We start from the raw sequence: 55069 nt of genomic DNA on the forward strand, positions 1-55069 counted from the left end.
TATCCTCATTGACGACATAAGATAATAAAGACGAAAGGAGGTTAGAATGCAATTTCAGATAGCTTGCAAACACTGTCATCGTCCCTTTGTTATTCAGTCGGAGGGTGGCAACACGCTAAGATGTAATTGCCCCTATTGTGGTGAGAGTATGACGGTGGCCACCCCACAGATGGGTGCGCCAGATGGCAGTCGGGCTGAGACGACGGCCACAGTGAGCCACGTACAAGTGGAGCGGGATAACATGAACGTACAAGCCAGACCTACGGTGGAGCGAAAACCATCGAAGGGTGGACTGGGAAAGAAGGTAACAATCATCTTTGTTAGCTTCTTGTTATTCGTTATTCTCATGTCATCACTCTTATATATAATATTCTCAGCGATGTCAAATTAAACTTTTACACACTCAAATTTATGAAACAGACAAAGATAGTATGTTCTATTAGCGACCGTCACTGTGATGTTGACTTCCTAAGAAAGCTGTTCTTCTCAGGTATGAATGTTGTGCGTATGAATACGGCTCATGCCAGTCAAGATGGTATCAGACAGATTATTCGTAACACAAGGGCTGTGTCGCAACACTTAGCCTTGCTCATTGATACCAAGGGACCAGAGGTGAGAACGACCGCATTGGACGAGCCTATTCATTATAAAGTAGGCGATATGGTTAAGATCATTGGCCGTCCTGAGATGGACACAACCAAGGACATCATTAATGTCTCTTATCCTGATTTCGCTCGTGATGTGAAGGTTGGCGACCACGTCTTATTTGATGACGGTGCATTAGACATGCTTGTTGTTGAAAGCGATGGCCCAATGCTGATCGCACAGGTGCAGAATGAGGGCGATCTCGGCTCTCGTAAGAGTGTGAACGTACCGGGTGAACATATCGAACTCCCTGCCCTTACGGAGAAAGACAAGAGTAATATCTTGTTGGCAATAGAGGAAGATATCGACTTTATTGCCCATTCTTTCGTTCGCTCAGCGGCTGATGTTCTTGAAGTGCAGAAGATACTTGACGAGCATAACTCTGATATTAAGATTATCTCAAAGATTGAGAATCAAGAGGGTGTAGACAATATTGACGAGATTATCGATGCTTCTTACGGTATCATGATTGCACGTGGTGACTTGGGTATTGAGGTTCCTATCGAGCAGATTCCTGGTATTCAGCGTAGTATCATAGACAAGTGTATCTTGAAGAAGAAGCCTGTTATTGTGGCTACTCAGATGCTTCATACGATGATTAATAACCCTCGTCCGACACGTGCTGAGGTTACTGATATTGCAAACGCTATCTATAGTCACACCGATGCACTGATGTTGAGCGGTGAGACAGCAAGCGGTAAGTATCCTGTTGAGGCTGTTCAGACGATGGCTCGTATAGCTGAAGCGGCAGAGCAGGACGCTCATAAGCGAGGACACATCACTGTGCCGATGATTAATCAGAATGATCAGCGTGAGTTCTTGTCACGAAGTGCTATCGAGGCTACCGAGCAGTTGGGTGTTAAGGGTATCATCACCGACAGCGAGACGGGTCAGACGGCTCGCAATCTTGCTGCCTTCCGTGGTCCACACCCTGTGTTGGCTATTTGCTATAAGGACAAGGTACAGCGCTGGTTGAACCTTAGCTATGGTGTTATTGCTGTCTATCAGCATCGCCATAAGTCTAATGAAGAGATGTTTACAGCCGCTTTGCGTATGCTTCGTCAGAAGGGTTACATTGAGTTAGAAGATAAGATAGCCTACCTCTCTGGTACGTTCGGCAACGGTGGCGGTACTACTTTCCTTGAGATAAACAAGGTGGGTGATGTCTTCGCACGCAAGTATCGCTTTCATCTCCCAGAGGGTGTGAATACGGGTGAGGAAGAGGCTTAATGCTTCTTAAGCCTTAACAATATGATTTATCATGGTCGTTCCTGTCTTGGAGCGACCATGTTTCGTATTATACAAACGGTGGACACGGTTGGTGGAAAGGGCTTTGTGAGGGCTTGAGCGATAGGGGAATATAAAATGAAGAAGCCTTCGTTGATGGGTTTATGTTGTTGACTTTCTGTTAAAATTAGCTCTTAGCGGTTGATGATAGTACTGTTAATTATGGGTAGATAGTACTATCAGTAATGAAAACGCAATACTATCAAGGGTGTGGGGATAATGTTCTTGGTTCGGGAGGATGCTTCTTTCAAGTGAAGGAGATAATCTTTTCAATTCGGAAAGGTTAGTTTTTTAGGGTAAAATGATAGTGATTTCAATGTGGCAAGAGCGTGTTATTTATTCGGAAAGGTTGTCCTTTTATATGAAGCTGATAGTGCTATCGGTCCAGGAAAGCCAGTCTTTTAGATGAGATCGATAGTGCTATCGGTTCGGAAGGATAGTGTTATCAATTCGGAAAGGTTATCCTTTTAGGTGAAGCTGATAGTGCTATCGGTTCGGGAAGGCCAGTCTTTTAGATGAGATCAATCGTGCTATCGGTTCGAAAGTATAGTTTTATCAAATCGGGAAGGGCAGTCTTTTAGGTGAAGCTGATAGTGCTATCGGTCTGGGAAGGCCAGTCTTTTAGATGAGATTGATAGTTCTATCGGTTCGGAAGGATAGTGTTATCAATTCGGAAAGATTATTCTTTTAGGTGAAGCTGATAGTGCTATCGGTCCGGAAAGGTCAGTCTTTTAGATGAGATCGATCGTGCTATCGGCTCGAAAGGATAGTGTTCTCTATTTGGAAGGCTTGTGCAGTTAATACGGGAAGGAGGTACTTCTAAGTGGAGGCAGAGCCGGCTATTAATAAAGAAAGGTAAGGACTAAAATAAACAAAGGTGCCAGAAGAATTTCTGAACACCTTTGTCATAATGCAACTTATATAAAATTTTCTTCCCTTGATGGGTTAATCCTAATCGTGTTGAAGAGGTATCTTCTTAACACGACGTTCGTGTCTTCCACCTTCAAAGCTGGCTTTGAAGAAGGCGTCGAGTATCTTCTCGGCTGTCTTATTGTCGATAAATCGGCCAGGAAGGACGATGACATTCGCATCATTATGCTGTCGAGTCAACTCGGCAACATCCTTGTTCCATACCAAGCCAGCACGTACGCCTTGGTGTTTATTAAGTGTTATGGCCATTCCTTCACCGCTACCACAGATAGCAATAGCCGGGTACACCTCACCACTCTCTATGGCTTCAGCCAATGGGTGAGCATAATCAGGATAGTCGCAACTTAAGTCACTATTACAGCCAAAATCCTTATATGCATACTTGTGTTCCTCCAAATACTGGATTACGAACTGCTTTAATGGATAGCCTGCGTGGTCGCAGGCAACTCCTACTGTCTTAATTTCCATAAGCTGTTTAGGTTTTATGAGTCCCTTACTGCCGTGAGGAAGAAGGGACGTCTGGTTAAACGTTTATGCTAAAAACTCTTTTACTTGCTTATATACGTTCTCGGCTGTGAAGCCCAACTTCTCGTCTAACACCTTATAAGGAGCTGAGAAGCCGAAGCTGTTGAGGCCATATACCTTACCATTGGCACCCACCAAGCCCTCAAGGGTCACTGGGAGACCTGCTGTAAGACCAAATGTCTTTGCGCCTCTTGGCAGGATCTGCTCTTGATACTCCTTGCTTTGGCGACGGAAGAGACCCTCTGATGGAGCACTCACAACACGTACCTTAATGCCGTCTTTGCGTAGTAACTCAGCACCTTCAACGCAGGTTGATACCTCAGAGCCGCTTGCAACGAGGATAACATCAAACTGTTCGTCAGATCCAGTGACGATGTATGCACCCTTGCGAGTCAACTGGTAGTCTGTTCCCTCTGGTAGGCTCTTCACATTCTGACGTGAGAAGATGAGCGCTGTTGGCGTATCCATGTTCTCCATAGCCATCTGCCAACATACGGTAGCAGCGTCACTGTCGGCTGGACGAAGCACTCGTACTGAGTCTTGACCAGCATGGTTCTGCAGCTTCTCCATCAAGCGTATCTGTGCTTCCTGCTCCACTGGCTCATGCGTAGGACCGTCTTCACCAACACGGAAAGCATCGTGGCTCCACACAAACTTAACTGGTGTCTGCATGAGGGCAGCCATGCGGATGGCTGGTTTCATATAGTCGGAGAAGACAAAGAACGTTCCCATTGCGGTGATAACACCACCATGTAGCATCATACCGATACACATGCAGGCCATTGCTAACTCACTAACGCCTGCTTGGAAGAAGGCTCCACTGAAGTCATCACGTGTGAATGCGTGTGTTTTATTTAGGAAACCATCAGTCTTATCAGAGTTGCTTAGGTCGGCAGATGATACGATCATGTTAGGAACCTGCTCTGCAATGACACCGAGACAAGCTGCTGAGCCATTGCGGGTAGGGATGTCACGCTTCTGTACAAGTCCACTCCAATCAATCTTTGGAGCTTTATTAGAGAACCACTCGTGCATCTGTTCTGCCTTCTTAGGGTTCTCTTTTGCCCATAGCTCTTCGGCTGCATGACGCTCAGCAACAATCTTTCTGAGTTCTGCTGCACGGTCATCATAGAGCTTCTGTACCTCTGGGAAAATCTTGAATGGGTCTTCTAAGTCACCACCAAGGTTCTTTACTGTATTTATGTAGGCGTCACCACCCAATGGTGCGCCATGTGTCTTAATACTGTTCTCGTAGCTACTACCGTCTGCTTGCAGTGCTCCCTTCGCCATAACAGTCCTACCGATAATGAGCGTAGGGCGGTCTTCCTCTTTATTAGCAGCTACCAATGCTTCACGGATAGCGTCTGCGTTATTGCCATCAATCTCCAGTACGTTCCATCCCCAAGCACGGTATTTCATGCCGGTGTCTTCGTCCATGACGTCTCCACACTCAGTAGAAAGCTGAATGTTATTAGCGTCATAAAACATAATAAGGTTGTTGAGTCCTAAGTTACCAGCTAATCGTCCTACCTCTGCACTAATGCCTTCTTGAACGCCACCGTCAGAGATAAAGGCGTAAATCTTGTGTTGCATCATGGTATGACCAAGCCTTGCTTCGAGGAACTTCTCGGCTACTGCTGCACCAGCAGCGTATGCGTGGCCTTGTCCCAATGGTCCTGAAGAGTTCTCAATGCCATGTTTAATGTCTCTCTCAGGATGACCTGGCGTGACAGACCCCCATTGGCGGAATTGCTTAATATCGTCAACAGTGAACTTTCTCTGTAGTGTCAGCGCAGCGTAGAGCATTGGCGACATGTGACCTGGGTCGAGATAGAAACGGTCACGGCCTGCCCATTCAGGCTGATCAGGGTCAAAGATGAGAAATTCAGAGAATAAAACGTTGATAAAGTCGGCGCCACCCATAGCGCCACCAGGGTGCCCTGACTTTGCTTTTTCAACCATTGACACTGCGAGAAGTCTGATGTTATCCGCGGCTTGGTCCATCAATTGCTTGTCATTCATAAATAGATTGGATTTTTGAAATTATAATGCAAATATAAAGATAAATATGGATACATCAAAATAATAAACTTACTATTTTCTCAAAATATTGAAAATTGCCTAAACGTAGGTATTTGTCTTACTTTGTTTCGTTGGTGTTTAGCTGTCTTGCGCTTGGTTTGTTGGTTTGCTGTCTTTGCTTGTGTACTATTCTGCTTAGCTTTGAACGCTATCTTATCATTGTTTTCTTCTGTGTGTTTTAAGGTCTTATTATGTATGTGTATAGTTGGCCTTCACTTTGAGGTGGGACTGTATAGAGGGCTTGTTAACGACTTCTTTCGTCGTAAGAATAGTCGTAAAGGGTCGGTAATGTCCTATCATTGAATGGGGTAGGGCATTCGCACGATTCTTCTCGTAGCCGATGACGCATAAAAGAAGGGCTTAGGGTGTATGTGATTGATGGATAGTAAGATAACAAAAAGGGCACATCAGAATATAGATTCATAATGTTTCTACATTCGATATACCCTTTATAAAAGTTGGTTTAGTAGGATCCTTCTATCAATCCCCTATTATAATAGGTTATAGTGAGGCCTCAGCATAAATTTCTTTATTGATACGATACAACGCAGCACCACGTTTACTTGTCACCTTATCAATAAGGTCTGTCTTCTCAATAAAGTCTATCTGCTTGATACGTTTGCGGAAGTTACGTTTATCAATCTCAACTCCTAAGATCGCTTCGTGTACGTTCTGCAGCTGTGTGAGGGTGAATAGCTCTGGGAGAAGATTAAATCCAAGAGGGTCTTTGTTGATGAGTTTGCGAAGTTGACTTAATGCTATCTGTACCATCTCGATATGGTCACCATACAAGTCGGGTAGGTTGTTGATGTCAACCCACTGCAAGTCATTCTCTTCTAAGAGCTTACGATCGTAGTCGGAGACGTTGATAAGTGCGCAATAAGCGATTGAGATAACACGGTCACCAGGGTCACGATCGGTCTCACCAAAGGCTCCCACCTGTCGCATATAGATGTTATTGATGCCAGTACATTGGTATAAGACTCTGTTAGCAGCCTCTTTCAAGCTCTCATCTTCTCTAACGAAGCCGCCATAGAGAGAGAGTTTTCCGCTGTAAGGTTCGACTACACGCTTACCAACGAGTAGTTGTAACTTCTTGTTTTCAAATCCCAATACGATGCAATCGACTGAAACTAATAGTTTAGGTTCTCCTTTGTAGTATTTGTTCATATTTTAGGTTTTGTTTAGAGATGTTTGTTGTTTTGATGTTTGTTGGTTGTGTTGGAGTATCTCTTTGTTGTGCAAAGGTGATATCTTAAGGTTATGTCTTGTGTTAAATACTTGGTATTCTTCTTTTCCTTAGTTCTTAGATAAGGGCCGAGCAGTAGGCTTGTTCGGCCCTACATCTAATATTGTATTTGTGGGGAGTGACACCTCGTGAGATGTCACCCAGTCATTAGCAAACCTTGTGAGAGCCGTCGCTGATAACCACAGGATAGACCTCTGGTGCGTGACCATACTTCGCATTGAACTTCTCAGTCACGTCAGCAATGAACTTATCGTACACGTTGTCCTTAACAAGGTTGATGGTACAACCACCGAAACCACCGCCCATAATGCGCGAGCCAGTCACACCATTCTCCTTAGCAACGTCGTTGAGGAAGTCGAGTTCTTCACAGCTTACCTCATACTCCTTGCTGAGTCCGTAATGTGTCTCGTACATCTTCTGGCCAACTGTCTCATAGTCGCCAGCAACGAGGGCATCGCAAACAGCGAGGACACGATCCTTCTCACCGAGAACAAAGTGTGCACGCTTATAGTCCTCAGCACTAACCACATCCTTGACAGCCTCTAAGTCATCCCAATTAGCATCACGTAATGTCCCGAACTTCCTGTCTGGGAAATGCTTAACCATAGCTGCAACAACATTCTCACAGCTTCTGCGACGGTCGTTGTATGGGCTACCAACGAGTTCGTGCTTCACCTTTGAGTTAACAAGAACGAGCTTGTAACCCTCTGGATTGAATGGGAAGTACTCGAATTCACGGCTGCGGCAGTCAAGGCGCATCAGCTTACCTTCCTGACCGAAGACGCTTGCAAACTGGTCCATGATACCACAGTTCACACCGATATACTTGTGTTCTGTAGCCTGACCAGCGAGTACGATGTCCCACTTTGATATCTTATTATCAGCAAACAAGTCGTTCAATGCGCATCCGAAGCAGCTCTCCATAGCGGCAGAAGAACTCATACCTGCACCGAGAGGAACGTCGCCAGCGAAAGCAATATTGAATCCCTTTACGTCGACACCAAGTGCCTTGAACTCCTGTACCATACCATAGATGAAGCGTGCCCATGTCGCACGTGGTCCTTCTGGGTCGTCAACCTTGAACTCTACACGGTCCTTTAGGTCGATTGAGTAGCACATAATAGTATTTGTACCGTTAGGGCGAACCTCCGCCATGACGCCCTTGTCTACTGCACCAGGGAATACGAAGCCACCGTTATAGTCGGTATGCTCGCCAATAAGATTGATACGTCCTGGTGAGAAATAAATGTTTCCAGTCTGGCCGTCGAAGTGCTTGATAAAACGACTTCTTACAAATTCTATGTCCATGTTAGTAATGTTTTTAATTAATAGTTTGGGTTTTATGTTTATATATCAATATAATGGCAAGCACCATGCCTGCCATTATAAAAGATGTCTGTCTAAGCCTTCTTTGAAGGATGTGAACCAATCAAAGCATAGAAGAGCATGTAGGCTAACATGCCAACGATGAGCCAGTAGCTCTGAATGTCGCCTATCTTTGTTGCCATGAGGTTCTGAATGAATGGCATGACGCCACCACCTACGACCATTGTCATGAAGAGACCAGAGGCTGTAGCGGTGTACTTACCAAGACCTTCTGTCGCAAGGTTGAAGATTACACCCCACATAACAGAGGTACAGATACCACAGAGGATGATGAACAACACCTTTGTTGGCACCTCAACATGGTCGAATGTGCTCTCTGCAAGGTTAGGGATTGAAAGGCTCATCTTGCTTGTCTCTGGCATAAAGATTGCCACGAGCAAGAGGAGAAGGGCTACGGCAGAGGTAACGGTCAGCTGCATACGAGATGAAACCTTGCCACTGATGAAGGCACTAACGAAGCGTCCAACGAGCATCAACATCCAATAAACACCTGCAATAAGACCTGCTGTGGCAGCACTACCGAGTACACCACCATTGGCAACTGGCTCACTGAGATAGAAGAGAAGCTGTCCTGGGATACCTACCTCGATACCTACATAGAAGAAGATGGCGATGATTCCGAGCTTCAACTGGCGATAATGCAAAGCCTCCTTGACACCACCAAGGACGTCGGTCTTCTCTGTCTCTGGCTCTGTCAGCTGTGTAAACCAAACGATAACGAATGATACTGCGAAGATAATCAGTGCTATCAGCAACAAAGGTCTTACTGCGTTGAGCGATGTATCCTTTGTTATCTCACCAATCAGAGAGCCTGCGAACATTGGAGTCAGCGTTGCTGCGAGTGAGTTCAACGAACCACCTGTCTGGATAAGTTGGTTACCACGGTTACCACCACCGCCAAGAAGGTTCAACATTGGGTTTACAACGGTATTCAAGATACATACGCAGAAACCGCAAACGAAGGCTCCGAGCAAGTAAACGATGTATGTGATGATAGCGTTTCCGTCCATCGCACTTGAGCAGAACTGTATTCCGATACCTACTAAACCAAGTGCTAAAGCAACAAGAGCAGTCTTCTTATATCCGTATTTCGAAATCATCAAACCTGCAGGAATACCCATGAAGAGGTAGGCTAAGAAATTCATCATGTTACCCATCATACCTGCCCATTCATAGTGCTGCTTCCATATTGTGCCGAATGGGGCGGCCATGTTGGTAACGAAAGCGATCATTGCAAATAGGAACATCATGGTGATAATGGCCACCAAAGTTCCTTTTTTGTTAGTTTGATTTTCCATCTTTTGTATTACTGTTTTTTATTAATTATTTCGCTGTTAGTATTTTACTTCTCAATACCAAACTTATAGATAGTCTTCTGTGTGTACTCCTTACATGGCTCTAAGATGACCGATGGGAAATAATGATGGTTTGGACTGTCTGGGAAATGTTGTGCTTCAAAGCAGATAGCACTGCGACGTGGGAAGGTTGCACCATGCTGACCTTTATAGCCGTCGGCCCAGTTATGTGTATAGACCTGTACGCCAGGTTCGGTTGTATAGACTTCCATCGTTCGGCCACTCTTAGGTTCTTTGATGCGCGCAGCGAACGACAACTCGCCTTCCTCCTTCTTATTAAGAACGAAACAATGGTCGTAACCTGCGCCATGCTTAATCTGTTCGTGGTCGGCGTCGATGTCCTTGCCCACTGCCTTTGGTTCACGGAAGTCGAATGGAGTTCCTGCTACCTTCAAGATCTCACCTGTCGGGATAGAAGTCTCGTCGATAGGGAGGTAGAAATCTGCGTTAATCTGACATTCTAAGTCGTCAACTGTTGGTGTTGGATTAGCTATACCAGCCAATGAGAAGAAGCCATGACTTGTAAGATTGATGATGGTTTTCTTGTTTGTCTTTGCTGAGTACTTGATAATAAGCTCGTTATCATCAGAGAAGGAATAGGCTACCCATACCTCAACCTCGCCTGTGTAACCTTCCTCACCGTATGAAGAAGTGTATTTCAATACGACAGCGTGGTCGTTAACTTGTACTGCATCCCACACCTTAGCATTGAAGCCCTTCTTACCACCATGGAGTGAGTTAGGACCATTATTGATAGCCAGTTTATACTCTTTCCCGTTCAGTTGGAAGCGACCTTTGGCTATACGGTTGCCATAACGACCAATGAGTGTAGAAAGATAAGGCTCTGGCGAGCTGATTACCTCTTGTATATTGTCATGTCCTTGGATGATATTAGCCATGTTACCGTCCCTGTCAGGAACCATAATAGCAACAATCGCACCACCGTAATTAGTGACTGCAACCTCATTACCCTTGGCATTTCTGAGTACGTATAGATCAGTCTTCTTACCGTCTATTGTCGTTTGGAAGTCTTCTTTCTTCAGTCCACACGCATAGTGTGTCTCTTCGGTATTTACCATGATGTTTCTGTTTTTAGTTACTTATCAAGGTTTGCAAAGTAAATAAAAATAAACGAAAACTGCAAACATAACCCTGAAAATAATAGAGTATGGTGTGTTAAAAACAATTAACATTGCGTCTTTTGTGTCCTTGAAGGGAGTAATAAATGTAGGCTTTTTCTGCTTTCTTTTTTCTTTATGAGTGGTGTAATCCGTATTTATTAATCATGGAGAGTTTGCGAAATAAGTTTACAGTAAGAGGAGCGAATACCTCCTTATCACCCCGCTGATAGTGGTGTCTTATCGAGTTGTAACTCTCAAGTAATCAAACTGTTAAACTATAGCTTAGTAGAAGGTGCCTTTCAAGGGTCAAGAAGGGCGTCTTCTTGGGCGTTGAAGGGCGTCTTCTGCAAGGAAGAAAGGCCTTAGTAGGATGGTAGATAAGCCTATCCTATTATCCAGCATACAATATTTCTTTACAAATCTCCTGCCTGCCATGTCTCCTGATCAGTCTTCTCATCCCTTTCCCTATCCGTTTTACAACGTACGAGTGTGGGTTTTCATGTTTCGTTCCTCGTATTGCCATCCCTTTTCCTGTTCGTATTGCAGTGTAAAAGAGTGGTTGTTCATGTTTTGTTCCTTGTATTGTCATCCCTTTTCCTGTTTGTATTGCTGTGTATTAGTATCGCTATTTTCGCTGTCTTCTTGGCTTTGCTAATTGGGTTCGTCGGTGCAAATAAGAAGTCTTTTTACCCTTGATATTCTATAAGCAATCCCAATGTCTGTCAGTTATATGTGCTCCGCAGTATCTTATCGCAGAGTCAATAGCAGCACAATTCCCCTTCATCTTCTATATAGCAATGCACATCCTACGGATGTCCTATTACCTTATTATGTTTGTTTCTTAGACAATTCTCTTCGCTCTATCGGCTATTTAGAACCCACTAAAAGTTCTTTTCTTGATTTTCTTTGAACTTAAGTATGATATTAGTTCCTTCTTGTTTTGCGAGTATAATATTCGGGTTTTATATTTATAAAAGGGTAAATGAGTACTGTCAAGATGTATATTATATATGTTGTTTTTCATGAAAAAGCCAAAAACGAACCCTTTAAGTGCATTTTATTCATAAAGACTTGGATTATTCAAATAATTCTTCTATCTTTGCAATGCTAGAACCCGCCAAGCCTCTCAACGATGCTCAAATGTGCGGGTCGTTTTTTATTATATCATGATATCACATACAGTACCCTCCAAACAATGATATGCTTCAGAAAATGAAAATGCTCTTTACCGACTTTCCTGAAGTTGATTTGCATGCACTCGGCTTCCCACATGGGTGGGAGGAAGAACCACTTTGGCGTATCTAACAGCTTTGTGTTATTCTTTATGATACGCCTACGACTATTAGCATCAGTAGCGAGTTGGGTTATAAAGAGTTCTTTTTCTCCTTCTTTAATTCATTATATAGGACTAAGCCTTTCGCTGTCAGTAGGTATCTCTGCCGAGGATGTCTTGAGGGATTTGGGATAGAGTAGGCGAATGTAGGCTTCGTTGATTGCTGGCTTCAGATAAAGATTAAGGAAGCTATCTCGCTTTTTTAGTTCTAAGTTATCCATCATGTTCTTTACTGATAATGCTTGATTACCTATAACAATGACCAGTCGTTTGATATTCGCATTATCCGTGTGTTACTTGTCCCGTACTTGTCCTGTGCTTGTCTTGTAGTTGTCCTGTGCTTGTCTTCTTCTTGCCGAGTACTTGTCTTGTTTGTAAGGGGCGGTTGTGTCTTCCAGTCATCAGTAGCATTAATGTGCAAGAAACGATTGCGAAGGTCCCACTTCTCCCCTAATAGCAGATTACGGAAGAACCGTTTAGGGGCTTCAGGATTTTGGAGTGATAAGGTTTGCCACTTGTGTTTAGAGTTTGAAGTAATGTCACACGGAGGAACGGAGAGAACGGAGGATTATTAAATACAAAGCTATAGTAGTAACGGAGGCACCGTCGGTGCATAGAGCAACGGAGCTTGTTTGCCAATTCTATTAGCAATTTATATACAAAGTGTTTATCCCAAAAGAGTTACCAGAAATCTGTACGCTGCACCTCCGTCGCTCTTTGTGCCCTCGGCACCTCCGTGACATTGCGTTACCTCCGTCCCCTCCGTGACTCTGTGTGCCTTATATGTAAGAGTTTTAGTTTATCACTCCATATTTCGGATGAGTCATCATTAAGAATAATTAATGCACAAAAGTATGTTGTATAAGGTGGAAAAACTATCTTTACGCTTAATTTATTCACAGATTGATAAAGGCGGGAAAGTTATATATTGAGATTGAGGCAGCTCCAAAGCCAACTATTACTCCAATGTCAAATCAGTTTAGGTTTAAAATATAACAGTAGTATGAAGAGATTAGCATTATATTTCGTAGGTCTGGTTTGCATACTTTGTAATTGTATAGCGCAGACGGTATCATCGGTGGCAAAAGATAATTCACAACAAAATCAGAATAAGCAATTGCAACAAAACGTCAAAGGGCAGAAGTCTACACCAACTTACAGCATTATATCTGTAGAAAACACTTATAAACTTCGATGGACAGGTAAGGCTTTTACTGGTTTACACAAAGACAAAGCAAATACATGGCTTATCAAAGCGGTGGTGAAAGGGTTGGATGCCAAGTGGCTTAAGCATCCTTTTTCGATTACAACAAAAGACGTATGGCTGCTTAAAGACAGTCTACAGAAAGATGTAGTAGCAATCGTTGCCTTGGAGTCTGCAGAGGCGGGGTGGAGATTTCCAGTCATCAACAAGGAGTATTTCATGAAAGAAGAATGCGAGGCTCCCTTGTATGCTGTTCCATATTTTATAAACGGCAGAGTCTACATTATTTGTCTTACACCTTCATTTCAAATCAAAGGAGATGATATGTACCCCGCTATTGATAGAAAAGAGCTGCAAGAAAAGGTATTGATGCCACTGATGCAGGCTTTCAAATAACATATTTGTAGTGCATGTTAAAGGTAAAGGCTGTCATTACATCAAAAACTTGCAGAAGTCATCTGCCCTACAAAATATTTCTGTAACCTTGTCCTCAGTAATCATAGCAATCTTTATTTGCAGCTATTTGTATATTAGCTTCTTAAAGTTAAAACTAATTCCGCTAATCACCAAATTAATAGACACTTATAACTCGTCAGACTCACGTTAATTAGGACCTCTCCCAAAGGTCTGCCCATTTAAAGATATCTGCCCACTCAAAACCATTTTTTTAACATCCCGTCCAGTTATCTGGCGTACAAGGACATCACTAATACATTCATATGGAGTATAAAAGCCTTTGACCAAAACCTTACGACCATTTCGTAGAAAATAGCAGACATCTTCATCCCAGCCTATGGCGCCTTTCTTCTCTTTATAGAACTGAGACGAAAACTCGTAATGTCTTCCATCTACTCCTTTCACTCTAAAATGATCGCCAGTGCCTTGTACCTGTAATCCGCTACGTAAGCAGAATGCATGCAATTGTGGATAAGTGAAGAAGAGATTGTAAGACCCAGAACCCTCTTCCTTTTCCGATAAGGTTACAAGCATATAAGGTTTCATTCCTGTATCGATAAATATACAGCCTGTATAGTCATCCCGAACTCCTAACAATTTAAGAAGTGAATCACGTTTTTCCTCAGAGGGGAGATCTAACAACGGCTTAACGAGTCTCAGTTGGTTCTCAGCCCATGCCTGATATGTCTCTTTATTAACACCATTACCATAGCTGTCCATTATCTGATGAAACTCCATCACATCATTGTAAAACTGCTGACATAACTCCTGTCGATTAACGCCAAAACAGAATCGACGCTCAATATAGCAACCCTTCTTCTTACCAGATTTATCAATGACTATATTATCCGAAGGCGGTACACTCCCACCATGATTTAGGTCATAACACGGTCCTTGCATATACATGCGTAGATAATATTGAACCTCCTCAGTCAGTCTCTCATCACCAAGGAACTGGTCGAAAGCATCTATCAGATGCTTTGCACGCCAGATATCATCAACCGTTCTCAGCTCTAACCTGGCTGGTTTTAGAGAGAAATCTAACTCGGGAAAGTGGGCCCAGAGACGTCGTGTGAGTGCATCGAATTTCTTCATAGGTCCGTGTTCAAACTCTTTTGCCCGACGCAGGATAACTACTTTCTCAAAGTCATCTTCGATCCCATGTTGGTTTTTCATCATCGGAAACGGATAACTGCTGATATAACTTGCCACATGAAAGGTATCTTTAGGATAGTCTGACAACGTGAATGTCCAAATTCTTATATCCTTTGACAAGCCACGATTTGTTTCATACTTATCAGAAAGTACAATACGCTGCCCTGGATAATTTTTCTCAAGATAAGCCATGACTTCCCCAGAAGAATTAAAGCTGGGGAAGCAGCTATCCAACATAAATAGCACTAAACCCACCAACACATACAAGGGAATTCTGTGTAAAACCGTCTTTGTTTTCATAATCAAATTTAATGTTATTCAATATCTGCCACTACTTATTCTGATCTTGTCCCGATACGGAATTTACCTCCCCAAATACCGATACCAGAAGAAACATAATATTGCGTATTACCTTTCTTTAATGGTCCGAAAGCATCTTCATAAATGAAAAGAATCAAGGCAAATACTATTATCATTGCTACATTCATATTCCTACCTTTATACTTTAACTTAACCATTATCTATACTCTAATCTAAACCATAATTGTACTTTACTTAAACTCCTCTTATACTTTAACTCACGTTATATTACTCTCCCTTTCTTTTGCAAATATAACTCTTTGCATTGATATTTGCAAGAAAGTAAATGAAAAAGCAGCAAATGATTGCTCACTTACTGCTCTATAGTAATAAGGTTTTCTGTATAAGCCATCGAAGTTTTCCTTGTAAGTTTCTGTTCTTATTCTTATTTCTTTGTCAGATGAACATACAACAAGTAAAAATATATGGTGTGGCTTAGGAAAACCGATGTGTCTGTTATTTAATGATTATCTTTTTACCATTGACAATATAAACACCCTTAGGCAAAGCATTAATTTCGTCAGTGCTTGCTTTACTTAGCCGTTTTGTTCCATCTATTGTATAGACATCAGCAAGTCCTGAGTTATTATAAACAGTGTTTGTAATGCCAGTAGTACTACCCTCTATTAAGGAGAAATCTTTCCATTGGTCTGCTTGTTTATAGGCGTCAAGACTATTCTTAGGAACAATAAGTTTACATTTAGATTTATTAATGTCGGTAAAAACATCTAATCCACAGGTTGGTGGTACAACTGCCTCAGTCGAAATCTGTGTAACGCTGGTACAGTAGTTAAATGCATCTTCTCCTATAGTCTTAACACTATTTCCTATATTTACTTTTTGTAGGTTGGCGCAACGGCTGAAAGCAAGGCCGCCAATTGTCGTAACACTATTAGGAATGGTTACAGAAGTAAGAGAGCTACAATCGCTAAAAGTATTATCGCTAATTGTCGTAACACTATTGGGAATGGTTACAGAGGTTAGAAATCTACATTCGCTGAAAGCAGACTGTTCAATTGTCGTAACACTATTGGGAATGGTTACAGAGGTTAGAGATTTACAATTGTAGAAAGCAAACCTTTCTATTGTCTTAACACTATTGGGAATGGTTACAGAAGTTAAAGACATACAACGGCTGAAAGCCCAGGCACCAATAGTCTTAACACTATTGGGAATGGTTACAGAAGTTAGAGAGCTACAATCGCTGAAAGCATATTCCTTAATTGTTGTAACACTATTGGGAATGGTTACAGAAGTTAGAGAGCTACAATTGCTGAAAGCATACCCTCCAATTGTCGTAACACTATTGGGAATGGTTAGAGAAGTTAGAGATTCACAATAGATAAAAGCATCGTCACCAATTGTAGTAACACTATTGGGAATGGTTACAGAAGTTAGAGAGCTACAAAGGCTGAAAGCACCTCCTCCAATTGTCGTAACACTATTGGGAATGGTTACAGAAGTTAGAGAGCGACAATTGCTGAAAGCATTTTTTCCAATTGTAGTAACACTATTGGGAATGGTTACAGAAGTTAGATGGCTACAAAAGAAGAAAGTATTATCGCTAATTGTCGAAACACTATTGGGAATGTTTACAGAAGTTAGAGAGCCACAATACCTGAAAGCTGCCTCTCCAATTGTCGTAACACTATTGGGAATGGTTACAGAAGTTAGAGAAATACAATTATTGAAAGCATACTGTCCAATTGTCGTAACACTATTGACAATGGTTACAGAAGTTAGAGAACTGCAATCGCTGAAAGCTCTACCGCCAATTGTCGTAACACTATCACCTATTATAATTCGTTTAACATAATAGCGATCCCATGGTAGTAATCTGGAGTTTGAATAATCATCCATTTTCCCTTTTCCTGTAATGGTCAAAACTCCATCATCAGTAAGGTGCCATTTTAGATTAGGTCCACAGGTACCAGAGCTTTCTGCTTTAGCTGATAAGCCCATGAGTAGGGCTATTAATAAGATGTAAATTTGTTTCATGTTAGTACTTTTATATAAATAATACTTTTTTTGATTTACGGAAAATCAAATACAAAGATAAACAAAAATTTTAGTTTATCACTCCATATTTCGGAAGAACCTGATATTTGTTAGAAAGTAAATGAAAAAGCAGCAAATGATTGCTCACTTGCTGCTGTATAGTAATAAGGTTTTCTGTATAAGCCATCAAGGTTTTCCCTGTAAGTTTCTGTTCTTATTTCTTTGTCAGACGAACATACAACAAATAAAAATATATGGTGTGGCTTAGGAAAACCATTGTGTCCATTATTTAATGATTATCTTTTTACCATTAACAATATAAACACCCTTAGGCAAAGCATTAATTTCGTCAGTGCTTGCTTTACTTAGCCGTTTTGCTCCATTTATTGTATAGACATCGGCAAGTCCTGCTTTATTATAAACAGTGTTTGTAATGCCAGTAGTACTACCCTCTATTAAGGAAAAATCTTCCCATTGGTATGCTTGTTTATATGCGTCAAGACTATTCTTAGGAACAATAAGTTTACATTTAGATGTATTTATGTAGAAAAAAACACCTGATTCACAGGTTGGAGGTACGACTGCCTCACTTGAAATCTGAGTTATATTGGTACATTTGTTAAATGCGAATTCTCCTATAGTCTTAACACTATTTCCGATATTTACTTTTTGTAGGTTGGTGCAATCGCTAAAAGCTTCGCTACCTATTCTCGTAACACTATTGGGAATGGTTACAGAAGTTAGAGAACTGCAACCCATGAAAGCATTGTCGCCAATTGTAGTAACACTATTTGGAATGGTTACAGAGGTTAGAGAGCTACAAATGCTGAAAGCCCAACCTCCTATTGTCGTAACACTATTGGGAATGGTTACAGAAGTTAGAGAGCCACAACCGCTGAAAGCCCAACCTCCTATTGTCGTAACACTATTGGGAATGGTTACAGAAGTTAGAGAGCTGCAATTGTCGAAAGTATACTCTCTAATTGTCGTAACACTATTTGGAATGGTTACAGAAGTTATAGAGCTACAATCGCTGAAAGCCCAACCTCCTATTGTAGTAACACTATTGGGAATGGTTACAGAAGTTAGAGAGCTACAACCGTTGAAAGCCCAACCTCCTATTGTCGTAACACTATTGGGAATGGTTACAGAAGTTAGAGAGCTACAACCGTTGAAAGCATTGTCGCCAATTGTTGTAACACTATTGGGAATGGTTACAGAAGTTAGAGAGCTACAACCGTTGAAAGCATTGTCGCCAATTGTTGTAACACTATTGGGAATGGTTACAGAAGTTAGAGAACTACAATTGCTGAAAGCATATTCCTTAATTGTCGTAACACTATTGGGAATGGTTACAGAGGTTAGAGAACTGCAATAGCTAAAAGCATACTCTCCAATTGTCGTAACACTATCACCTACTATAATTCGTTTAACACCAAAGTATCTCCATGGTGCACTGTTGTATGGAACTGAATAATCATCCATTTCCCCTTTTCCTGAAATGGTCAAAACTCCATCATCAGTGAGGTGCCATTTTAGATTAGGTCCACAAGTACCAGAGCTTTCTGCTTTAGCTGATAAGCCCATGAGTAAGGCTATTAACAAGATGTAAATTTGTTTCATGTTAGTATTTTTATATAAATAATACTTTTTTGATTTACGGAAGATTAAACACAAAGATAAACAAAAATTATTATAAAAAGTTTTTCTATAAAAAGTTTATGTAACATTTTGCTTCTTTTTTCAATATAGTTATTGTTGAGAGATGGTCGTGAAATTATGAAAACCAACTTTGCTGTCACTTCTATCACCTCTTAAATGCCTATAATATATTGAGTATAAGCATCTAAGACAAAATGTTAAAAGTGACAGGAAACGAAAATATTTGTAAGAGAATAAATGAAAAAGCAGCAAATGATTGCTCACTTGCTGCTGTATAGTAATAAGGTTTTCTATATAAGCCTTCAAAGTTTTCCCTGTAAGTTTCTGTTCTTATTCTTATTTCTTTGTCAGACGAACATACAACAAGTAAAAATATATGGTGTGGCTTAGGAAAACCATTGTGTCCATTATTTAATGATTATCTTTTTACCATTGACAATATAAACACCCTTAGGCAAAGCATTAATTTCGTCAGTGCTTGCTTTACTTAGCCGTTTTGTTCCATCTATTGTATAGACATCAGCAAGTCCTGAGTTATTATAAACAGTGTTTGTAATGCCAGTAGTACTACCCTCTATTAATAAGAAATCTTTCCATTGGTCTGCTTGTTTATAGGCGTCAAGACTATTCTTAGGAACAATAAGTTTACATTTAGATTTATTAATGCCGTCAAAAACATCTGAATCGCAGGTTGGTGGTACGACTGCCTCACTCGAAATCTGTGTTATACTGGTACAGTTGTTAAATGCTGACATTTCTATAATCTTAACACTATTCCCTATATTTACTTTTTGTAGGTTGGTGCAATCTCTGAAAGCATCCTCTTCAATCGCCGTAACACTATTTGGAATGTTTATAGAAGTTAGTGCGCTACAATATTCGAAAGTATGGTTGTCAATTTTCGTAACACTATTTGGAATGTTTACAGAAGTTAGAGCGCTACAACCGCTGAAAGCAGACCCTCCAGTTGTTGTAACACTATTTGGAATGTTTACAGAAGTTAGAGCGCTACAACCGCTGAAAGCAGACCCTCCAATTGTTGTAACACTATTTGGAATGGTTACAGAAGTAAGAGAGCTACAATTGCTGAAAGCAAGCCCTCCAATTGTTGTAACACTATTTGGAATGGTTACAGAAGTTAGCGCGCTACAACCGCTGAAAGCACCGCTGCCAATTGTTGTAATACTATTTGGAATGTTTACAGAGGTTAGAGCGCTACAATAGCTGAAAGCATCGTTGCCAATTGTTGTAACACTATTTGGAATGGTTACAGAAGTTAGCGTGCTACAATCTCTGAAAGCAAGCCCTCCAATTGTTGTAACACTATTTGGAATGGTTACAGAAGTTAGCGCGCTACAATCTCTGAAAGCCTCCTTTCCAATCGTTGTAACACTATTTGGAATGGTTACAGAAGTTAGCGCGCTACAATTTTTGAAAGCACCGTCGCCAATTTCTGTAACACTATTTGGAATGGTTACAGAAGTTAGAGAACTACAACTTTTGAAAGCCTCCCCTTCAATTGTCGTAACACTATTTGGAATGGTTACAGAAGTTAGCGCACTACAATCTCTGAAAGCATCCTTTCCAATTGTTGTAACACTATTTGGAATGGTTACAGAAGTTAGCTCACTACAATCTGCGAAAGCACTGTCGAGAATTGCCATAACGCTATTGCCAATGGTTACAGAAGTTAGAGAGCTACAATACCAGAAAGCATCCTCTCCAATTGTCGTAACACTATTGCCAATGGTTACAGAAGTTAGAGCGTAACAATCGCTGAAAGCACCGCTGCCAATTGTTGTAACACTATTTGGAATGGTTACAGAAGTTAGTGCACTACAACCGCTGAATGCCCTCCATCCAATTGTTGTAACACTATTTGGAATGGTTACAGAAGTTAGCGCGCTACAATATGCGAGAGCCTCCTCTCTAATTGTCGTAACACTATTTGGAATGGTTACAGAAGTTAGTGCGCTACAACCTGCGAAAGCATTGCCGCCAATTTCTGTAACACTATTTGGAATGGTTACAGAGGTTAGCGCGCTACAATTGTAGAAAGCACCGTCGCCAATTTCTGTAACACTATTGCCAATGGTTACAGAAGTTAGCGCGCTACAAAGTATGAATGCATTGTCGCCAATTTCTGTAACACTATTTGGAATGGTTACAGAGGTTAGCGCGCTACAATGTGCGAAAGCATCGTAGCGAATTTCTGTAACACTATTTGGAATGGTTACAGAAGTTAGCTCTCTACAATTGTGGAAAGCATAGCCGCCAATTTCTGTAACACTATTTGGAATGGTTACAGAGGTTAGTGCGCTACACTCATCGAAAGCATGCCTTCCAATTGTTGTAACACTATTTGGAATGGTTACAGAAGTTAGATTGCTACAATCTTTGAAAGCAGCCTCTCCAATTGTCGTAGCACCATCACCTATTATAATTCGTTTAATATCATATTTGTACCATGGTAATCTGTTGCGGTATAAATAATCATTCATTTTCCCTTTTCCTGTAATGACCAAAACGCCATTATCGGTAAAGAGCCATCTTAGATCAGGTCCACAAGTACCAGAATTCTCGTCATTAGCTAATAAGTCCATGAGTAGGTCTATTAATAAGGTGTCAATTTGTTTCATATTAGTACTTTTATATAAATAATATTTTTGATTTATGGAAGTTCAAATGCAAAGATAAACAAAATTTGTTATAAAATGTTTTTCTATAAAAAGTTTATGTAGCATTTTGCTTCTTTTTTCAAGATAGTTATTGTTGAGAGATGGTCGTGATATTATGAAAATCAACTTTGCTGTCACTTCTGTCACCTCTTAGGTGCTTATAATATGTTGATTATAAGCATCTAAGACAAAGTGTTAAAAGTGACAGCAAACTAAAATCAAACTTTATTTAGTAATATGGTATTAATAAAGAAGAGCTTTTGGCTATTTCTTTTGTAGGCTTGTCAGCAAGTCGGCAACCACATAGCTGGAGCCGCCAACGAAGATAAAATCTTGTTCGTCAGCATCTTGAAGGGCAGCTTGGTAGGCTTCGAGGACGGTTGGGAAGACCTTTCCATGTAGGTCGTAATCGTCGGCTGTTGCGGCAACCTTCTCTGCAGGGAAAGCACGATGTGTACTTGGTTGTGTCCAATAGTAAATGGCATCATCAGGGAGCATAGACATAACGGCATGTAGGTCTTTGTCGTCTACCATACCGAAGACAATGTGCTTCTGCGCACATTGTTGACGTTTGATTTGTTGGGAGAGATAGGTCCATCCACCAACGTTGTGTCCTGTATCGCAGATAACCAATGGATTAGCCTGTAGCTTCTGCCACCTACCCATTAAGCCTGTCAGTTCGCAAACATTAGCAAAGCCTTTAGCAATACTTTCTGCGTTCTTGATGACACCTTTATTATATAGTTGCATGACCGCAGTGAGTACAGTGTTAGCGTTCTTCTCTTGGTAGCTACCACCCAATTCGCCCACAAAATCGCCAAAAAAACGAGTCTGATAAGCGATACCACCATCGGGGTTAGGGCGAGAAGAAAGTACTGCAGGGATGTCTTCAGCAAAGACAATGAGCGCATCCTCTTTCTGTGCTTTTGCCTTGAAAACAATCTGTGTTTCAGGGACAGACTCACCAATAACGACTGGTACACGATGTTTGATAATACCAGCCTTCTCTGCTGCAATCGCTCCGAGCGTATTACCGAGGAACTGGGTGTGATCGAGTGATATATTGGTGATAATCGATAAGATAGGAGTGATAATGTTTGTACAATCGAGTCTACCACCTAAGCCCACTTCAATGATAGCAATATCAACCTTCTGCTCAGCAAAGTGCTTGAAAGCTAAGGCTGTTGTGAGTTCAAAGAAAGAAGGGTGGAGTGGCTCGAAGAAGTTGCGTTCCTGTTCAACAAAGTCGATAACCTCCTGTTCAGATATCATTTCTCCATTGACTCTGATACGTTCGCGGAAGTCAACGAGGTGAGGACTGGTATAGAGTCCGACCTTATATCCTTCAGCTTGGAGGATAGCTGCCAACGTGTGGGAGCATGAACCTTTTCCGTTGGTTCCTGCAACATGAATAGAAAGGAAGTGGGTATGTGGATGGCCAAAGTGCTCGTCCAAAGCCTTTGTTGTCTCAAGTCCTTCTTTGTAAGCAGATGCCCCGACGTGTTCGAAGACGGGTGTGCTGTTGAATAGATATTCTACGGTTTCTTGGTAAGTCATGGGTGGTGGGTGTTGGGTGTTGGGTGTTGATGGAATGTAGGGAAATGATTTAGCCCCATTAGCCAAAGAAGTCTAATGGGGCATATAATCATTATCTCAATTTTGTTTGTAAACTCATTGCTTATTAAAAACTCGTTTACTTGTCAATTCGTTAGTTCACTCGTCAACTTAAGATATGTTCATCTGTTACTTTGTCTTTTATTTACTCTGTCTACAAGCAACTTGTTCACTTGTCAACTCGTCAAACTCGTCAACTTGCTCAACTAAACAATTTCTTAAAGTTCTCGAAGATAGAGCGTTTAGTGCTGTTATCCCCACGGAAGTTTTCGCTTTGGCGTAAGTCTTCGATGATTTTCTTCTCCTCTTTATTCAACTCCTTTGGAACGTAAATACTGATGTGAACCACTAAATCACCAGTACCACTGCCATAACCTTGTACGGCAGGGAGACCCTTACCACGTAGGCGAAGCGTCTTACCTGGCTGTGTTCCTGGTTCAATCTTAATCTTTACATTGCTGCCATCAATGGTTGGGATATCCACCTGACCTCCTAAGGCAGCTGTTGGGAAATCGAGCAAGAGATTATAGATGACGTTCTGTCCGTCACGAATGAAGGTGTCGTTAGGTTCCTCCTCGATATATACTTGGATATTACCAGCCACACCATTGTGTCTACCAGCATTACCCTTGCCAGGAACATTGACCACCATACCTTCAGCAACACCCGCTGGGATGTTGATTTCAACGACTTCCTCGCCCTTTACAACGCCTTCACCATGACAGTGAGTACACTTGTTCTTAATGATAGTTCCCTCACCATTACATACGTGACAGGTAGTCTGGGTCTGCATCATACCAAAGATACTCTGCTGTGTACGGATTTCAACACCCGAACCATGACAGTTCTGGCAAGTTTCTGTTCCGCTACCCTCCTCAGCACCAGTGCCGTGGCAGTGTTCGCAAGGAACGTCTTTACGCACCTTAAACTTCTTGGTAACGCCCGTAGCAACCTCTTGTAACGACAGACGAACCTTCAAACGAAGATCAGAGCCACGGTACTTAGGAGCTTGATGACCGCCACCTCCGAAACCGCCAAATCCTCCGCCATGTCCACCGAACACATCGCCAAACATAGAGAAGATATCGTCCATAGAGAAGCCACCTGCTCCACCGAAAGGACCACCACCACCAAAGCCACCACCAGGAGCATCGAAGCCAAACTGGTCATACTGTTGGCGTTTCTGTGGATCGTGCAGTACATCATAAGCCTCAGCAGCCTCTTTAAACTTTGCTTCAGCCTCAGGATCATCCGGATTACGGTCTGGGTGATACTTAATAGCAAGTTTTCTGTATGCTTTCTTTATCTCGTCTTCAGAGGCACCTTTACTTACTCCGAGTACCTCATAGTAATCTCTTTTTGCCATCTTACTATTGTCCTACTGCTACCTTTGCGTGACGGATAACCTTGTCATTGAGCGTATAACCAGTCTGTACACAATCGATAACCTTGCCCTTCTTATCGTCGCCCATACCAGGAACCATAGCGATAGCCTCATGGTAATCGACATCGAAGTCGGCATTATCGGTCTTAATCTTATGTACACCGAGTGTCTCCAAGGCCTTCAAAAACTTCTTATAGATAAGTTCATAACCTTCTTTAATTGCCTGTGGGTCCTCTGTCTTATCGGCAGTAGCACGCTCAAAGTCGTCAAGGATAGGCAGAATAGCAGCTACAGTCTTCTCACTTCCGTTGAGAATCAGTTCTGACTTCTCCTTCAGTGTACGTTTCTTGTAGTTCTCAAATTCAGCAACCAAACGGATATACTTGTCTTTCCACTGCTCAGCATCGTTCTGTGCAGCTACCAATGGGTCGAGTTCTTCCTCTGCAGGAGTTTCCTCTCCGTTAGCATCTTCCGCCTGTGCTTCAGCGCCGTTCTGGGTTGTTTCTTCGTTATTCAACTCCAGCTCTTCGCCTTCAACCTTTATATTTTTCTCTTTCTTATTCATAATTTTATTGCACTATTTGTCATGACATACCCTTGCAAATAGTATGCCATGTTTTGACAATCTTAGTACATTCCTGCTTTTTGCTCCTTAATCTGCTCATCATGGATGTAGTCATCGTAGCTCATCAGCTTGTCGATGGTACCCTTTGGAGTCAACTCAATGATACGATCAGCAACGGTGTTAATAAACTCATGGTCGTGTGAACTGAAGAGGATATTACCCTTGAAGCCAATCAGGTTGTTATTAAACGCCTGAATACTCTCCAAGTCAAGGTGGTTGGTTGGCGTATCAAGAATCAAACAGTTGGCATTCTGAAGCTGCATACGTGCAATCATACAACGCATCTTCTCACCTCCAGAGAGTACATTCACCTTCTTCTCAACCTCTTCCTGCTTGAACAACATACGACCCAAGAAGCCCTTCATAGCCACTTCGTTACCTGGTCCGAACTGTGACAACCAGTCAACGAGATTCAGATCGCAATCGAAGAACTCGGTATTATCCAATGGGAGATAAGCCGTAGTGATTGTCACACCCCAATTATATGTACCAGCATCAGGCTCTCGATTACCATTGATAATCTCGAAGAGCGCTGTCATAGCCTTTGAGTTGCGAGAGAGGAAGACAACCTTCTGTCCCTTCTCAATATTGAAGTTCACATTATCGAAGAGTACCGTTCCGTCCTCATCAACAGCCTTCAAGTTCTCAACCTCAAGAATCTGGTTACCAGGTTCGCGCTCCATAGAGAAGATAATACCCGGATATTTACGGCTTGATGGACGAATCTCCTCTACGTTCAGACGCTCCAACATCTTCTTACGTGATGTTGTCTGCTTACTCTTAGCAACATTGGCAGAGAATCGGCGGATGAATTCCTCCAACTGTTTCTTCTTCTCCTCAGCCTTCATCTTCTGGTTTTGAGCCTGACGTAAAGCCAACTGTGAACTCTCATACCAGAATGAGTAGTTACCAGCAAAGACGGTTACCTTACCGAAGTCGATATCGATTGTCTGTGTGCTGACTGAGTCGAGGAAGTGACGGTCGTGCGATACAACCAATACTGTCTGATGCTCGTCAATCTCACCGAGATAATCCTCTAACCATTCAACGGTCTCAAGGTCGAGGTCGTTAGTAGGCTCATCGAGCAACAAGTTCTCTGGCTTACCAAAGAGAGCCTTAGCCAACATCACACGCACCTTCTCAGTATTTGAGAGCTGTGACATCTGCTTCTCATGCAAATCCTCCTTAACGCCAAGGTTCTGGAGCAACTGTGCAGCATTACTTTCAGCCTCCCATCCATTCATCTCAGCAAACTTCAACTCTAAGTCGGCAGCACGATTACCATCCTCCTCTGTCATCTCTGGCTTAGCATAAAGTTCCTCACGCTCTTTCATGTTCTGCCAAAGTGCATCATGTCCCATGAGGACTGTGTCCATTACCTTATACTCATCATATTTGAAGTGGTCCTGTTCCAATACCGACAGACGCTCACCCGGTCCTAACTCTACTGTTCCCTTGTTTGGTTCTAAGTCGCCAGAAATGGCACGAAGCAAGGTTGATTTACCAGCACCATTGGCACCAATGACTCCGTAAATATTACCTGGTGTAAACTTTAGATTAACGTCCTTGTATAGAACTCTCTTGCCGAATTGGATAGCAAGGTTTGAAAGTGTAATCATCTTTTTCTAATACCTTATTATATAATAATTTGGCTGCAAAGGTACGATATTTATTTCAAACAACAAAGAAACAAGGATATAGAAGCTCATGTTCTTTTCTCATTGTGCTACTCGTTTCTGTCCTTACGACGACTCGCCTTTTCCCTTTTTTATGGCTTTGTAAATCCGATTGGAAACCCTCGAAATAAGGACCGAAAACCAGTCTTGAATAAAGGGGATGATTACGCATATATTACAAGAAAAGTTTTATTTTGTTTTGCTGTCACTTTTAACATTTGACGTAACCGCTCTGTAAATTAGTGAGTTAAGTCTTCAAGATAGATGACAGGAGTGACAGCAAATTTTATTTTGCCCGAATTGCTTTACTTTTGAAACCTTCTTCATTCATGATTAGGGATGGACTAAAACACTCAAAACGCAAGAGGCTTTTCTCTATCAGTGTTCATAGAGAATGTCATAAGACTGCGGAGGGGCGGAGTCCGACAAGAGACAGTGAGGTTGCGACATCACGTAAGACGGTAGACAATTGAGGGGTAGAGAAACAACAAGGCGTTTTGTCGCTTTTTATTCAAAGTCTTGTGAGATTAAAAGGATTTCATTATCTTTGCAACTGATAAAATTCAAATTAATTACTAAAGGATGTAATCAGGGGATAAAACCATTAGAGAATGTGTACCACCTTATATTATATAAGGTACGGAGGCAGTGAGATGCTGCGTAAGATTCTTTGATTAGGATAACGTAGACTGTTATAAAACCCATTCTAATTCACCCTCATACTCTCACTTTATCCATGTGAGTGTAAATACCTTTCGTCCTGTCAGTAGTGAAAGTATATTATTAAAATAAGTATTCGTACAGAGTTATAATATACATATTTAGGTAGTAGTCCATTTCCTAAAGTATTATCCGATTTTGATGTTGATAATATTGGATGGCTCAAGAAGTTGTCTATTGCGAACAATGTCTGTCAGAAATGAGGAAACCGGCATCTTTACAGTTGTCGACATTCCCATTTAGCAATATGGTTAAGTGATGGTTATATTTCCTTTCTATATCGGTTATAATATGCTACATGCTATTACTATTGAATATTTTCCCATAAAACATACTGTTGACCATTATATTCTTAGCTCTGCAAAGTGCCATTCTGAAATCGAATGGAAATGATAAGGCCATAAAAAAAATACGTCGAAGAATTTGGAAATATGGGAAATACTCGTTATTTTTGCATAAATAACCGACTTAATGTATGTTAATAAGCGATAATGAAAAGAAGGTTGTTGATATTCTAAGGGGCCGTATTGATGAAGCTGACACTGGTACGTTGTTCTTTAACAATAGCTTCCCAGAATACAACGATGAGTATGTTGGCAAAGTCTTATCGGATTTTGTTCGGCAGGGATTATTGTTAAGACTATCTCGTGGTATATACCTGAAAGCGAAGAAAACCAAATTCGGTATAGTTTACCCTACTACTGAGGAGTTTGCTCGTGCGATTGCAGAAAGAGACAATGCGGAGATTCTCCCGACAGGAAGTACGGCGTTGAATATGCTCGGACTGTCAGAACAAGTGACTATGTCTCCCGTTTTTCTTACCAGTGGGTCTGCAAGAAAAGTCAAATGTGGCAATAGGACTATCACTTTCAAAAGGGGAGTACCTAAGAACTTTGCCTTGAAAGGACAGGTTACTCGCCTTTTGGTACAAGCAATGAAGGCTATTGGAGAACGAAACTATAATAATGAGTGGGAAAGCGCAATTAGTGTAATACTAAGTAGATATCCAGAGGACAAAACCATGACGGATGATCTAAAGGTTATGCCTACATGGATAAGACGAAGCATTATAAAGATTTTAAATAGCAAGCATGAGTAGTTGGCAAAGTCATAGTAATGACGAACGCATAGCAATGATACAGTCGGTCGCCTTGAAAAATAGTATCGAAGATAATGCCGTAGAGAAAGATTGGTGGGTAACAGTAGTTCTCAAGGCATTGTTCAATACGTCGTGTGGGAAGTGGCTTCTTTTCAAAGGAGGAACTTCGTTGAGTAAAGGATGGAACCTCATCAACCGCTTCAGTGAAGATATAGACATTTCCCTTGACAGGAAATTCTTTGAGAGTGTCCTTAACTTGACATTTGCAAAGTGCGAAAACAACAATCAGGTAAAGAAACTAAGGAAAGCATCACGTGACTATATTCATGGGAAACTTTCTGCAGAACTTTCTGCAGAACTCTTTAAAATGGGAGTCAAAGGGTATTCTGTTCAGAATGAAACAATCGCTGGGGTACCTCCAAGACCTATAGACCATGATAGTGATCCGACTGTATTTTTTGTCAATTATCAAAGCATATTGCCGTCTAGTATGCGGCTTATTGATACGAGAGTTAAAATAGAAATAAGTTATCTGTCTATGTCTGAGCCTCATGAATATTGTGAAATTCACTCTCTTATCTTCGATAAGTTCCCTGAAGAGGATGATGAAATGACCGCATCAATTAAGACTGTAACGCCATCAAGAACATTTTTGGAAAAGGCATTGCTACTTAATGAAGAGCTTCAAAAGAAGGAACCGAGATCCCTACGTATGTCTCGACATCTTTATGATTTGGATAGATTGATGGATACGGAATTTGCCCAGAAAGCATTGAATGATGGTAAACTCTACAAGGCGATTGTAGAACATCGTCGTCGGTTTTATCATTTGGGATATGTGGACTATGATAAAGATTATCCCACTATGATTAATTTTATCCCCCAAAATGAAGTAATGAAGGCTTATCGTCTTGATTACGAATCAAATATGGTAGATGGCTATATATATGGTAAAGCAAAAGCCTTCGACGAGTTGATGGATAGGATGGAGAAATTACTTCAACATTTCAGACAGATTGTAATATCTTAGCGTAAGAGTTTTTTAGTATTTGTCGTAGGTGTTGTGATATCACATGAAGTGTTTTCCATAGAATAGGTTGGCAATCTTCTCTTTAAGACAGTGGATCATTCGTCAAAAAGAATGTTTTAGTCGTAATTTTTGTTATATAACTCCAATATATAATATCATCACTCCTAACTCAAGAGACTCACCTTGTTTATTCGCTTTATCTTTAAGAAATTCATTTGTAAAAGTTTAGAACTTGAGAATATAACCTCGCCAACGCACATCCTGCATAGAGTCATTATCGGACAACTCTGTGATGTGGGATGTCGTTGGCAAGGTTTGTTTTGTGTAATCGAATCATGATAATACGGTGTTGTTGCATCTTGTTTCAAATGCAATTTACGGATTCTTTTGTCAGAATATTTCGTTTCTTGTCTTTCTGTACATGCCTAACACGTTTCTAAAAGGTGCTTGATTAGCTTACAGAAGACGCCTTTTAAGCATCAAGAAGGGCGTGTTCTTAGGCCTTGAAGGGCGTCTTCTTGGAGTGATATTGTAATGATTTGAAAGTCAGTAGATTATAGACTAATCATGAACCTTGAGTATCTATTGTTTTAAGGAATGCTGTGTTGTTGTTTTGTAAAGATATTTCTTGGTTCTATTATATTATCAACAACAGCTGTAACGCACTGTGTAAGCTGTTGGACGCAGGCCGTTAAAAGCCTCACCCCCAACCCCTCTCCGAATGGAGAGGGGAGTGATCACCGAGATACCCCTGTATGTCCTCAAGATATTTAGCGGCCCATCTTCTATCAGTAGCAGGCTAATAGGGGTAACCTCACATACTACTCCCCTCTCCATTCGGAGAGGGGTTGGGGGTGAGGCCTCTGTGAACTCTGTATGCCGGAGGCGTTCTGTGGGCTCGAACTGTGCGCAAAAATGCTCAGTGAACTCTGTGTGCTCTGTGAGAGAAAAACTCCCCAGTGTGAGAGAAAAACCTCCCCACCGAGTTGCTTGTGTGTCATCTCATAGAGTGGGTGCGTTCTCTTTCTCACAGAAGAACACAGAAGAACAGAACACACGGTATTTCACAGAGACATTAAGTCAACCGATTTCACAGAACCTTACAGCCAACAGAAGCCTCACCCCCAGCCCCTCTCCGAATGGAGAGGGGAGTGATCACCGAGATACCCCTGTATGTCCTCAAGATGTTTATGGGCCCATCTTCTATCAGTAGCAGGCTAATAGGGGTAACCTCACATACTACTCCCCTCTCCATTCGGAGAGGGGCCGGGGGTGAGGCCAGTAGGGGCTGGGGGTGAGGTCCCCTGTGCGCTACCCCTTCCTATAAGCCTGCTACGTAAAAAAAAAATACCAAACCCGTGATGGTTTGGTACTTCTTACTCTTGTATTGTACTATTATTATGGTAAAATAATTAGTTCGAGGCTGTCGGATTTTACTTTCACTTTGAGCCAGTCATATAGCTGCTTTCTGTTGTCTTTGGCAAGTGTCTTGTTTGTTTTGACTATAGCCACGATGTGACTTTTAATTAAAGCAGAATCAACGAAAGACTCAGATGCTTTTGAAAGCATAATACTCTTTGCCGAGGGGCATACGACTTTAAGTTCTTCTTTCATGTCGTTAGCAAGTACTGGATAACGTGTATAAGAAGTTAGTTCCTTCTTTAGCACATCGTTGTTATATGCAAGTTCTTGCCATTCAGCCGTATTTTTTTCTCCTACCATCAACTGACCTTTATTCTTGTGCTGTAGGAGTAATAAGCTATCAGAGTTAGATCCTTGTATCACCTTTAGTACGTAGCCATCAAGCTGATAATTAGTCATCATTTTTTGTGCTTTAGCTATCGAATCAGTTGATATCGGATTGCCCACCGCTACCACATGGAGGGTTTTGGTTTTTAGGTCGTATTGGTGTGAGAGAATGTTTGTTCCGCTATAATTAAGTTCCTTTGTAACGAAATTCTCTATGTTATTTTCAAATACACTTTGCTTAATGATGTTCCATGTCATGTAGCTTGCAGGGATAATTGTGATAATGATAATGGTGACGATGTAAAGATTTACTCGTCTCATTTGTTCTCGATTGACAAACTGCTTTCTATGAAAATGCAGAAAGCGTACACCTACGCAGGTTGTAAAAGCAATGAAAACAGTATTGATGAAATAAAGGTAAAATGCCCCAAAGAAGTAGGATGTGTTTTGTACGGCCAGTCCATAACCTGCTGTACAAAGTGGTGGCATTAAGGCTGTGGCAATGGCAACACCCGGCACCACGTTGTTTCTTCCTTTTGTTGACATAGCTAAGAATCCAGCAGCACCACCAAAAAGAGCTATCAATACGTCATAAAGGGTAGGCGATGTGCGTGCTAAGAGTTCGGATTGAGCATCCGTGATAGGTGAAAGTGTAAAGTAGATTGTTGCAGTAATAACGCTAATGAATGTACTTACCAAATAGTTTTTTATGGACTGTTTGAACAAGTCCAAGTCAGCAATTCCAAGAGCTAATCCCATACCGATGATTGGTCCCATCAGTGGAGAGATAAGCATAGCACCAATAATTACTGCTGTTGAATTGACATTTAAGCCTAAGGATGCAATAAATACGGCAAAGATAAGTATCCAGAGATTAGAACCTTGAAAGTTGATGCCATTAGTTATTTGTTTAATAACATATTTTTCGCCGTCTTTGTAAGGTAAGACATTGAAATAACTCTTAATTATCTGCCATAAAGTTTGATTGTTATTTTCCTGCATATCATGTTATTTTTTGCAAAGATACTTATTTTATAGGAAAATCTCAAGCAGTTTCTTGATTAACTATTAGGGAGTGGGCTGGTGTTTGTGAGCGTACATTCTTTTCGTTTCACATAAGAACAAGATTGGTAAAGATAAGGCTCCGTTGTAGTGCACAGCCGATATGCAATTACGATAGTCCTATATATGAATAGGTGTTCTAATCAAAAAAGAGCTAAGAGAATAAAAAAAGAGTACCAAGAAAACTTGATACTCTTTTTATTTATGTTAGATTTTAGAGTGCAAATTACTTGCCACCCTCCATCTTCTTCTTCAAGTCAGCGAGAACGCCGAGGTCACCGAGAGATGTACCTGCAGCAACGTTGTTGATAGCAGCTGCATCATTCTTTGGCTTGCCAGGAGCTGCTGGACGCTGGCGACGTGGCTCTTCCTTCACCTCCTCGAATGTACGAGAGTGAGAGAGGATGATGCGCTTAGTGTCCTTAACGAATTCGATTACCATGAATGGGAGAACCTCACCAAGCTGAGCCTGTGTACCGTCTAACTTAACGAGATGCTTTGGAGTAGCAAAACCTTCGCCACCCTCAGCAAGAGAGATTACAGCACCCTTGTCCATAGCCTCGGTGATCTTACCCTCATGTACAGAACCTGGAGTGTAGATCTTCTCGTACTCATCCCATGGATTAGACTCAAGCTGCTTGTGACCAAGGCTCAAGCGACGATTTTCCTTATCGATTTCGAGGACAACAACCTCAATCTCAGAACCCTGTGAAGTGAACTCAGATGGGTGCTTAACCTTCTTTGTCCAAGAGAGGTCGCTGATGTGGATAAGACCGTCAACACCTTCCTCAAGCTCTACGAAGATACCGAAGTTAGTGAAATTACGAACCTTAGCAACGTGCTTAGAACCAACAGGATACTTCACTTCGATAGTCTCCCATGGGTCTTCCTTAAGCTGCTTGATGCCGAGAGACATCTTACGCTCGTCGCGGTCGAGTGTGAGGATAACTGCCTCAACCTCATCGCCCACCTTCATGAACTCCTGTGCTGAACGCAAGTGCTGGCTCCAGCTCATCTCAGAAACGTGGATCAAGCCCTCAACACCAGGCTGAATCTCTACGAAAGCACCGTAGTCAGCCATAACAACTACCTTACCCTTAACGTGATCGCCAACCTTAAGGTTAGGATCCAAAGAATCCCAAGGGTGCTGAGTGAGCTGCTTGATACCAAGAGCGATACGCTTCTTCTCCTCATCAAAGTCGAGGATAACAACGTTGATCTTCTGGTCGAGTGCTACCACCTCATGTGGATCACTTACGCGACCCCATGATAGGTCTGTGATATGAACGAGTCCGTCAACACCACCGAGGTCAACGAATACACCGTAAGAGGTGATGTTCTTAACAGTACCCTCAAGGATCTGACCCTTCTCAAGATGAGAGATAATCTCCTTGCGCTGTGCTTCGAGCTCAGCCTCGATAAGTGCTTTGTGAGAAACGACTACGTTACGGAACTCCTGGTTAATCTTAACCACCTTGAACTCCATAGTCTTACCAACGAATACATCGTAGTCGCGTATAGGGTGAACGTCAATCTGGCTGCCAGGAAGGAATGCCTCGATACCAAATACATCAACGATCATACCGCCCTTAGTGCGGCTCTTGATGTAACCCTGGATAACCTCGTCGTTCTCCAAAGCCTTGTTGATGTTCTCCCAACTCTTCTGTAGGCGAGCCTTCTTATGAGAGAGTACGAGCTGACCACGCTTGTCTTCCTGGTTCTCTACATACACCTCTACCTTATCGCCAGGCTTGAGATCTGGGTTGTAACGGAATTCAGAAGCAGGGATAATACCATCGCTCTTGTAGCCGATGTTAACAACTACTTCCTTCTTGTCAACTGAAATAACAGTACCTTCAACTACTTGATGCTCCTGGATCTTGTTAAGAGTTTCGTCGTAGGCCTTGGTAAGATCGTTCTTACTTGCCTCAGCGTGTGAGCCGTTCTCGAACTCATCCCAGTTGAAGTCAGCTAAAGGCTGTACATTCTGGACGTCTTTGAAATTTGTCATAAAGTGTTTAATAAAATAATTTAATTAATAAAGTTCGACTTTATATTACCTTTAATATGGGCATAATCTGCCCAAATCGGGCACAAAGTTACGAATAATATTCTGTATATTAGTGCTTTTGCTTCTGTTTTTTTGTTTTTTTCTTCCTACTTCCGAAAATATCGCTCAATCGGTTGAAGTCCTTCTTTAGAATCAAGCCTATACCTTGCGTTGTCAGTGAGTTACGTGTGAAATAGCGGTCGTTGGTCTGGTTGTAAACATGGAAGGCTACGTTCCCGCTTGGAAAGAGGAGATAACGGATGTCGAAGTCGCCTATGAAGGACGATTTATTCTTGGCTACATTGTTGCGATAACCGAACTGTCCGTTGAAGAGCAGACGGTTGTTAAGCATACTTCCTGACAACATTCCTTCGTATTCGGCATTGTCGAAGCCTTCATTACCTGTGGCGATGTTGGCACCAAAGTTCCAATTGTTGTCTTTTACAACATTAGACAGTACGGTGTTGATTTGCTGTGAAATCGTACCGGAGAGGAGGCTCTGCATGGCGAGAGAAGTGCTACTTGGTGCCTCGCTGTTACGTGCTGTACTGTTGTTGTTGCTTTGTGGATAGAATCGTCCAACAGCCAGTAAGTAAAGTACTTGCTGGTTAAGTTCTTGCTCGGAGTTGAGGATCGAGCGTATCATCTGTTGTGCGTCAGGCGAGAGAGTAGGGAGGTCGAGTCCGAAGGAAACGGTCGGTGCACCTGGTGTTCCTTCAATGTTTAGTAGGCAGTTCACCTTTGTGTTGTTGGCAGTGAACGACCTACCCATCCCGAGGTCGCCCAGTGGAACGGAGTTGATGATGTAGTTGGCCTTCAGATTAAGCGCCGCATTGAAGGGGTCGCCACCGAAGGCTATCGTAGAACCGGGCTGGAAGACAAACTGTTTCTTTATGATGTTCTGAATGGTAAGGTTATACTGTCCATAGTCCACATAGTAGTTTCCGAAGAGATTGAACGCTCCCTTATTATAATAGGTGGCCCGAATCATACCCGTTCCGTTCAGTCGGATATTGTCACCAGTGACGTCATCGAGGAGAACGCCGAGTGTGAGGTTCGGATTAGCGTGTATGAGGAAATTGATATGTAGGTCACTTGGTATGTCGTTAAAGTGGTAGGCCTCCTCCTTCTTGTGCGTAGGCTTAGCTGCGTGAAGGAGCGAGTCAGGTACTTCAGGAATCAACACCTGCGTACTATCCTTCGGTAGATTAATCCATCGAATAAAGTTATTTGTACCCGCATCATTGGTTGATGAGGCATTATAAGTTATAAAGGTGTTCTTGTCAGGTTCCATGTCTATGTTGATAGACGTTTCCCCTGGGTGTCCTTTTATATTACATTTACCAGTTCCATAAACGACACCCCAGAACGAGTCCTTCCCTTGTCTCTTAGGGAAGTTATAGGTCAGGAGGTTCTGAGCCTGTATATTGATATCGTAAGAGAGGTTGGTGAGGTTCTTATGATATAATCCTCCTGTGACAATGCCGATGTGTCCTTGTGGGTCGGTGATAGTATCTTTCTCAAGGATAATCTCATTTGGGATAATTCGGACACGAGCGTTACGCATCTTATAGGCAACGGCAGTAGGCTTCACAAAGACACTACCATCCACCATCATATCACCTTCGAGATTGATGGCGCTAAGGGGTCCGACGACCTTACACCAGCCATTTCCCTGTGCTTCTATATTGTCCATAAAAGAGCCGCAGAACGTCTTGAGGAAATAAAGGTGGGTGTTATGGGCAAAGATAGGGAGGTTAATATAACTCTTCTTGATGTCTACATAGCCCTTGATATCAGTACGTGCGCCATCGTCAGCATCAGCATGAGCATCGATATTAATCTTCCCCTCCTTGTCATTATAGTTCGCTTCTGCGTAGAGCGTACCCATATCTCCATTCTCAAACTTAAAGTCTTGCACCTCAAGTTTCGCTTGCATCTGTAGATGATGGAAGAAGGATTTGATAGAAGCCACGCCTGAAGCCGTACCAGCAAACTCAACACTGTGGAAGTTGACGAGGTTGAGGATATACGGAACATTGATATCCTTGAAGCTAACAAGGATAGAGTCGTTCTGATTACCAGAGGTTTGTCCGTTGGCAATGATATGCTGGTTGCGGTTAGAAAGCTCGAAGTGTTCAATGTTAAGATTGTTCCTATGATAGGAGATATCAGACGGTTGCACCTGTAAGGCTATCGAATCGAAATTGATGGTAGAAGGGTTAAGGTGCACGTGGGTCACTAAGTCGCCATTACGACGGGAGAATGAAGCCACGCTACTGACGTCGCCATGTACGGAAGAGAGTCCTGGAATACGGAAAGAGATGTCTGAACTGATAGTGTTATCAGCAATAAGACCCTGTGCATTGATGAGTAGATGCGGTCCCTTCTCACCCTCACGTTCGCCAGAGATGGTCGTGTGTAACCCTTGTGGTCCACTCGTTATGTTTAGGATAAGGTTCTGAATATGTTGCTCCCCGTATGTAATGTTCGGTGCATCAATATGTAAGTCGATTTCGTTTTGACGCTCCCTTACCATTCCTGTCAACCTTATGGCATGAGAAGAGGAGAGGCTTGTCTTAAGCAACTGATTGATAATCTTGGTGTCAGCTAAGCGTAGAGCAAAGGCATAGTTAGCCCTTCCAGCGATAGTATTATACCGTGAAGGCATGTGGAAAAGACTTGGGAGATAATGTCCCAAGATACGCCTTATGCTTTCTGGTATCTGTGCGTAATCGTACTGTCCAGCGAGATGTAGCTCTCCAAAGTCGGTTTGAGCATCAAGAGACTTACCCAAGAGGCCGTTGTGAGTCTTGATACTTAACTTATTCAATGAGATGTTCTGTCCCTCTCCTGTCATTGCGAAATTATTGACATCCAGGTTACCTATGATATCATTCAGGCTTGTCCCTTGTCCTTTAATCTTAGAAGTAAAGGAGATAGTCCTATTCCCTAAGGCCTCTGTAAGCTGTAGTTTGTGCAAGTTGACGGCATCCGCAATAATTGAGATGTCGGTAGAGAGTTTCCCATTATGTTGTATGAAAGCCATGATGTTAGCAGCTTTTCCGTCGATATCCAGTCCGCCGTTAGGGTCGTTGATAGCTGCCTTCCCTGTGAAGATATCGTTCTTATAGCTTCCGTCGAGGTGTATGTTCTTGTAGGTGTAACCCTTATAATAAAAGGAGGAGATGTCACCCTTGGCAACGATATAGGATAGGTCGGTGTTGCCCTCGACCCTGATATTTGTACTCAAGTTGCCAAAGTCGTTATTGTCAAGTACTTTCGCAATATTGAGACCTGTCGTGTTGATGGTCCCTTGGATGTTCTTTCCGTGAACAACCGTGGATAGATGAAGGGCGCCAGCATCAGTCTTTAGCTGTCCTTTGGCTATGTACTTCCCTGCAGTATGGGCAAAGGTACCATGGTAGTAGACGTTGCCTATGTTGTTCAATACCTTAGGAAGCGGTTTATGCGTTATCTTAGCAACAGTCTGAAGGGTATTGCTACTAATTTTTAAGGGTGAGAAAGAGAAATCCCAAGTGGGCTTCTTTTGTAGGTTGCTAACCCATCCTTTGGCTCTTATTTGCGTTGAGAGGGATTGGTCAGAGATGTTAATTTGCTTTACTCTTACCGACCGACTTGTTCCTTGAACATCTAAGGATGCTGTGTAGCTTGCTGTTAATGTCTTTAGTTCGGGGAATATTGACGTGAAATCAGAAAGCTGAATGAGTGCCTTAAAGTTCTTGATATCGTATCGTAAAGAGTTGATATCAAGCTTCTTATTGTTCAACTTATAGGAGGTTTGTAAGGTGCTTAATCCAATCTTACTATTGGTGCTGTTGAACACCAAGTCACGCAATGTGGCTTGCTGTTGATTGGCTTTTAAGTCGAAAGCCAACTGCTTCACCTCTAATCCCGCAGCCTCCTTGAAAGACAAAGTTCGAAGGTCAACCCACACGCTTGTGTCATTCAGTTTGTGAAGAATGAGATATGACGAGATGTCACTGAGGTTGATATGGTTCAAGTTCAGCAGGTTAGGTGTGTATGGGGAGTCTAAACAGTCATACTTAATACGGCCATGTCGGATGACAAGACTATTGATTGACAGGTGCAGAGGGGTGTGACTCGTAGTGTCTTTCGATGCTAATGAGTCTAATGCAAATTGATAGTTTGGTTTGGAGTCCTTGCTTTTCTTGTATAGTTCTGCTTGTAAACCAAATACTTGAGCAGACGAGATGTTTATTTCTCCCGTCCGTAGAAGGTGAAGGAGATCGACTCTTGCACCAACACGTGATGCCGATAACATCTTCTTGTGACTTTGGTCATAGATGAGAATATCGTCCAATACAAAGCGATTGATAAAGCCTAAGTCAATGCGCCCAACACGTACTTCTGTTCCTAACTTGTTGCCTGCTGCGTCACTAACCTGTTGTGCAAGGAAAGTCTGTACTGCTGGTATATGCAGCAGTACGATAGTGGTTATGTAAAGACCCGCTATGGTCCATATAACCCATCGTATAATAGTTCTAAGTTTCTTCAATGCGTCTACAAAACTACAAAAAAACCGTTTTATACTGAAATTATTATATATAAATGTGCCAAATCTGCTTAATTTTTGCTACATTTGCACAAGATAAGCCACGTTAGGCAAAGTTAAGTGACCCTTCTTTGCCCTCGTTTGCATTATTTAAGCACAAGATAAGCTATGCTCGGCAAAGTTAAAGTGAACTTCCTTTGCCCTCGCTTGCATTATTAAAAGCTAAGGCTAAGCTTCGGACAGCAAGGCAAAGGGATGAGTAACGCTATGTTTTGTTTAGCTTGTTAAGCATTGGAAAAGATTAAATAGAAATAATTAAAAACGCATTATCATTGTTATGGCAAATGTAATTAAGTTACGAAAGGGCTTAGACATTAACCTTACAGGACGCGCTCAGGAACAAATGTTACCTATGATTTCACCAACGGAATACGCTGTTGTTCCTGATGATTTCCCAGGGCTAACACCGAAGGTGACGGTTCGAGAAGGGGATCATGTCCGAGCTGGTGACCCGTTGTTTGTTGACAAAGGGTGCACTGAGGTTAGCTTTGCTTCTCCTGTGAGTGGTACGGTAACAGCCGTTGAACGCGGAGAAAGACGTAAAGTGTTACGTGTGAAGATTGCTCCTGATGCGCAGCAAGAATATGCTGACTTTGGTGTAAAAGATGTTGCTGGCTTAACTGCTGACAACGTCAAGGAGTCTTTGCTTCAAGCGGGATTGTTCGGTTATATCAACCAACTTCCCTACGCTGTTGCGACACGTCCTGACACTGCTCCTAAGGCTATCTTTGTGTCTGCTCTTCGTGATAAACCTTTACAGGGTGATTTCGAGTATGAGTTAAATGGGCAGGAGAAGGATTTCCAGACGGGGCTTACTGCACTCTCTAAGATTGCTAAGGTTTATTTAGGGATTGGTGCTAAGCAGGCTGCAACGGCGTTGACCGCTGCAAAGGATGTGCAAGTAACCGTTTTCGACGGACCTTGTCCAGCAGGTAATGTGGGTGTACAAGTAAATCACATCGACCCAGTCAATAAGGGAGAAGTGGTTTGGACCGTTGACCCAACAGCTGTTATCTTCTTCGGACGATTGTTCAATACTGGTAAAGTAAACCTCACTCGCCGTGTTGCCATAGCAGGTAGTATGGTAAAACAGACAGGTTATGTCGATGTACTCGTAGGAACTCCTTTGCGTCTGATCTTGGACGGTAACATTGCTGATGGCTGTCATGTTCGCATCCTCAATGGTAACCCTCTCACTGGTGTCATTGCCAATGACGAGTCAGTAATAGGGGCACATACATCCGAGGTAACGTTAATCCCAGAGGGTGACGACGTACATGAGATGTTCGGTTGGATGCTTCCTCGTTTCAAAGACTTCTCTGCTTCTCGCAGTTACTTCACTTGGTTGCAGGGTAAGAAGGCTTATAACCTCGACGCACGACTCAAAGGTGGTGAGCGTCACATGATTATGAGTGGTGAGTACGACAGTGTTCTACCAATGGATATCTATGGTGAATACCTCATTAAGTCTATTCTCTCAGGCAATATCGACAGCCAAGAGCAGTTGGGTATCTATGAGGTTAGCCCAGAGGACTTCGCCCTCGCTGAGTTCGTAGACAGTTCCAAGCTGCCATTGCAGAAGATTGTGCGTGAAGGCTTGGACATCCTTAGAAAAGAGAATGCATAGGGGTCATGAGCCCACAATAACTTTAACTATAGTTTCAAACAACGTTTCTTTGAATGTTATCAACGGTCAGTCAATCGGCAGTTATGGACGTGACAGGATGTAAACCGAGTCTGACGAGCACTTTACAAAGGCTTTGTGACAATTTTAGAGACAGAAACTTTGGACTTTAAGAACCCTATAATAAAAGTATTATGAGTTTAAGAAATTATCTCGATAAGATACGCCCAAACTTTGAGGAGGGCGGAAAGCTTCATGCTTTCAAGAGTGTCTTCGATGGTTTCGAGACGTTCCTTTATGTTCCTAACGAGACATCAAAGAGCGGAACTTCTATCCATGACGCTATTGACTCGAAGCGAATAATGAGTATAGTAGTACTTTCGTTGGTACCTGCTATGCTCTTCGGTATGTATAATATCGGCTATCAGAACGCATTAGCAGCTGGTAAGTTGGCTGATGCTACCTGCTGGGGAATGTTCCTCTATGGTATGCTTGCGTTGTTACCAAAAATCCTTGTATCTTACATTGTCGGCTTAGGTATTGAGTTTGCTTGGGCACAATGGAAAGGTGAGGAGATTCAGGAAGGTTATCTTGTATCAGGTATTCTGATACCATTGATTATCCCTGTAACCACACCTCTTTGGATTCTTGTGCTTGCAGTGGCCTTTGCTGTTATCTTCACAAAGGAGATCTTCGGTGGAACAGGTATGAATATCTTTAACGTAGCATTAGCTGCACGTGCCTTCCTCTTCTTCTCTTATCCAAGTAAGATGACTGGTGACAGTATCTGGGTGGCAAAGGATGCTATCTTCGGACTTGGTTACACCTTGCCTGATGGCTTCACTATGGCAACCCCATTGGGTGAGATTGCACAAGGGACAACGGTGAACACGCCTATCTGCGATATGGTAGTAGGACTCATCCCAGGCTCTGTTGGTGAGACCTCTGTTATCGCTATCGCTATCGGAGCAGTTATCCTTCTGTGGACGAACATCGCCAGTTGGAAGACAATGTTCAGTGTTTTCCTTGGTGGAACAGTGATGGGACTTCTCTTCCAGTCAACAGGTGCAACGCCAATCCACTGGTATGAGCACCTTGTCTTGGGTGGTTTCTGCTTCGGAGCAGTCTTTATGGCAACCGACCCAGTGACCTCTGCCCGTACAGAGACAGGTAAGTGGGTATATGGTTTCTTCATCGGTGCGATGGCTATCATCATCCGTGTGTTAAACCCAGGTTACCCAGAGGGTATGATGCTTGCCATCCTCTTTGGTAATATGTTTGCCCCACTCATCGACTACTGTGTAGTTCAGTCAAACATCAGCAAGCGCGCTAAGCGTGCTAAATAAATAAGGAGGACGATGAAAATGAAAACTAATAGTAATTCTTATACAATTATCTATTCTGCCATCCTCGTGCTGATTGTAGCCTTTTTGCTTGCTTTTGTGTTCCAAGCATTGAAGCCTATGCAGGATGCTAACGTACAGCTTGATCAGCAGAAGCAAATTCTCTTTGCGCTCAATCAGGACCGTAATATGAGCAACGAAGAAGCTGTTGAACTCTGGAAGAAGATTATCGTGGCCGATGACATTATCGATGCTAATGGTAAGGTAGTTAAGGCTGGTAAGCAGGGTGGCGTTGATGCTGGTTTTAAGTTGAATAGTAAGGATGCCAAGGAGGGCAAACTTGCCTTGTTCCGCTGTAAGGTAAACGGTGAAGATAAGTATGTTATCCCTGTTTATGGTAATGGCCTCTGGGGTCCTATCAATGGTTTTATCGCCATCAATGGAGATAAGAAAACCGTCTTTGGAGCCTACTTCAATCACGAGAGCGAGACTGCTGGTCTGGGTGCCGAAATCAAGGACAACAAGGCATGGCAGGATTTGTTCAAGGGTAAGCACCTCTTCTCTGGCAACGACACAAAGAAGATTGCCCTTTCTGTAGAGAAGAAGGTTGAAGACCCATCGACACAGGTTGATGCCGTGACAGGCGCTACGCTTACCAGTAACGGTGTGACAGAAATGTTCCATGCAGACAAGGGTGGACTTCAACCTTACGTCAAATTCCTGAACAGCAAATAACATTCTAATCTTTAGAACATAAGAATATGGATTTATTCTCAAAGCAAAATAGAGAGGTGTTCAGCAACCCTTTGAATTTGGACAACCCTATCATGGTCCAAGTCCTCGGTATCTGTTCTGCCCTTGCCGTTACTTCACAGCTGAAGCCGGCGATTGTGATGGGACTTGCCGTTACTATTATCACGGCATTCTCAAATGTTATTATTTCATTAATCCGCAACACCATCCCTAATCGTATTCGTATTATCGTACAGTTAGTGGTTGTGGCTGCGTTGGTAACGATTGTTAGTCAGATTCTTAAGGCGGTAGCTTACGATGTGAGTGTAGAGCTTTCTGTCTACGTAGGACTTATCATTACCAACTGTATCCTTATGGGACGTCTTGAGGCGTTTGCCATGACCAATAAGCCATGGCCAAGTTTCCTCGATGGCGTCGGCAATGGTTTAGGTTACGCTATGATACTTGTTATCGTGGGTGCTATCCGTGAGTTCTTCGGTCGTGGCTCATTGCTCGGCTTCAAGATTTTGCCACAGAGCTTCTATGATGCAGGTTATATGGACAACGGAATGATGTCAATGCCTGCCATGGCACTCATCCTCTTGGGTTGTGTTATTTGGGTTCATCGTGCTTATTTCTATAAAGAAGACAAGAAGTAATTATGGAACATCTTATTAGTTTATTCTTCCGGTCCATCTTTGTGGACAACATGATATTTGCGTTCTTCCTCGGTATGTGTTCTTACTTGGCCGTTTCTAAGAGCGTGAAGACATCATTGGGTCTTGGTGTTGCTGTGACTTTCGTTTTGCTTGTGACCACACCTCTCAACTATCTCTTGCTGACTAAGGTCCTTGGACCAGACTGTCTTGCAGAGGGAGTCGACCTTACTTATCTTAGTTTTATCCTCTTTATTGCCGTCATTGCAGGTATCGTGCAGATTGTGGAGATGGCTGTCGAGAAGTTCTCACCATCCCTTTACGGCGCATTGGGTATCTTCTTGCCGTTGATAGCCGTTAACTGTGCTATCATGGGTGCTTCCCTCTTTATGCAACAGCGTATAGGACTCGACCCAGCAAGCACCCAGTATATCGGAACTGTATGGGATGCACTTGTCTATGGCACTGGTTCTGGCCTCGGCTGGACACTGGCCATCGTGGCAATGGGTGCTATTCGTGAGAAGATGGAGTATTCTGATGTACCAAAGCCTTTACAGGGTCTTGGTATTACATTTATTACTGTAGGACTGATGGCAATGGCTATGATGTGCTTCTCAGGACTTAAAATTTAAGTAAACAATGGGACAATTCATAACAATAAGTATTGTGGTATTCCTTATCACCATCCTCGTGTTGGTGATTCTCCTATTGGTGTCTAAGAAGTATCTTAGCCCAAGTGGAAAGGTGAAATTAACTATTAATGGTGATAAGGAGATGACCGTCGATCAGGGTAGCTCGGTATTGTCTACGCTGAATGAGAACGGTGTCTTCCTCCCTTCTGCCTGTGGTGGAAAGGGTAGCTGTGGGCAGTGTAAGTTGCAGGTAGTAGAAGGTGGCGGTGAGATTCTCGACTCTGAGCGTCCTCACTTCAGCCGTAAAGAGATCAAAGACCACTGGCGCTTGGGTTGTCAGTGTAAGGTGAAGGGTGATATGTCACTCAAGGTTCCTGAGTCTGTCATGGGCGTTAAGGAGTGGGAGTGCACTGTTATCTCTAATAAGAATGTGTCAAGCTTTATCAAGGAGTTCAAGGTTGCCTTGCCTCCTGGCGAACACATGGACTTCATCCCAGGCTCTTATGCACAGATTTCTATCCCTGCCTACGACTGTATCGACTATGATAAGGACTTCGATAAGAACGATATCGGGGAGGAATACCTCGGTCCTTGGAAGCAGTTTAATCTCCTTTCTTTGAAGGGAAAGAACCCAGAGCCAACTGTTCGTGCATACTCTATGGCGAACTATCCGGCTGAGGGTGATATCATCACACTGACTGTGCGTATTGCTACACCGCCTTTCTTGCCTCGTCCACAGGTAGGTTTCCAGAATGTACCGACTGGTATCGGTTCTACCTATATCTTCTCTCTCAAGGAGGGCGATAAGGTAATGATGAGTGGTCCTTACGGTGATTTCCATCCTAACTTCACCTCTGGTAAGGAGATGATATGGATTGGTGGTGGTGCTGGTATGGCGCCTTTGCGTGCGCAGATTATGCACATGACGAAGACACTCCATACTCGCGACCGTGAGATGCACTTCTTCTATGGTGCGCGATCACTCAGTGAGGCGTTCTTCCTTGAGGACTTCTGGGACCTTGAGAAGGAGTATCCTAACTTCCACTTCCACCTCTCTCTCGACCGTCCAGACCCTAAGGCTGATGAGGCAGGAGTAAAGTATTACACTGGCTTTGCGGTTAACTGTATCCGTGATGAGTATCTTAAGAATCATGAAGCACCTGAGGACTGTGAGTACTATCTCTGTGGACCTCCAATGCTCATCAAGACTGTTACAGACTATCTTGACAGCATCGGTGTTGATCAGGATGCAATCATGTACGATAACTTTGGATAATTCAATATCCTATTCATATAAAGCGAGGAACCTTATTGGGCTCCTCGCTTTTTGTTTTGGACAAGTAAAAGGACTTTTGGAAAGTGAAAGAGTTTACGTATAGGCTAACAATATCTTGTGAACGTGTTATTCGCTTTCAACAAAAGAGTTACTTCCTGTATCAACGAATGATATTCTTCCTCCTTTAGCACACATACAGAATGACTGCTCCGTCAGTTTTTTCATCCCATTGATACTGTCTTTCTGAGTAGTTTGCTGCCAACCTTTGTAATGCAGACGTAGCGAGCTACGTCAAGTTGCAAAGACAGACAAGATGCCAACAAGAACATAAAAGATGTTAGGAAACAACACAAAAACAAGAATTTCTGAAACATTGTGGTCTAATGACCATTTGGGTTTATCATTCTTTAGTTCCGCTATTAGACTGACAAGACATTATGCTCGATGGCAAATTCGTTATTTTAAACTTGTTGCCTTCGATAATTTCTACGATACCCTTTTCTTCAAGAACCAATAAATAATCTTTTAAGAGACTCTGAACATCTCTATTGTTTGTAAAGTCTTCTACAGACCAAATGCTACCCAAATTTCTATAGAAAAACTCCAGTTTGTGTAGAAACTCCTTTTTTATTTTATTTTTTTTCATAAATATCTGTGACTAAATTGAATTATCTCCCCAGTTTTCAAATTAATTTGTCGGTCAACTTTTATTTGGCTATTAGTTATAAATTGTAAACCACATCCTTTCATTTTTTGACCTTTTATTTCTGGAAAACTTTTACATAAGACTTCTTTATATTCTGCAGCCATGTATTTACCATTAAGCAAAAATTCTTCCCTTCGTATTTATCAAAACTGAATTTTCTTTTTTATCAAAGCTGAATTTTCTTTTAAGGCAAAGATAATTAATTTTATTTATATAGCCCGAAAATAGTCGTAAAACTGTAATAAGTCCCTATTGTTTCTATGTATCATTCTTGTTTCGTGTTTAGGTTCTGTAAAGAAAATTCGTTGATGCTCTTTTGGCTTCTAAAAGACGCCTAATTGGCTTGCAAAAGGTGCTCTTTAAGACCCTTACTAACGCCCTTTTGAAGGCTAATTAAGCACCTTTAGAAAAGCAATTCAGTAATTCGCTGATATAAAACAACTTATGAAGGTATAAAAATCACAGGTTTTCTGACTCTTTACCTGACTTTTATTTATCTATTTTGTAATTATATTTCAAGATAGCTAACATTAAGATTTAAAGTTCAGACATCAATGGTTAAGTTTAAAAACCAGAATTACTTCCTGTATCAACGAATGATATTCTTCCTCCTTTAGCATACATACAGAATGACTGCTCCGTCAGCATTTTCATCCCATTGATACTGTCTTTCTGAGTAGTTTGCTGCCAGACTCGTGGCTGGGGAGTACACGGAGGATTTGGGGGAATTACATTTGCAAACTCCAAAACTTGGGATATTTACTATCCCTTTATTATCACCTTCTGTAACAACAAGAGTATTAGCTATCCGACGAAATGTTTGGCTTGTCACCATTAGGTTGGATTCCTTTACTCCAAGAGTACAGTGCAGAGTTGCACCATGCGTTATGATCTTAGGCATTGCTATTCAACATTTAAGACATTCTCATGACTTATAACCTTTCCTGTTTCCGCATCTATAACAAATTCCTCTGTACCTGACATTGTTACACGGCTGACATACCATTTAGCATGGTCTTTTCCATGGGGAGAGAAATTGATACGAAATGGAGTATTAGAAGAACTACTTTGCTGCCCCTTGCCGCTCCACAAGTCTATCCAGCCTTGCCTTTCCATCCAACGGAGTAAATCCTTAGGTTTTATCCTTAGCCCTTCAAATTTTTTATCCTCGTTCTCTTCTCTTATAAGTTTTCCTTCTTTATCATATTTACGCCATTTCCCAATTTTTACATCTGAACAGAAAAAGAATTCACCTTCTTCTTTTAAGATACCATTCTTATAATAAACTATTATATTTTGGGTAAATGAACGAGGTGGAATCTTTTCTACAAAAAAACCATCTACTTCGACACTAATTTTAACAAAAGTTCCATCCGCCTCACTATACTCTTTGAAACGTTGATTGAGTTTTAACTTATTATGGTAATAATCATAATTAAATTTCTCTACTTGCCCCATGTTATTTGGATTTTGTGCGGCACATGAAAGCATCGCTGTTAATACTAAAAAAAATAAGATATACTTTCTCATCTGACTATAATATTTTACAATCTTCTTTGATTGTGATTAAAAAACAATTATCATTCTTCTTTTTTACCTGCACTTTTATGTTTTAATACTTCTTCCTTACCTCTACTCTTTGTGTCTGACTCTGGTTTGCCTGACACAATATAAGGATTTATATACATCCACTGCAAATAAAAAAGACTATTGCGTTCTATACCCACATGGTGACTATAGTCAAGCATATTGTTTGTTTTCGTGTATCTATAACCAATTTCGCAACGTTTAGAATCTCTGAAATCAAAAGTATGGGCTAAACCAAAGCAATGATAGACCTCGTGCCCAACCGTCAAGAGTACAGTGCAGAGTTGTGCCATGTGTTATAATCTTAGGCATTGCTATTCAATATTTAAGACATTCTCATGACTTATAACCTTTCCTGTTTCCGCATCTATGACAAATTCCTCTGTACCTGACATTGTTACACGGCTGACATACCATTTAGCATGGTCTTTGCCATGGGGAGAGAAATTGATACGAAATGGAGTATTAGAAAAACTACTTTGCTGCCCCTTGCCGCTCCACAAGTCTATCCAGCCTTGGCTTTCCATCCAACGGAGTAAATTTTTAGGTTTTATCTTTAATCTCTCAAATTTCTTATCTTCATCCGTTTCCTTTATTAATTTACCTTCTTTATCATATTCTCGCCACATGCCGATTTCTATGCTCGAACAATAGAATCGCTTTCCTTCTTCCCACAATATACCATTTTTATGATAAATTTTCACATCCTTACAGAAAGTTCTATTCTTTATTTGAACTATAGAATAGTAGTTTTTGTCAAAATCTACTTTAACAACAGTCTTGTCTTTCTCCGTGTAAACTACCGACGTTGTATTAGGGTGAAGTTTACTTTTATAATAATCATAATTAAATTTCTCTACTTGCCCCATGTTATTTGGATTTTGTGCGGCGCATGAAAGCATCGCTGTTAATACTAAAAAAAATAAGATATACTTTCTCATCTGACTATAATATTTTACAATCTTCTTTGATTGTGATTAAAAACAATTATCATTCTTCTTTTTTACCTGCACTTTTATGTTTTAATACTTCTTCCTTACCTCTACTCTTTGTGTCTGACTCTGGTTTGCCTGACACAATATAAGGATTTATATACATCCACTGCAAATAAAAAAGACTATTGCGTTCTATACCCACATGGTGACTATAGTCAAGCATACAGACAAATAATATATTGTGAACGTGTTATTCGCTTTCAACAAAAGTATTACTTCCTGCATCAACGAATGATATTCTTCCTCCTTTAGCACACATACAGAATGACTGCTCCGTCAGCTTCTTCATCCCATTGATACTGTCTTTCTTTGTTGTTTGCTGCCAAGCTTGTGGCAGGGGAAGACAAGGAGGATTCGTGGAACTACATTTGCAAACTCCAAAACTTGGGATATTACCTACGCTTATCTTGTCTTTCTCTGTAGCCACAAACTCTCCAGCTATAGCAACAATATTCTGACTACTTATATTTATTGCTGATATATCTGTCCCTTGTGAACATTGCATCTGTGAATTATTCACAACCAATTTTGCCATAGATAGTTATTTTGAAAGCTCATTTTTATAGCCGTACATACTTATTTCCTCTCTTTTTTGCGGAGATATTCATCAAAAGGAAGTTCCTGTCCTTTCATACCCTCATCTCCAAAGTTACGACTTGTTTTAAACAGCAATTCACCCGTAGTACCATCCAAATAGTAAAAGATCTTCTGTGCACAGCTGTTGCCGTAAACTATTACTTCATAGTAAGCTGTTCGTAAATCCTTATGGTCAAATCGATTTATACTAAAGACATTTTGTTTATCCATCAAGTCAATATGGTAATCTTTTTGCATTTTGTTTACAAGGTCGGTAACACTAAACTTGTAAGGAGCATCAAAGTCTGTTTCCTTTATTTTAAATCCATTCGCATCGTATTCTATCATTTTACCAACCCGCATATTACCATAAAATGTTGCCCATGATTTTATCAAATAACCCTCAGTGTTATATTCATAGCTATAAGTATATGGAGAATGATGATATGAGCAGTCTTCGCGATAACCTATTATTTCGCTTTTGTCATATTCTGTATTCATTTCTATTACCATACCATTTTTATCAGTACGAAGCATTCGATCTGCAAATGGATTCTTCTTTATTACTTTTCGATATTCCTCAATATCAAATTTTCTATTATTCGTAATCTTTTCTCTTTTTTTAATATTCAACTTATTATTAGTTGTTTGAGCTGAGCAATTGCTTAATGCAATTACAACAATTAATAAAAATATTAGTTTTTTCATCTTTGTTCCTAATATATTGTGAACGTGTTATTCGCTTTCAATAAAAAATTACTTCTTGTATCAATGAATGATATTCTTCCTCCTTTAGCACACATACAGAATGACAGCTCCGTCAGCTTTTTCATCCCATTGATACTGTCTTTCTTTGTTATTTGCTGCCAGCCTTGTGGCTGGGGAATGCAAGGAGGATTCGGGGGAACTACATTTGCAAACTCCAAAACTTGGGATATTAATTAAACCAATTTCATCTTCCTCCGTCGCTACCAATGCTCCTAAAATACTTCGGGAACTTTGACTAAGAACTGTCAACTTAGCTTGCCCAGTTCCTAAAGTACAACACATTGAAGCGCCACCAGTTACAATTTTTACCATTCTACTTTATTTTAGGTTTTGTATCCTTCTTCTAATCTTCTATTAATTTTATCATTATTTGAATTTATTATTCTCTCACCTCATTTATTTCCTTTGATATAACTTTACCAGTAAGAGCATTTATTTTTATAGAAAATACTTCTGTACTATCAGTTCTCCATGTAATATACCAAATTGGAAGATTAACTTCTTCATCAATATAACGATTCACTTCAACATCTTTATCAAACAAATTCAACTTTAATTCTTCCGTTATAAATCTTTCAACTTTCTCCCATGGATAGTTTTTATAAGGAATATCTTTGTCTATCGTTTCTATTAAATAGCCATCTTCATTGTATAGCTTCCAAATACCAATACTAAATTTATTATAATAGTATCGTCCGATTTTTTTGAGTGTCTTAGTTTTATTATAGAATTCTTTGTAAGAACCGTATAATTCGTTATCTTTCCTTGCATATTCAACAAACTCAGAGCCATTATCTCCCCCAAACTGACGTACTTTCCCTCGTAAGTAATCTTCAAAAACATACTCACTTCCATGTCTTTGTCTATAATATGTCCATGAATCAAATTTCTCGGTTGTCCTTTCCAAAGTTTTGTTCTGTTTGATATTATTAACTTGTGCCTTACAGCTACTTATTACCACAAGTAATGTAAGTAATGTAATTATTTGTCTTATCATTTTTATAATTTTATTAGCATTCCATTGATACTGTCTTTCTGTGTTGTTTGCTGCCAGCCTTGTGGCTGGGGAATACAAGGAGGATTCGGAGAACTACATTTGCAAACTCCAAAACTTGGGATATTAATTAAACCAATTTCATCTTCCTCAGTCGCTACCAATGCTCCCGAAATACTTCGGAAACTTTGACTAAGAACTGTCAACTTAGCTTGCCAAGTTCCTAAAGTGCAACACATAATAGCTCCATCAGTTACAATTTTTACCATTCTACTTTATTATAGGATTTGTACCTTTCTTTATGATTTCTCCTGTATTGGCATTTATTTTAATAGAAACTATATTTGGTCCTACCTTGTAATGAATAACCCATACTGGTATATTGGTTTTATCACTTACATATCGCCTTATAGAAACATTCTTATCGAATAAATCCAGCTTTAACTCTTCCTTTACAAACTTCTCCACCTTTTCCCATGGATAGTTCTTATAAGGGGCATCTTGGTCGTATTCAGCTATTAAATAACCATTCTCGTCATACTCTTTCCATATACCACTTTCAAAATCGTTATAATAGTACTTCCCTATCAGCTTAAGGGTCTTACTTTTATTGTAATACTCTCTATATGTACCGAATAACTCCTTATCTTTCTTGGCGTATTCAAAATAATTAGAACCATTCTCTCCTCCGAACTGACGTACCTTGCCTTTTAAATAACTTTTAAACTCATAGTCGTCATTTTCTCTATGTGTGTAATATTTCCATGAATCAAATTTCTCAGTTGTCCTTTCCATATTCTTGTTTTTTTTGATGTTATTACTACTATTGTCTTGTGCCTTACAACTACCTATTACAACGAGTAATGTAAGTAAAATAATTATTTGTCTTATCATTTTTATAATTTTATTAGCAGTTCATTGATATTGTCTTTCAGTGTTGTTTGCTGTCAACCTTGTGGGTGGGGAAAACAAGGAGGATTCGGGGAGCTACATTTGCAAACTCCAAAACTTGGGATATTTACCATTTCTTTATTATCCCCTTCTGTACCAACAAGAGCATCAGCTATCCTACGGAATGTTTGACTCGTCACAGTTAGGTTGGGTTTCTCTGTGCCAAGGGAACAATACATCGTAGCTCCATGAGTTATAATTTTAGACATAAATTCCTTTTTAGTTCATTCAGCCCTCCTATTCTATAGCCAGAAACATCTCTTTTCTGAGTAGTTCTCCATTCTTGGCATTCCATGTATAAGTTATATCACCGCCTTTATCGGTTATGGTAATTGTCCAAAGAATAGAGTCTTTTTCAAATTTAGCATTGGACGCACTTATCTTGCCAAAACTTATGCGAATACTTGGCTCATCCCCTTGTTTCACGAACTTCTCCTGACCCTTTCCAGTTTTCCTGTCTATATACCCTTCCTTCTCGAGCCAGCGCAGGATGTTTATCGGTTTCAGGCGCAGCTTCTCAAACTTCTTGTCCTCATCGGTTTCTTTTATAAGCTTACCCTGTTTGTCATACTCGCGCCAAATGCCAATATCAATAGATGAACAGAAAAAGCGTTTTCCCGACTCCATGAGAACTCCGTTTTTATGAAATATTCTTACCTCCTTGTAGTAAGTAAAAGGAGGGATTGTTACCAAAGCATCATAATCCTTATCAAAATACACCTTAACCTGTGTACTATCTCTATCTACATAAATGGCAAAGCTGTTGTCTCCATCTTTACCATTTACTTCCTTGATTTTGCTTTTATAATATTGTACATCGAATCTTTCAGTTGTCTTCATTGTTGTTGCCTCCTTGTCTTTTTGCGCATTGCAGCAAGTACAGTACAACGCAGTTAGTAATATTAGAATGAGATGTTTCATACTTTTATTCTTGTCATTATCTTTTTCTACTTATAGTTCTAAGTTTGACGAGACTATGCCTTATTCATATAAGACCTGTGTTGTCTTTCCCAAGTATTCACCCGTTTCCGCATTGAAACTATGGGTAGTGCACATTCCGTGTTCTGTAATATCGATAGACCACCCCGCAGGGATAGTCTTTGACCCTTCAGCACGAGTCGACAGCCAAAAGTAGATGTCAATATTAGGCTCATCACCCTCTTTTACGAACTTCTCCTGACCCTTTCCAGTTTTTCTGTCTATATACCCTTCCTTCTCGAGCCAGCGCAGGATGTTTATAGGTTTCAGGCGTAGCTTCTCAAACTTCTTGTCCTCATCGGTTTCTTTTATAAGGTTCCCCTGATTGTCATACTCGCGCCAAATGCCAATATCTATAGATGAACAGAAAAAGCGTTTTCCCGACTCCATGAGAACTCCGTTTTTATGGAATATTCTTACCTCCTTGTAGTAAGTAAAAGGAGGGATTGTTACCAAAGCATCATAATCCTTATCAAAATACACCTTAACCTGTGTACTATCTCTATCCACATAAATGGCAAAGCTATCGTCTCCATCTTTACCATTTACTTCCTTGATTTTGCTTTTATAATATTGTACATCGAATCTTTCTGTTGTCTTCATTGTTGTTGCCTCCTTGTCTTTTTGCGCATTGCAGCAAGTACAGTACAACGCAGTTAGTAATATTAGAATGAGATGTTTCATACTTTTATTCTTGTCATTATCTATTTATAGTTCTAAGGTTAAGGAGGCTATGCCTTATTCATATACGACCTGTGTTGTATTCCCTAAGTATTCACCCGTTTCCGCATTGAAACTATGGGTAGTGCACATTCCGTGTTCTGTAATATCGATAGACCACCCCACAGGGATAGTCTTTGACCCTTCAGCACGAGTCGACAGCCAAAAGTAGATGTCAATATTAGGCTCATCGCCCTCTTTTACGAACTTCTCCTGACCCTTTCCTGTTTTCCTGTCTATATACCCTTCCTTCTCGAGCCAGCGCAGGATGTTTATAGGTTTCAGGCGCAGCTTCTCAAACTTCTTATCCTCATCGGTTTCTTTTATAAGGTTACCCTGATTGTCATACTCGCGCCAAATGCCAATTTTGACACTTGAATGGCAAAGGAATTTCCCTTTGGATTTAATAATACTATTCTTATAATAGTTCTTAACAATCATCTCATAAGTAAATGGCTTGATTTCTTGTAAGACAAATCCATCATCGTTAAATGACACATAGGTCTCAGTACCATTCCGCTCTACATATTGAGCAGATGTAGCACCTTCATAGCTGTTTTTCTTTTTGATTATACTTTTATAATATTGTACATCGAATCTTTCTGTTGTCTTCATTGTTGTTGTTTTCTTGTTCTTTTGTGCAACACATGACAGTGAAGCTATTAAGAGCAATAAACACAAAGTATATAGTTTCATTCTGTATCTTATTTAATATTTATCTTGTATATATAAAAACATTATTGTAGATTTAACGTCTTTCCATGATTGATAAGTTCTTTCGTTTCTGCATCTATAACAAAATCCTCTGGACCATAAATTGTCACACGGCAAACATACCACTTTGCATGACAACCTTAGAATGGTGGATTTGAGAAATCAGTCTGCTCTCCCTTTCCCATTCTTAAATCTATGCATCCTTGTCTCTCCATCCATTGAAGTAAGTCTTTTGGTTTCATTCTTAACTTATCTGATAGTGTACCATTACTTTTTATATTGTAATTTGTAGGTGGAAAGTTGTTTTACTCTTAGATAGAAATGAATGATGTTTATTTTTTGCTTTAGGATGTAAATGTAGGAAGATAATTTCAGATACACAACAGAGAGACATAAAATATAATGGCTTTAACATTTTGTAATCAATCTCTCTCTCTGCCTAATAACCTGAACTCGGGTTAAGTATCATACCACTCTTCCGTTTGGTTTAGTACAACGCCTCTTTAGGCTCAATCTTTTGATTGGACCTAAAGATAATAATGAAACAGATTACTTTAGAATAATGTAAGCTGCCCTGAATGTTGCTCTATAGCAAAGTCTATATTTACTGCTGGCTTCTTCTCAAAGAAGCTGTAAGCTGCAATAGCAGAGAGAACATTCATTGCGAAATTTAATATGCTTCTATGCCTCGAATGCACTAATTGAGCTACATTCTTTAGCTCATCATTGATAGTCTCTATTACAGATCTTTTCCTTAAAAGAATTCTATCATAAAGTGGCATTAG

The 55069-nt window shown here is 41.1% G+C and carries 46 protein-coding genes and 3 pseudogenes (1 of these 49 running past the window's edge); 13 read left to right on the top strand and 36 right to left on the bottom strand.

All coding sequences use genetic code 11. The features are described 5' to 3' along the window. The 3 genes in view from CHB62_RS05015 to pyk are tightly spaced (at most 21 nt apart) and all read left to right on the top strand, a layout consistent with a single transcriptional unit that may run on beyond the window. Positions 1-25, top strand: the 3' end of a protein-coding gene (locus CHB62_RS05015) for a hypothetical protein (protein WP_089365944.1). 719 nt of this gene lie to the left of the window's left edge; only the last 25 of its 744 coding nucleotides appear in the window; its start codon lies beyond the left edge, outside the window; its stop codon occupies positions 23-25. Between the two features lie 21 nt (positions 26-46). Next, the gene (locus tag CHB62_RS15155) at positions 47-391 is read left to right on the top strand and encodes a hypothetical protein (protein WP_240616276.1); all 345 of its coding nucleotides are present in this window, start codon (positions 47-49) and stop codon (positions 389-391) included. Positions 392-411: 20 nt separating this feature from the next. Then, a complete protein-coding gene (gene pyk / locus CHB62_RS05025; RefSeq protein ID WP_089365945.1) occupies positions 412-1875 on the top strand; it encodes a pyruvate kinase in 1464 nt (487 codons plus the stop codon). Between the two features lie 1008 nt (positions 1876-2883). Here pyk and rpiB read toward each other — a convergent pair. The 6 genes from rpiB to CHB62_RS05055 all read right to left on the bottom strand — a co-directional run bounded on the left by rpiB (position 2884) and on the right by CHB62_RS05055 (position 10538). Further along, entirely contained in the window at positions 2884-3330 is a 447-nt protein-coding gene (gene rpiB / locus CHB62_RS05030) for a ribose 5-phosphate isomerase B (protein WP_089365946.1), read from the bottom strand. A gap of 63 nt (positions 3331-3393) precedes the next feature. Further along, on the bottom strand, positions 3394-5409 hold the full coding sequence (locus CHB62_RS05035) for a transketolase family protein (protein ID WP_089365947.1): 2016 nt from the start codon (positions 5407-5409) through the stop codon (positions 3394-3396). Between the two features lie 561 nt (positions 5410-5970). Next, the gene (locus tag CHB62_RS05040; protein WP_009010434.1) at positions 5971-6639 is read right to left on the bottom strand and encodes an NUDIX hydrolase; all 669 of its coding nucleotides are present in this window, start codon (positions 6637-6639) and stop codon (positions 5971-5973) included. Positions 6640-6865: 226 nt separating this feature from the next. Beyond that, complete coding sequence (gene galK, locus CHB62_RS05045; protein WP_089365948.1) at positions 6866-8026, bottom strand: galactokinase; 1161 nt, start codon at positions 8024-8026, stop codon at positions 6866-6868. 92 nt (positions 8027-8118) lie between these two features. After that, positions 8119-9402 (bottom strand): MFS transporter, encoded by a 1284-nt coding sequence (locus CHB62_RS05050; protein WP_089365949.1) that lies wholly within the window; start codon positions 9400-9402, stop codon positions 8119-8121. A 44-nt stretch (positions 9403-9446) separates the two neighbouring features. Next, positions 9447-10538, bottom strand: a complete 1092-nt coding sequence (locus CHB62_RS05055) for an aldose epimerase family protein (RefSeq protein WP_089365950.1) — start codon at positions 10536-10538, stop codon at positions 9447-9449. A gap of 1230 nt (positions 10539-11768) precedes the next feature. On the opposite strand from CHB62_RS05055, the pseudogene CHB62_RS14600 reads away from it, so the two are divergent. After that, positions 11769-11885 (top strand): annotated as a pseudogene (locus tag CHB62_RS14600) (Abi family protein); the annotation flags it as partial. 93 nt (positions 11886-11978) lie between these two features. Here the strand turns inward: CHB62_RS14600 and CHB62_RS14835 are convergent. Next, positions 11979-12188: a Fic family protein gene (locus tag CHB62_RS14835; protein WP_368073608.1), complete on the bottom strand. Its 210-nt coding sequence runs from the start codon at positions 12186-12188 to the stop codon at positions 11979-11981. Positions 12189-12916: 728 nt separating this feature from the next. Between CHB62_RS14835 and CHB62_RS05065 the strand changes: the two genes are divergently transcribed. Continuing rightward, positions 12917-13513, top strand: a complete 597-nt coding sequence (locus tag CHB62_RS05065; RefSeq protein ID WP_089365952.1) for a hypothetical protein — start codon at positions 12917-12919, stop codon at positions 13511-13513. A gap of 207 nt (positions 13514-13720) precedes the next feature. Here CHB62_RS05065 and CHB62_RS05075 read toward each other — a convergent pair whose 3' ends face one another. The 9 genes from CHB62_RS05075 to CHB62_RS05115 all read right to left on the bottom strand — a co-directional run bounded on the left by CHB62_RS05075 (position 13721) and on the right by CHB62_RS05115 (position 26668). Next, positions 13721-15028, bottom strand: coding sequence for a hypothetical protein (locus CHB62_RS05075; protein WP_240616275.1), 1308 nt, complete (start codon positions 15026-15028; stop codon positions 13721-13723). A gap of 35 nt (positions 15029-15063) precedes the next feature. Next, positions 15064-15216: a hypothetical protein gene (locus tag CHB62_RS05080; protein WP_240616340.1), complete on the bottom strand. Its 153-nt coding sequence runs from the start codon at positions 15214-15216 to the stop codon at positions 15064-15066. A 328-nt stretch (positions 15217-15544) separates the two neighbouring features. Then, a complete protein-coding gene (locus CHB62_RS05085) occupies positions 15545-17086 on the bottom strand; it encodes a leucine-rich repeat domain-containing protein (protein WP_240616274.1) in 1542 nt (513 codons plus the stop codon). A 285-nt stretch (positions 17087-17371) separates the two neighbouring features. Further along, positions 17372-18709 (bottom strand): leucine-rich repeat domain-containing protein, encoded by a 1338-nt coding sequence (locus CHB62_RS05090; protein WP_089365955.1) that lies wholly within the window; start codon positions 18707-18709, stop codon positions 17372-17374. A gap of 446 nt (positions 18710-19155) precedes the next feature. Then, entirely contained in the window at positions 19156-21387 is a 2232-nt protein-coding gene (locus tag CHB62_RS05095) for a leucine-rich repeat domain-containing protein (protein ID WP_089365956.1), read from the bottom strand. A 303-nt stretch (positions 21388-21690) separates the two neighbouring features. Continuing rightward, positions 21691-22983, bottom strand: a complete 1293-nt coding sequence (locus CHB62_RS05100; RefSeq protein ID WP_089365957.1) for a bifunctional folylpolyglutamate synthase/dihydrofolate synthase — start codon at positions 22981-22983, stop codon at positions 21691-21693. 259 nt (positions 22984-23242) lie between these two features. After that, positions 23243-24406, bottom strand: a complete 1164-nt coding sequence (dnaJ, locus tag CHB62_RS05105; protein WP_089365958.1) for a molecular chaperone DnaJ — start codon at positions 24404-24406, stop codon at positions 23243-23245. Positions 24407-24410: 4 nt separating this feature from the next. Beyond that, positions 24411-24989, bottom strand: a complete 579-nt coding sequence (locus CHB62_RS05110; protein WP_089365959.1) for a nucleotide exchange factor GrpE — start codon at positions 24987-24989, stop codon at positions 24411-24413. Between the two features lie 62 nt (positions 24990-25051). Further along, positions 25052-26668 carry an ABC-F family ATP-binding cassette domain-containing protein gene (locus tag CHB62_RS05115; RefSeq protein ID WP_004360592.1) on the bottom strand — a complete coding sequence of 539 codons (1617 nt, stop codon included), beginning with the start codon at positions 26666-26668 and terminating at the stop codon, positions 25052-25054. A gap of 1252 nt (positions 26669-27920) precedes the next feature. On the opposite strand from CHB62_RS05115, the gene CHB62_RS05120 reads away from it, so the two are divergent. After that, complete coding sequence (locus CHB62_RS05120; protein ID WP_089365960.1) at positions 27921-28544, top strand: DUF6088 family protein; 624 nt, start codon at positions 27921-27923, stop codon at positions 28542-28544. After that, complete coding sequence (locus CHB62_RS05125; protein ID WP_089365961.1) at positions 28537-29574, top strand: nucleotidyl transferase AbiEii/AbiGii toxin family protein; 1038 nt, start codon at positions 28537-28539, stop codon at positions 29572-29574. The genes CHB62_RS05120 and CHB62_RS05125 overlap by 8 nt, the downstream gene beginning before the upstream one ends. Before the next feature lie 1398 nt (positions 29575-30972). Here CHB62_RS05125 and CHB62_RS05135 read toward each other — a convergent pair. The 3 genes from CHB62_RS05135 to CHB62_RS05145 all read right to left on the bottom strand — a co-directional run bounded on the left by CHB62_RS05135 (position 30973) and on the right by CHB62_RS05145 (position 38975). Further along, positions 30973-32325, bottom strand: a complete 1353-nt coding sequence (locus tag CHB62_RS05135) for a TIGR00341 family protein (protein ID WP_089365962.1) — start codon at positions 32323-32325, stop codon at positions 30973-30975. A gap of 286 nt (positions 32326-32611) precedes the next feature. Further along, a complete protein-coding gene (gene rpsA / locus CHB62_RS05140) occupies positions 32612-34396 on the bottom strand; it encodes a 30S ribosomal protein S1 (protein WP_089365963.1) in 1785 nt (594 codons plus the stop codon). A gap of 109 nt (positions 34397-34505) precedes the next feature. After that, a complete protein-coding gene (locus tag CHB62_RS05145) occupies positions 34506-38975 on the bottom strand; it encodes a translocation/assembly module TamB domain-containing protein (RefSeq protein WP_089365964.1) in 4470 nt (1489 codons plus the stop codon). 334 nt (positions 38976-39309) lie between these two features. Here CHB62_RS05145 and CHB62_RS05150 point away from each other — a divergent pair, with 334 nt between their 5' ends. The 6 genes from CHB62_RS05150 (at position 39310) to nqrF (ending at position 45295) form a co-directional block, all read left to right on the top strand. Next, on the top strand, positions 39310-40659 hold the full coding sequence (locus CHB62_RS05150; protein ID WP_089365965.1) for a Na(+)-translocating NADH-quinone reductase subunit A: 1350 nt from the start codon (positions 39310-39312) through the stop codon (positions 40657-40659). Positions 40660-40850: 191 nt separating this feature from the next. Next, positions 40851-42002: an NADH:ubiquinone reductase (Na(+)-transporting) subunit B gene (locus CHB62_RS05155; RefSeq protein ID WP_009010462.1), complete on the top strand. Its 1152-nt coding sequence runs from the start codon at positions 40851-40853 to the stop codon at positions 42000-42002. 18 nt (positions 42003-42020) lie between these two features. Then, a complete protein-coding gene (gene nqrC, locus CHB62_RS05160; RefSeq protein ID WP_089365981.1) occupies positions 42021-42734 on the top strand; it encodes an NADH:ubiquinone reductase (Na(+)-transporting) subunit C in 714 nt (237 codons plus the stop codon). A gap of 26 nt (positions 42735-42760) precedes the next feature. After that, positions 42761-43390, top strand: coding sequence for an NADH:ubiquinone reductase (Na(+)-transporting) subunit D (locus tag CHB62_RS05165; RefSeq protein ID WP_089365966.1), 630 nt, complete (start codon positions 42761-42763; stop codon positions 43388-43390). A 2-nt stretch (positions 43391-43392) separates the two neighbouring features. Then, positions 43393-44019 carry an NADH:ubiquinone reductase (Na(+)-transporting) subunit E gene (nqrE, locus tag CHB62_RS05170; protein WP_009010465.1) on the top strand — a complete coding sequence of 209 codons (627 nt, stop codon included), beginning with the start codon at positions 43393-43395 and terminating at the stop codon, positions 44017-44019. A 7-nt stretch (positions 44020-44026) separates the two neighbouring features. Continuing rightward, complete coding sequence (gene nqrF, locus CHB62_RS05175) at positions 44027-45295, top strand: NADH:ubiquinone reductase (Na(+)-transporting) subunit F (protein WP_089365967.1); 1269 nt, start codon at positions 44027-44029, stop codon at positions 45293-45295. A gap of 126 nt (positions 45296-45421) precedes the next feature. Here nqrF and CHB62_RS05180 read toward each other — a convergent pair whose 3' ends face one another. The 17 genes and pseudogenes from CHB62_RS05180 to CHB62_RS05260 form a co-directional block, all read right to left on the bottom strand. Continuing rightward, on the bottom strand, positions 45422-45571 hold the full coding sequence (locus CHB62_RS05180) for a PAAR-like protein (protein ID WP_254919370.1): 150 nt from the start codon (positions 45569-45571) through the stop codon (positions 45422-45424). 124 nt (positions 45572-45695) lie between these two features. Beyond that, positions 45696-45941: a hypothetical protein gene (locus tag CHB62_RS05185; protein WP_089365968.1), complete on the bottom strand. Its 246-nt coding sequence runs from the start codon at positions 45939-45941 to the stop codon at positions 45696-45698. A gap of 624 nt (positions 45942-46565) precedes the next feature. Beyond that, a pseudogene (locus tag CHB62_RS15460) lies at positions 46566-46902 on the bottom strand (DUF4280 domain-containing protein). 2 nt (positions 46903-46904) lie between these two features. Then, a complete protein-coding gene (locus tag CHB62_RS05195) occupies positions 46905-47531 on the bottom strand; it encodes a toxin-antitoxin system YwqK family antitoxin (RefSeq protein ID WP_240616272.1) in 627 nt (208 codons plus the stop codon). Between the two features lie 50 nt (positions 47532-47581). Beyond that, positions 47582-47881, bottom strand: a complete 300-nt coding sequence (locus tag CHB62_RS05200) for a hypothetical protein (RefSeq protein ID WP_089365969.1) — start codon at positions 47879-47881, stop codon at positions 47582-47584. 21 nt (positions 47882-47902) lie between these two features. Next, entirely contained in the window at positions 47903-48529 is a 627-nt protein-coding gene (locus CHB62_RS05205; protein WP_240616271.1) for a toxin-antitoxin system YwqK family antitoxin, read from the bottom strand. A 244-nt stretch (positions 48530-48773) separates the two neighbouring features. Then, positions 48774-49118, bottom strand: coding sequence for a DUF4280 domain-containing protein (locus CHB62_RS05210; protein WP_089365970.1), 345 nt, complete (start codon positions 49116-49118; stop codon positions 48774-48776). 41 nt (positions 49119-49159) lie between these two features. Next, a complete protein-coding gene (locus CHB62_RS05215) occupies positions 49160-49867 on the bottom strand; it encodes a hypothetical protein (RefSeq protein WP_240616270.1) in 708 nt (235 codons plus the stop codon). A gap of 8 nt (positions 49868-49875) precedes the next feature. Then, positions 49876-50239, bottom strand: a pseudogene (locus tag CHB62_RS05220) (DUF4280 domain-containing protein). Positions 50240-50306: 67 nt separating this feature from the next. Beyond that, a complete protein-coding gene (locus CHB62_RS05225) occupies positions 50307-50924 on the bottom strand; it encodes a hypothetical protein (RefSeq protein WP_089365971.1) in 618 nt (205 codons plus the stop codon). A 2-nt stretch (positions 50925-50926) separates the two neighbouring features. Then, positions 50927-51190 (bottom strand): PAAR-like protein, encoded by a 264-nt coding sequence (locus CHB62_RS05230; RefSeq protein ID WP_240616269.1) that lies wholly within the window; start codon positions 51188-51190, stop codon positions 50927-50929. 1 nt (position 51191) lies between these two features. Continuing rightward, on the bottom strand, positions 51192-51716 hold the full coding sequence (locus CHB62_RS05235) for a hypothetical protein (protein ID WP_009013308.1): 525 nt from the start codon (positions 51714-51716) through the stop codon (positions 51192-51194). Positions 51717-51868: 152 nt separating this feature from the next. Beyond that, entirely contained in the window at positions 51869-52081 is a 213-nt protein-coding gene (locus CHB62_RS05240) for a PAAR-like protein (RefSeq protein ID WP_368073607.1), read from the bottom strand. Between the two features lie 28 nt (positions 52082-52109). Next, positions 52110-52793, bottom strand: coding sequence for a hypothetical protein (locus tag CHB62_RS05245; RefSeq protein ID WP_089365972.1), 684 nt, complete (start codon positions 52791-52793; stop codon positions 52110-52112). A gap of 60 nt (positions 52794-52853) precedes the next feature. Next, the gene (locus CHB62_RS05250) at positions 52854-53534 is read right to left on the bottom strand and encodes a hypothetical protein (RefSeq protein ID WP_089365973.1); all 681 of its coding nucleotides are present in this window, start codon (positions 53532-53534) and stop codon (positions 52854-52856) included. A 54-nt stretch (positions 53535-53588) separates the two neighbouring features. Next, positions 53589-54266 carry a hypothetical protein gene (locus tag CHB62_RS05255; protein WP_089365974.1) on the bottom strand — a complete coding sequence of 226 codons (678 nt, stop codon included), beginning with the start codon at positions 54264-54266 and terminating at the stop codon, positions 53589-53591. A 572-nt stretch (positions 54267-54838) separates the two neighbouring features. Further along, positions 54839-55069 (bottom strand): transposase (locus CHB62_RS05260; protein WP_217899699.1); only part of this gene is annotated, 231 nt, incomplete at its 5' end.

This window comes from Prevotella jejuni (genome assembly GCF_900187995.1).
GTDB lineage: Bacteria > Bacteroidota > Bacteroidia > Bacteroidales > Bacteroidaceae > Prevotella > Prevotella jejuni.

Bases quoted from the DNA above. Each gene is read 5' to 3' on its own strand.
- CHB62_RS05040 (WP_009010434.1), bottom strand. From the start codon at position 6,639: ATGAACAAATACTACAAAGGAGAACCTAAACTATTAGTTTCAGTCGAT.
- CHB62_RS05230 (WP_240616269.1), bottom strand. From the start codon at position 51,190: ATGGTAAAAATTGTAACTGATGGAGCTATTATGTGTTGCACTTTAGGA.
- CHB62_RS05185 (WP_089365968.1), bottom strand. From the start codon at position 45,941: ATGAAAAAAAATAAAATAAAAAAGGAGTTTCTACACAAACTGGAGTTT.
- CHB62_RS05120 (WP_089365960.1), top strand. From the start codon at position 27,921: ATGTTAATAAGCGATAATGAAAAGAAGGTTGTTGATATTCTAAGGGGC.
- CHB62_RS05065 (WP_089365952.1), top strand. From the start codon at position 12,917: ATGAAGAGATTAGCATTATATTTCGTAGGTCTGGTTTGCATACTTTGT.
- CHB62_RS05125 (WP_089365961.1), top strand. From the start codon at position 28,537: ATGAGTAGTTGGCAAAGTCATAGTAATGACGAACGCATAGCAATGATA.
- rpsA (WP_089365963.1), bottom strand. From the start codon at position 34,396: ATGACAAATTTCAAAGACGTCCAGAATGTACAGCCTTTAGCTGACTTC.
- CHB62_RS05200 (WP_089365969.1), bottom strand. From the start codon at position 47,881: ATGGCACAACTCTGCACTGTACTCTTGACGGTTGGGCACGAGGTCTAT.
- nqrC (WP_089365981.1), top strand. From the start codon at position 42,021: ATGAAAACTAATAGTAATTCTTATACAATTATCTATTCTGCCATCCTC.
- CHB62_RS05080 (WP_240616340.1), bottom strand. From the start codon at position 15,216: ATGAATGTAGCAATGATAATAGTATTTGCCTTGATTCTTTTCATTTAT.
- CHB62_RS05210 (WP_089365970.1), bottom strand. From the start codon at position 49,118: ATGGCAAAATTGGTTGTGAATAATTCACAGATGCAATGTTCACAAGGG.
- pyk (WP_089365945.1), top strand. From the start codon at position 412: ATGAAACAGACAAAGATAGTATGTTCTATTAGCGACCGTCACTGTGAT.
- CHB62_RS05075 (WP_240616275.1), bottom strand. From the start codon at position 15,028: ATGAAAACAAAGACGGTTTTACACAGAATTCCCTTGTATGTGTTGGTG.
- rpiB (WP_089365946.1), bottom strand. From the start codon at position 3,330: ATGGAAATTAAGACAGTAGGAGTTGCCTGCGACCACGCAGGCTATCCA.
- CHB62_RS05195 (WP_240616272.1), bottom strand. From the start codon at position 47,531: ATGAGAAAGTATATCTTATTTTTTTTAGTATTAACAGCGATGCTTTCA.
- nqrF (WP_089365967.1), top strand. From the start codon at position 44,027: ATGGGACAATTCATAACAATAAGTATTGTGGTATTCCTTATCACCATC.
- CHB62_RS05085 (WP_240616274.1), bottom strand. From the start codon at position 17,086: ATGAAACAAATTTACATCTTATTAATAGCCCTACTCATGGGCTTATCA.
- CHB62_RS05100 (WP_089365957.1), bottom strand. From the start codon at position 22,983: ATGACTTACCAAGAAACCGTAGAATATCTATTCAACAGCACACCCGTC.
- CHB62_RS05095 (WP_089365956.1), bottom strand. From the start codon at position 21,387: ATGAAACAAATTGACACCTTATTAATAGACCTACTCATGGACTTATTA.
- CHB62_RS05050 (WP_089365949.1), bottom strand. From the start codon at position 9,402: ATGGAAAATCAAACTAACAAAAAAGGAACTTTGGTGGCCATTATCACC.
- galK (WP_089365948.1), bottom strand. From the start codon at position 8,026: ATGGACATAGAATTTGTAAGAAGTCGTTTTATCAAGCACTTCGACGGC.
- CHB62_RS05240 (WP_368073607.1), bottom strand. From the start codon at position 52,081: ATGTCTAAAATTATAACTCATGGAGCTACGATGTATTGTTCCCTTGGC.
- CHB62_RS05150 (WP_089365965.1), top strand. From the start codon at position 39,310: ATGGCAAATGTAATTAAGTTACGAAAGGGCTTAGACATTAACCTTACA.
- CHB62_RS05255 (WP_089365974.1), bottom strand. From the start codon at position 54,266: ATGAAACTATATACTTTGTGTTTATTGCTCTTAATAGCTTCACTGTCA.
- CHB62_RS05225 (WP_089365971.1), bottom strand. From the start codon at position 50,924: ATGATAAGACAAATAATTACATTACTTACATTACTTGTGGTAATAAGT.
- CHB62_RS05035 (WP_089365947.1), bottom strand. From the start codon at position 5,409: ATGAATGACAAGCAATTGATGGACCAAGCCGCGGATAACATCAGACTT.
- CHB62_RS05215 (WP_240616270.1), bottom strand. From the start codon at position 49,867: ATGAAAAAACTAATATTTTTATTAATTGTTGTAATTGCATTAAGCAAT.
- CHB62_RS05055 (WP_089365950.1), bottom strand. From the start codon at position 10,538: ATGGTAAATACCGAAGAGACACACTATGCGTGTGGACTGAAGAAAGAA.
- dnaJ (WP_089365958.1), bottom strand. From the start codon at position 24,406: ATGGCAAAAAGAGATTACTATGAGGTACTCGGAGTAAGTAAAGGTGCC.
- CHB62_RS05115 (WP_004360592.1), bottom strand. From the start codon at position 26,668: ATGATTACACTTTCAAACCTTGCTATCCAATTCGGCAAGAGAGTTCTA.
- CHB62_RS05250 (WP_089365973.1), bottom strand. From the start codon at position 53,534: ATGAAACATCTCATTCTAATATTACTAACTGCGTTGTACTGTACTTGC.
- CHB62_RS05235 (WP_009013308.1), bottom strand. From the start codon at position 51,716: ATGGAAAGGACAACTGAGAAATTTGATTCATGGAAATATTACACACAT.
- CHB62_RS05245 (WP_089365972.1), bottom strand. From the start codon at position 52,793: ATGAAACATCTCATTCTAATATTACTAACTGCGTTGTACTGTACTTGC.
- CHB62_RS05165 (WP_089365966.1), top strand. From the start codon at position 42,761: ATGGATTTATTCTCAAAGCAAAATAGAGAGGTGTTCAGCAACCCTTTG.
- CHB62_RS05135 (WP_089365962.1), bottom strand. From the start codon at position 32,325: ATGCAGGAAAATAACAATCAAACTTTATGGCAGATAATTAAGAGTTAT.
- CHB62_RS05155 (WP_009010462.1), top strand. From the start codon at position 40,851: ATGAGTTTAAGAAATTATCTCGATAAGATACGCCCAAACTTTGAGGAG.
- CHB62_RS05110 (WP_089365959.1), bottom strand. From the start codon at position 24,989: ATGAATAAGAAAGAGAAAAATATAAAGGTTGAAGGCGAAGAGCTGGAG.
- CHB62_RS15155 (WP_240616276.1), top strand. From the start codon at position 47: ATGCAATTTCAGATAGCTTGCAAACACTGTCATCGTCCCTTTGTTATT.
- CHB62_RS05090 (WP_089365955.1), bottom strand. From the start codon at position 18,709: ATGAAACAAATTTACATCTTGTTAATAGCCTTACTCATGGGCTTATCA.
- nqrE (WP_009010465.1), top strand. From the start codon at position 43,393: ATGGAACATCTTATTAGTTTATTCTTCCGGTCCATCTTTGTGGACAAC.
- CHB62_RS05205 (WP_240616271.1), bottom strand. From the start codon at position 48,529: ATGAGAAAGTATATCTTATTTTTTTTAGTATTAACAGCGATGCTTTCA.